Origin of the sequence: Rhodophyticola porphyridii (genome assembly GCF_003688285.1) — a bacterium.
Classification (GTDB): Bacteria; Pseudomonadota; Alphaproteobacteria; order Rhodobacterales; family Rhodobacteraceae; genus Rhodophyticola; species Rhodophyticola porphyridii.
In genome coordinates this window covers 55,575-111,008 of sequence record NZ_RCNT01000002.1, presented here as the reverse complement: position 1 = coordinate 111,008, position 55,434 = coordinate 55,575, and the positions used below count along the sequence as shown (strand labels likewise).

The following is a 55,434-nucleotide window of genomic DNA, read 5'->3' as shown; positions in this document are numbered from 1 at the left end:
GCCTGGCGGTGCGCTTCATCACCCCGTCGATATCGGCATCGTACCACATGTTCAGCGCACCCGAGGCCCCCGCCCCGATGGCGATGAACAGGATCGCGGTGAAGCCGATCATCGGGGGAACCGCCACCGGCGCCACCAGCAGCCCCACCAGAGCGGTGAAGACCACCAGCGACATCACCCGTGGCTTCAGCAGCGCGACATAGTCGCCGAACTGCGCCTCGCCCGGGCCGCTGGTCGTGCTATTTGCGGTGGCGTCGCTCATCGACCGTTACTCGACCGCGGCCAGTTCAAGATAGCGCGGGGCCCGTGTCCCGGTGGAGGCGAATTCCTGCGCCTCGCCCGCAAGCCAGGCCTCGTACTCCTCGGGCGTGACGGCAAAAACCGTGATCGGCATATAGGCGTGGTTCACGCCGCAGAGCTCCGAACACTGGCCGAAATAGATGCCTTCCATGCCGGGATCGACCGCGAACCACAGCTCGGCCAGACGGCCGGGCACACCATCCTGCTTCACGCCGAAGGCGGGCATCGCCCAGGAATGGATCACATCGGCCGCGGTCACCTGGATCACCACATTCTGGCCGGTCGGCACCACCACGGCGGTGTTGGTGGCCAGCAGATATTCCTGCTGGCTGTAGCCATATTCCTCAAGCTCGTCCCGCTCCAGCATGAAGCTTTCGAAGGCCAGCCCCTCTTCGGGATACTCATAGCCCCAGTACCACTGGTAACCGGTCGCCTTGATCAGGACATCGGCTTCGGGGATCGTCTGCTGCTTGAACAGGACCGGCAGCGAAAAGCCCCCGATCACGAACAGGATGATCAGCGGCACTACGGTCCAGGTGATCTCGATCTTGGTGTTGTGGGTGAAGGTGGCCGGCGTCGGGTTGGCGCGCGCGTTGTGGCGCAGCACGACCCAGGCCAGCAGCCCGACAACGAACAGCACGATCGCCGTGATGATCACCAGCAGGAATGTATCCAGCGCCTGCAGGTCACGGGCCAGATTGGTCGCGGGGGGCTGAAAGTTCACCCCGCCCGGCACGGGGGCCCCGCGGATCTCAAGCCCCTCGCCAACGCTTTGCGCGTTGACTGCACCGGCCAGAAGGATTGCGCCAAATCCGGCCCCGAGGCCGCTCATCTTCATACGAAGTGACATACCGATTGTCCTGTTCTTCGAAGGCTGGCCGGATCTTCGCCAGACCACCCTCCGTTGCGTTCCAAGCTGGATGAACCATATAGACGTTCAGGATACAAGAGAGTGGTCAAAATTGTCTCACTTTGACGATCTTCCGGCTGCCGCCCGACAGGAGCTTCCATGACCCAGACCACAGCATTCCGCCCGTTTGACACCCTGATCGACGAGACCGCCGCCCTCCGCGTGCTGCGCGCGGCCACAGACGGCGCCGATGACGGAGAGCTTTTCCTCGAACGCCGGCGCTCGGAAATGCTGGTCTTCGACGACGGGCGGGTCAAGACGGCCAGCTATGACGCATCCGAAGGCTTCGGCCTGCGCGCCGTCAGGGGAGAAGTCGCGGGCTATGCCCATTCTACCGAGATTTCCGAATCCGCGCTGCTGCGCGCGTCGGAGACCGCGCGGCTGGCTGTGGGCGATGGCGGCGGCACGCTGGCCGACGGACCGCAGGGAACCAACCGTAAGCTCTACACTGACGATGACCCGATGAGCGGGGCCGAGTTTTCGGTAAAACTCGACACATTGAAGGAGATCGACGCCTTCGCCCGCGCGCTCGATCCCAGGGTGGTGCAGGTGTCCGCGTCGATGGGGGCAAGCCTGCAGGAGGTGGAGATCCTGCGGCCCGAAGGCACCCGCGTGGCCGATATCCGCCCCATGGTGCGCCTGAATGTCAGCGTGATCGTCGAGGAAAACGGGCGTCGCGAAACCGGCTCCGCCGGGGGTGGCGGGCGCGTCGGACTGACCGGCCTTCTGGAACGGGCGAACTGGGAGACGACGGCGCGGGAAGCGCTGAGGATCGCGGTCGTCAACCTGTCGGCGGTGCCCGCCCCCGCGGGCGTGATGGATGTGGCCCTTGGCCCTGGCTGGCCCGGCATACTGCTGCACGAGGCCGTGGGCCACGGGCTGGAGGGCGATTTCAACCGCAAGAAGACATCCGCCTTTGCCGGGCTCATGGGCCGGCAGGTGGCCGCACGCGGTGTCACCGTTCTGGACGATGGCACCATTCCCGACCGGCGCGGCAGCCTGACCGTTGATGACGAGGGAACACCGTCGGGCAAGAATGTCCTGATCGAGGACGGTATTCTGGTGGGCTTCATGCAAGACCGGCAGAATGCGCGTCTGATGGGCGTCGCGCCGACCGGAAACGGCCGCCGGGAAAGCTATGCCCATATCCCGATGCCGCGGATGACCAACACCTACATGCTCGGCGGGCAGGCCGACCCGAGCGATATCGTCGCCGATGTGAAGGACGGGATCTATGCGGTGGGCTTCGGCGGTGGCCAGGTCGATATCACCAACGGCAAATTTGTCTTCAGCTGCACTGAGGCCTATCGCGTCGAAGGTGGCAAGATCGGCGCACCGGTGAAAGGGGCCACGCTGATCGGCGACGGGGCGACCGCGCTGACCCAAATCCGTGCCATCGGAAACGACATGGCACTCGACCCCGGCATGGGCAATTGCGGCAAGAATGGCCAGTGGGTGCCAGTCGGGGTCGGCCAGCCCACGCTTCTGATCGGCGGGCTTACCGTGGGCGGATCTGCTGCATAGTATCGGCCGCATCTTGGCTGGCCGGATTACGGCGGCCTTTGGATTCGGCCTGATTTCGCTGTTTTTCTCCGAGTTCTTCTTTCTCAACGAAGGTCCGGTAGAAGCGGTTCTGACCAAGGCAGAGAGCGGTGGCCTTGTTTCATATCTGGCGTCTTTCGGGGCGCTCTACGCCGCTTTCGCCTATGTCATACTGGTCGTGATCTGGGGCTTTGGCCTAACGACATGGCCCGGACTGATTCTGGCCGGAGCACTGTTGGGCTGGTGCATCGAAGCTGTGGTGATCCCGCTTGCCTACGAAGCGCCGCCGCTCTCTTTCGCATGGCCAAGCCTTGGCTGGCACCTGATTGTCGTCTTCGGCATCGGATGGCTCGGCATCAGACATGCGATGCGCGAATGGAGCGGTCCGAAGCTTGCAACCTTATTCATAACCCTTGGATTTGTCTGGCCCGCCTGGGGACGTCTTTTTGCTGCGGAAGACCCTGCGCTGCGGCTTCCGGTTGGTCCGGATTGGGTCTCCTTCGTCATGATTATCGGCATTGTGTGGCTGGCGGGCGTTTGGCTTTCGGATCGCCCCTGGGCCCGGTTCAGCCCGACGCGATGGGATTTCGGCCTTGCGGGGCTCCTGTCGGTTCCGCTTTTCGTCATGACGGCGGCCAGCGCGGGTGTCTGGGGTCTGGCACTGGTCGGCCTGGTCACCGTGACGCTCGCCGCGGCATGGCATATTGGAAGCGGAACCCCCGCGATATCGGTCGCGCCGCGATCAGACCGATATGCGGTCGCGATGTTGCTACCGTTCTCCGCGATCCTTGGGGGTGCGGTTTACCCGCCGTTTCCGTCCGGATGGTCGTTCGTCGTCACATTGCCGCTGACCGCATTGGGCACTGGCGCTTTGTGCTGGGCTCTCTGGCGGACTGTAAGGCATTCTTAACCCTTGTGCCGACACCATCGCGGCATGTCTGCACGGTCCGATTGGGGATTCGCCGAATCCTGCCCCCTCCTCACGCCGCCGCCTGCCCTTGATGCGCCGGACAGGCTTGCACGACTGCAGCTCTTCCGCTCCCGCCGGGTCGGGCCGGTGACGTTCCAGCGGCTTCTGTCCGAACATGGCAGCGCGCAGGCGGCCCTTGACGCCCTGCCGGAGGTCGCCCGCGCTGCAGGTGTCGAACGCTACGCGATCTGCCCCGAAGGCGTGGCACTTGCCGAGATGAGGGCCGCCAGGCGGGCGGGTGCCACGATGCTGTGCCTTGGCGATGCATCCTACCCGCCGCTGCTGGCCCGCACGCCGGATGCGCCGCCGGTTCTCTGGGCGATGGGCGATCTTGGCCTTGTGCAGCAGCCCGCCATCGCGCTGGTGGGCACCCGGAACGCTTCTTCGCTTGGCGCGCGGATGGCCACACGTCTTGCCGCCGATCTGGGGGCTGCGGGCTATGTGGTGATCTCGGGCCTCGCACGCGGCATCGACACGCTGGCCCATCTGGCGGCGCTCAAGACCGGCACTGTCGGGGTTCACGCGGGCGGGCTGGATGTGATCTACCCGGCAGAAAACAGCGGTCTTGCCAATGACATGGCCAAATGCGGGCTGCGCCTGTCGGAACAGCCTTTCGGGCTTGATCCGCAGGCCCGGCATTTCCCCCGCCGGAACCGCATCGTCTCGGGGCTGGCCCGCGCCGTGGTCGTGGTGGAAGCCGCCGCGCGATCAGGGTCGCTCATCACTGCGCGCATCGCCCTTGATCAGGGGCGGGAGGTGCTGGCCGTTCCCGGGCACCCGATGGACACCCGCGCGTCGGGCTGCAACATGCTGATCCGCGATGGGGCGACGCTGGTGCGCAATGCAGAGGACGTGCTGGAACAGATCGGCATGCCGAGCGCCCCCGATGCACGGCCCGATCCGCCGCCCGAGCCGCAGCATCTTTCGCCGCAGCAGACGGGCGGGCCTGCCGAGGCGGCGGCGCAGGCGCCTGTTTCAAGCGACAGTCTCAGCAAACGCATCCTGACCCGGCTCGGCCCCTCCCCCACGGCGGAGGATCAGTTGATCCGCGATCTGGGCCTGCCCGCACCGGATATCACCCGCGTGCTGGCGCAAATGGAACTGGCCGGCAGCATCGAGCGCCGGCCGGGCGGGCTTCTGGCGCGATGCGTCTAGCGATCAGCAGCCCCATTCCCGCATGAAGGCGCCGTAATTGGCGCAATCATAGGCAAGGAACCATGTATTGGTGGTGCCGATTTCGTAGGTGACCACCTGCCAGCCCTCCGATGTCTTCCGGAAAAACGCCTCGACCCGAGTTCCGTCGATCGCCTCGGGTAAAACTCCGTCACGCTGCACCATCGGCGTGGTCGCGATATCGATCTGGCCTCCGCCGGGCCGTTGCGCCACCACCCGGCCGAAGGCGCGATCATCCTCCCAGAGCAGCTGATCGACCATGAACTCCACCGGCGCGCCCAGATCGTTTTCCACCAATGGCCGAAGCGTGTTCAGCAACTCGCGCCGCTCGGGCACACCGGGCACCGGCTCCACAGGCGAGGCCAGCGCCGGCCAGGCCAGACAGGCCGCTATCAGGATTGCAACATATCGCATCTCGATACCCCGGCTTCAAAATAACCTCCGCCGGAGTGCCGCAGCGAAACGCGCATTGACAAGCCCCGGCAAGGCCCCACATGTTCCGCCGCCACACCCCTTCCCTGTTCAAAGGTGATCCCTGATGCCTGTTGTCGTTGTCGAATCCCCCGCTAAGGCCAAGACAATCAACAAGTATTTGGGAGATGACTACACGGTTCTCGCATCCTACGGCCATGTCCGCGACCTGCCGCCCAAGGATGGATCGGTGGACACGGACGCGGGATTCGAGATGTTGTGGGAGGTGGGCAGCGACAGCAAGAAGCATGTCAAGGCCATCGCCGACGCGCTGAAAGAGGACAACGCCCTGATCCTCGCCACCGACCCGGACCGCGAAGGCGAGGCGATCAGTTGGCATCTCGAAGAGGCGCTGCGGAAGCGCAAGGCAATCAAGAAGGATACACCGGTCAGCCGGGTTGTCTTCAATGCCATCACAAAGGCCGCGGTGACCGATGCGATGAAGAATCCGCGGCAGGTGGATATGGAGCTGGTGGAGGCCTATCTGGCCCGCCGAGCACTGGACTATCTGGTGGGTTTCAACCTTTCGCCGGTGCTCTGGCGCAAACTGCCCGGGGCGAAGTCGGCAGGCCGCGTGCAATCAGTCTGTCTGCGCCTGATCGTCGAGCGCGAGATGGAGATCGAGGCGTTCAAGCACCGCGAATACTGGTCGGTGCGCGCCGTACTCGATACGCCGCGCGGCCAGAGTTTCGAGGCGCGTCTGACGGTGCTCGGCGGCAGGAAGCTCGACAAGTACGACCTGGAAAACGCCGCCGCCGCGTCGATGGCGGTCAAGGCGGTCTCGTCCCGCGCGCTCAAGGTGCAATCTGTCGAGGCGAAACCGGCCAACCGCAATCCTGCCGCCCCTTTCATGACCTCGACCCTGCAACAGGAGGCCAGCCGCAAGTTCGGCATGGGCGCGCGCCAGACGATGAGCGCCGCACAGCGGCTCTATGAGGCGGGCCATATCACCTATATGCGGACCGACGGGATCGACATGGCCCCCGAAGCTGTCGCCGCCGCACGCGACGCGATCAAGGACCGGTATGGCGCCGATTACGTCCCGAAAGTCGCCCGCGTCTACAAGAACAAGGCCAAGAACGCACAGGAAGCCCATGAATGTATCCGCCCCACGGATATGGCCAAGGCGCCTGACGATATCCGCCTGTCCGAAGACGACCAGAAAAAGCTGTATGATCTGATCTGGAAGCGCACGATCGCCAGCCAGATGGAGGGCGCGCGGCTGGAACGCACCACGGTGGATGTGGCCAGCGCCGATGGGCAGGTCGTATTGCGCGCCACGGGTCAGGTGGTGTTGTTCGACGGGTTCCTCAAGGTCTACGAAGAAGGCCGCGACGATGTGGAGGCCGATGACGACAAGCGCCTGCCGCAGATTTCCGAAGGCGATGACGTGACCCCGAAGGCCGCCGCCCTTGAAGCAGACTTCGCCAAGGCCGCCGGCGACGCCGATGCGGTGGTGATCGAGGACGAGACCGCCAGCGACCTGCGCCAGAACGGCGGCAGCGTTCTCAGCGCCGACGGCGCGGTTCTGGGGCAGCAGCATTTCACCCAGCCCCCGCCGCGCTATACCGAGGCGACACTGGTCAAGCGGATGGAGGAGCTGGGGATCGGACGCCCCTCAACCTACGCCTCGATCGTCACGACCATTCAGGATCGCGGCTATGTGGTGAAGGACAAGAACCGGCTGATCCCGGAAGACAAGGGGCGGTTGGTCACGGCGTTTCTGAGCAACTATTTCCGCCGCTACGTAGGCTATGATTTCACTGCCGATCTGGAAAACCAGCTTGACGAGGTCAGCGCCGGCGAGCGGAACTACAAGGACGTGTTGGAGCGGTTCTGGCGCGATTTCAAGGCTGCGGTCGACGAGACCGCCGAGCTTCGGATCACTGATGTGCTGGAAAAGATCAATGAGGTGCTGGAGCCGCATCTGTTCCCGGCGAAGGAAGACGGTTCCGACCCGAGGCTATGCCCCAATTGCGGGGAGGGGCGGCTCAGCATGCGCACGGCGCGCTCCGGCGGGGCGTTCATCGGCTGCTCCAATTACCCCGAATGCCGTTACACCCGTGCCTTCGCCCCGCCCGGAGACGGCGATGAGGACCAGGCCGAGGAGCGGATGCTGGGCGTGGACCCCGACACGTCGCTGCCGGTGCATCTGAAAACCGGCCGCTTTGGCCCCTACGTGCAGTTGGGCGAAGTGACGGAGGAGGAAAAGAAACCAAAACGCGCCTCGCTTCCCAAAGGCTGGGACGCCACGCAGATGGATATCGACAAGGCGCTGATGCTGCTGAACCTGCCGCGCGAGGTGGGCAAGCACCCCGAGGACGGAGAGCCGGTTGAGGCCGGTATCGGTCGCTACGGTCCGTTCGTGAAACATGGCCGGATCTACGCCAATCTGCCCGATGTGGAGGAAGTCTGGACCGTCGGCATGAACCGTGCGGTGGAACTGATCGCTGCAAAGGCCGCAAAGCGCGGCGGGCGCGGGGCCACGGTGCCGCCATTGCATGAACTGGGCGATCATCCCGAACACGGTGGCGCGGTCAACGTAATGGAAGGCCGCTACGGCCCGTATGTGAAGTGGGACAAGGTGAATGCCACGATCCCGAAGGGGACCGCCCCCGCCGATGTGACCATGGAGATGGCTGTGCAACTGATTGCCGAACGTCAGGCCAAGGGCGGTAAGAAGCGGACTACACGCAAGAAGGCAAGCTGAGCGCGCGCGGGACGGTGACAAGGCCATGACAACCGGGTACGCCGGAGTGATGACGCTGGCGGGGGCTTGATCTCGCCCGCAGCACACCCGATGTTAAGACATGTAACATTCCGGATGCGGGGTCGAGGGACGAACATGATCTTTTCCGATTTCATCAAGGCCGTGGGCCAGCTGTCCGACCGAAGGTTTCTGGGCGTTCTGGGCCTTGGACTTGGCCTGACCGTCACCCTTCTTGCCGCCTTCTACGCGGCTTTCGTCATTCTGATTGGCTGGCTTCTGCCGGACAGCTTTTCGCTGCCATGGTTCGGCGAGATCACCTGGATAGACAACGCCCTCACGATTGCGGGCATACCGCTGATGCTGCTTTTGTCCATCTTCCTCATGGTGCCCGTGGCCTCGGCCTTCACCGGCATCTTCCTCGACCGGATCGCCGACGCGGTCGAGGCGCAGCACTATCCGCACCTGCCGCCCGCCCGCCATATCGGCTTTGTCGAAGGTCTTGGCGACGGTCTGAAATTCCTGGGCGTCATCATCGGCGTCAACCTCGTGGCACTGGTCGCCTATATCGCGATGCCACCGCTGGCCCCGGCCCTGTTCTGGATCGTCAACGGCATACTTCTGGGCCGGGAGTATGCGCAGATGGTAGCGCTCCGCCGCCGGGACGCGGTCGGGGCCGCTCAGTTCCGCAACGCACATAAGGTCACGATCTTTGCGGCCGGGGTTCTGATGGCTGTGCCGCTGACAATCCCTGTGGTGAACCTTCTGGTGCCCGTTCTGGGTGCGGCCACCTTCACCCATCTCTATCACAGGCTCAACGCTCACCCATCCCGAACCGGGTGAACAGGTCGATGTCGTCGATCGTAATGAGGCCGCCAAGGATGATCCACGCGAAGATGGCCCAGATCACCGCGGCCACACCGGAGGTTATCAGAAACCGCCGTTTCAGCTGCGGCCGGTGGGGCGCAGAGGCATGGGTGCCGCGCGCGATTTCCCCCGCCTCCCCCTGCGATGTCATCCGGATCGGCAGGATCACGAACAGCGTCATGAACCAGATGATCGCATAAAGCACCAGACCGCTGACAACATTCATCAGACCTGCTCCAGTTCCACCAGCGTGCCGGTAAAATCCTTGGGATGCAGGAACAGGACCGGCTTTCCATGCGCCCCGATCTTGGGCTCGCCCGTACCCAGAACGCGGGCGCCCGTCGCCTGCAACCGATCCCGCGCCGAAAGGATGTCCTCCACCTCGTAGCAGATATGATGGATCCCGCCCGCAGGGTTCTTTTCAAGGAAACCGGCAATCGGGCTGTTCTCGCCAAGCGGGTACAGCAGCTCGATCTTGGTGTTCGGAAGCTCGATGAACACAACCGTCACACCGTGATCCGGCTCGTCCTGCGGCGCGCCGACTTTGGCGCCCAGCGTATCGCGATACTGTGCCGACGCGGCCTCCAGATCGGGCACGGCAATGGCGACATGGTTCAAACGGCCGATCATCGAAGCTCTCCTGCGCAGGACTGACTGGGGAGTGATATGGCGCGCGACGGTGGAAATGCCAAGCGTCCTGTCGCCGCGGCACCGTTTACAGCTTGTCAACCTTACGCGGCTCTAATCATCCAGGGAATCAGCCGTAATGGGGGCATGACGAAATGGACGACTTTGTTGCAGATCTCGACTTTCGACCGAAACCGACGGCGGCGCGACCCTTGCTGGGGCTGACCGTTCTGGTGGTTGAGGACAGCCGTTTCGCATCCGAAGCGCTGAGGCTGTTGTGCCTGCGGTCGGGCGCCCGCATCCGGCGGGCCGATTGCCTGACCTCCGCCCGGCGGCATCTGGCCGTCTACCGCCCGTCCGTCGCCATCATCGATCTTGGCCTGCCGGACGGATCCGGCCTTGACCTGATTGCCGAAATCCATTCGGGCCAGCCCCGGGTGCCCGTGATCCTCGGGACGTCCGGCGCCGACCCGGATGCGTCCGAAACCGACGTCATGGCGGCCGGGGCAGATGGCTTCCTGCCCAAACCGATGGAAACACTGGCCTTTTTCCAGGCTGCGATCCTGCGCCATCTGCCGGAAGACCTGCAACCCAAAGGCCCGCGCCCCACTTCGGATGACCGGGTGGAGCCCGATACGCTCGCCTTTCGGGAGGATCTGACCCATGCGATGAAGCTCCTGGAACTGGACAGCCCGCCCATGGCCTATCTGAGGCCCTTTCTGCTTGGCGTCGCCCGCACGGCACATGATGCCGGGCTGGAAGATATCATCGCGCGCGCCAGCGGCCCTCTGGCGCATGGCGATCGCGTCAGCCTTCGGGCGCTTCTGTCAGACCGGATCCGGCATGTCGCGGCGGTCTAGTCGCCTGACGGACCCGGAAGCGCGGGATCCGAACTGACACGCACCAGCCGGGTCAGATCGCCCAGGCGTTCCTTCTGGCGCCCCTCGGCGTCGAAGTTCTGGGGTGAAAGCCAGGCCCGGAACGCCTCCTTCAGGGCGGGCCATTCCGCGTCGATACAGGCAAACCAGGCCGTATCCCGATTGCGCCCCTTGACCACGGCGGCCTGCCGAAAGACGCCCTCATAGGAAAAGCCCAAGCGCTCGGCCGCCCTGCGCGAGCCTAGATTGCGGGCGTTGCATTTCCATTCATAGCGCCGATATCCCGCCTCGAATGCCCATTCCATCATCAGATACATGGCTTCGGTCGCGGCGCGCGTACGCTGCATGGCGGGGGCGAAATTGATATGGCCGACCTCGATCGTGCCCATCTCGGGTGTGATCCGAAGGTAACTGGCTACACCGCTCCACTGGCCGGTCTCCAGATTCTGGATTGCATAGAAGAGCGGGTCCGGACCGGCCTCCACCTCCCGCACCCAACGGTGATAGGCCGCCGCGGAGGAAAACGGGCCGTAGGGCAGAAAATCCCAGATCGCATCACTGACCGAATTGGCCCGATGCAGATCGGCCGCGTGCTCGTCGGCGCTGAGCCGGACCAGCCGCGCATAGCGCCCGGCCAACGGCTCTCCGCCCGGTGGGGGCGGTGGGCGGAATCCCGGAACCGGCTCTCCGGCCCTGTCGTGATCTGCCATGACCCCTCCCCAAATCGCGGCAACGGCGCCGGTTTCGACAAAAGGCGAAATTCATCGCGCTGGCAAGCCTTTAGCCGAGCGGCTCACCGCCTGCCCGTTCCAAGGCCGGCATGCGCCCCCCGATCCCTTCGGTGATTTCGCGGGCCGCTTCGGCCACGCGGGCGCCGAAGGCCGCGACCCGGCGATCGGCAAATCGCGTGCTGGGCCCCGAAATCGACACGCCCGCGACAATCTCCCCCCGCGCGTCATAGATGGCCGCGCCAATGCAGGACATGCCGCGATGCCGCTCCTCCTGATCGAAGGACCAGCCGCGCGCGCGCGTCTCCTCCAGATCGGCGCGCAGTTGCGCCTCCGTCGTCAGGGTCTGGTCGGTGAACTCTCGCAACTCGGCGCGGGACAGAAGCCGCGACAGATGCGCCTCCGGCATGCTGGCCAGAATCGCCTTGCCGGTGCCCGAGGCATGCATGGGCGTGCGTGTGCCCGCCGCAAAAAAGGCACGGATCGGATTCTGGGTTTCGATCTGGCCGATGAAGACCACTTCGGCGCCGTCGGGCACGGCAAGGTTCGCGGTCTCGCCCGTAGCCTGCATAAGCGACCGCATCGCGGGGCGGGCCACATCCATCAGCGTCGTCCGGTTCAGATAGGCCGAGCCGGTGCGATAGGCTTCCACGCCCACGGCCCAGGTCTGGCTGGCCTCGTCCAGTTCGGCATACCCGTTCTGCTGCAAGGTGGCGAGGATCCGGTGCGTCGTCGCTGTGGGAATGTTCAGACTGTCGGACAGGTCGGTCAGCGAGGCGTGATCCTGCCGCGCCAGCGCACTCAACACAGCCAGGGCACGGTCCAGAGCCTGTATGGTGCTTCCACCGCCTTCGGTGAAGGGCGATTTCGGCCGCCCGCGGGGTTTTCGCTGTATCTCCGCCATGACCACATCTCCACTTGCTGCGAGCCTCGCCACAGACCTATCATTCTGAAAAATATTTTCAATGGAATATTGAAAGAGATTAGTGGAAAACTCTTTATTGTTTATATACAGAGGTATAGCTTGATTCATCTGAAAATGAAAAACACTTTCGAAAAAATTGCAACTGGTCGTCGGACTGCTATAACAGCTTCAGCATCACGGAGGAGATCGTGCCATGTCCGACCAGAACCCTTTGTTCATCCCCGGCCCAACCAACATGCCGGATCGGCTGCGCCATGCGATGCAGGTGCAGACCCGCGACCATCGCGCACCGGATTTCGTGGATACACTTCTGCCCGTGCTCGACGGCTGCAAGGAGGTCTTCGGCACCAAAACCGGTCATGTCATCACCTTCCCCGCCTCCGGAACGGGCGGATGGGAAGCGGCGATCACAAACACGCTGAGTCCGGGCGACACGGTTCTGGTCGCGCGCTACGGCATGTTCAGTCATCGCTGGATCGACATGTGTCAGCGCCACGGGCTGGATGTCCGCATCATCGAATGCGACTGGGGCGCCGGTGCACCGGCCGACAGGTTCGAAGAGGCTCTGAGGGCCGATAGCGTCCACGCGATCAAGGCGGTGCTCGTCACCCATAACGAGACGGCGACCGGCGTGAAATCCGACATCGGGGAGGTCCGCGGGGCGATGGATGCCGCCGATCACCCGGCCCTGTTGCTGGTGGATTGCGTCAGTTCGCTTGCCTCGATGCCGTTCGAAATGGATGCCTGGGGCGTGGATATTGCCGTCTCCGGCAGCCAGAAGGGCTTCATGCTGGCCACAGGCATGGCCATTCTGGCCGCGAGCCCCAAGGCTCTGGCGGCGATGGACGATGCCACCCTGCCCCGCACATTTTTCGATTTCCGCGACATGATGCAGTCGAACGCGACAGGCGGCTTCCCCTACACGCCACCGCTGCAACTGATCTATGGCATGCGCGAAAGCCTGAAGATGCTGGCCGAGGAAGGTCTGGAAAACGTCTATGCGCGCCATCATCGTCTTGCAGAAGGTGTGCGTAGGGCAGTCCGCGGATGGGGCCTGCAGCTTGTGGCGCAATCGCCCGAGCTTTACTCCGACACGGTCAGCGCCATTTACGTGCCCAAGGGATTCAACAGCAACGCGCTGACCGATCATGCCTTCAAGGCCTATGGCGTCAGCTTCGGCGTCGGTCTGGGCGAGATGAACGGCAAGGCCTTCCGGATCGGGCATCTGGGCTCGCTGACCGATGTCATGGTGCTGTCCGGGCTGGCCACGATCGAGATGGCGATGGCCGATCTGAACTACCCCATCGAGTTGGGCGACGGCGTCTCCGCCGCCCAGGAGTATTTCCGCACATCGCGGGCCGCCACGCTGAAATCGGCCGCGTAAGAGGGAGGAGAGAATGAAAGACATGACAGAACGACCCTTGCCCACATTCGACGATGTGTTGCAGGCGCATGAGCGGATTGCGCCCCATATCCATCGCACGCCGGTTCTGACATCGAGCTATTTCAACGAGCTGACGGGCGCCGAGCTGTTCTTCAAATGCGAGAACTTCCAGAAGGCCGGCGCGTTCAAGGTGCGTGGCGCGTCGAACGCGGTCTTCGGGCTCTCCGAGGAGATGGCGGCAAAAGGTGTCGCGACGCATTCGTCCGGAAACCACGCGCTGTCGCTCAGCTACGCCGCGGGCCGGCGCGGCATTCCGTGCCATGTGGTGATGCCCCGCACGGCGCCCGAGGCGAAGAAGGCGGCGGTACGCGGCTATGGCGGGATCATTACCGAGTGCGAGCCGTCGACCAGCAGCCGCGAAGAGGTTTTCGCGAAGGTGCATGAAGAGACCGGCGCCGATTTCGTACACCCCTATAATGACCCGCGCGTGATCGCGGGCCAGGGAACATGCTCGCGCGAACTGGTGGAGCAGGTTTCCGATCTGGACGCGGTGATCGCCCCGATCGGCGGGGGCGGGATGATCTCGGGCTGCTGCCTGACGCTTTCGAACATCGCACCGGATATGGAGATTTACGCCGCCGAACCGGAGCAGGCCGACGATGCCTATCGCAGCTTCAAGGCAGGTCGCATCATTGCCGATGACGCGCCAGTCACCATCGCCGACGGGCTAAAGGTGCCGCTGAAGGAAAACACATGGCATTTCGTGTCGAACCATGTGACCGACATCCTGACGGCCTCCGAGCAGGAGATCATCGACGCGATGAAGCTCACATGGCAGCGGATGAAGATCGTGATGGAGCCAAGCTGCGCCGTGCCGCTGGCCACGATCCTGAAGAACCCCGACGTGTTCCGGGGCAAACGGGTCGGTGTGGTGATAACCGGCGGCAACGTGGATATGGACAAACTGCCCTGGATGGCAGCGTAAGGAGGATAACCCCATGAATGCGAACGTGAAAATCGAAGATCTTGAAGTCGGCTACGACATCCCCGCCGCCATCGGCATGGACGAGGCGGATATCCAGACGCCGGCGCTGGTGCTGGATCTGGACGCGCTGGAACGCAACATCAAGAAGATGGGCGACTACGCCAAGGCTCACGGAATGCGCCACCGGGTGCATGGCAAGATGCACAAATCCGTCGATGTGGCGCAGTTGCAGGTCGTTCTGGGCGGCGCCTGCGGCGTGTGCTGCCAGAAGGTGAGCGAGGCGGAGGTCTTCGCCCGCGGCGGCATCAAGGATGTGCTGGTCTCCAACCAGGTGCGCGACCCGGCCAAGATCGACCGTCTGGCCCGTCTGCCCAAGCTTGGCGCGCGGACGATCTGCTGCGTTGACGACCTTGCCAATGTCGCGGATCTCTCGGCGGCGGCCGTCCGGCACGGAACCGAGATCGAATGTCTGGTGGAGATCGATTGCGGTGCGGGCCGCTGCGGGGTCACCACGACACCCGAAGTGGTGGAGATCGCCAAGGCCATTGAGGCGGCCGACGGACTGAAATTTGCCGGGATCCAGGCCTATCAGGGCGCGATGCAGCATATGGACAGCTATGATGACCGGAAGGCCAAGATCGACATCGCTGTGGCGCAGGTGAAGGACGCGGTGGATACGCTGAAAGCCGATGGCATCGCCTGCGACATCGTTGGCGGCGGCGGCACCGGATCTTATTATTTCGAAAGCAATTCAGGTGTTTACAATGAATTGCAGTGTGGCAGCTATGCGTTCATGGACGCCGATTACGGGCGTATCCTCGACGAGAACGGGCAACGGATCGATCAGGGCGAATGGGAAAACGCGCTGTTCATCCTGACCTCGGTGATGAGCCACGCCAAGGCGGACAAGGCAATCGTGGATGCCGGTCTGAAGGCGCAATCCGTCGACAGCGGCCTGCCGGTGATTTTCGGGCGCACGGACGTGGAATACGTCAAATGCTCGGATGAGCATGGGGTGGTTGCCGATCCGGACGGCGTCCTGAAGGTCAATGACAAGCTGAAGCTTGTGCCCGGCCATTGCGACCCGACCTGCAATGTCCATGACTGGTATGTGGGCGTGCGGAACGGCAAGGTGGAAACGCTCTGGCCGGTATCGGCGCGCGGCAAGGCCTACTGACCTGTCGGATCTGCGTGTTTTTGGAACGCTTCGGGCGGGGGCGTGTGCGCCCCTGCCCGCCATGGAGGAATTGGGATGAATGCGATGGGTGATGTGACGGACGGCTTGGTGATCGTCTCGGAAGAGGTGTGCCAGCAGGTGGTGGGCCGTGGCGACGCCTTCACGGCGGTGGAGCAGGTGTTTGCCGCCATGGCGCGGGGGGATGCCTACAACTTCCCGGTGATCCGCGAGGCGATCCGCCATGCGGATGCGCTTTACGGTTTCAAGTCCGGTTTCGACCGGGCCGGGCTGACGCTCGGCCTGAAATCCGGCGGCTACTGGCCCGGCAACGCGGACAAGGGGCTGACCAACCACCAGTCCACCGTGTTCCTGTTCGATCCGGACACCGGCAAGCTGAAGGCGCTGGTGGGTGGTAACTATCTGACGGCGGTGCGCACCGCCGCGGCATCCTCGGTCTCCATCGCGCATCTGGCGCGCAAGGACGCCAAGGTGCTGGGCATGGTTGGGGCGGGCCACCAATCCTCCTTCCAGTTGCGGGCCGCAGCCGAGCAGCGCGCCTTCGAGAAGGTCGTTGCCTGGAATCCGCATCCCGAGATGCTGCCGAAACTGGGCGAGGTGGCCGCGGAGCTCGGGCTTGAGTTCGAAGCGGTCGACCGCGACCGGTTGGGCGCCGAGGCCGATGTGATCATCACCATCACATCTGCGTTCGAGCCGTTGCTGATGGCGGCACAGATCAAGCCAGGCACGCACATCGCCTGCATGGGCACGGACACCGTCGGCAAGCAGGAGGTCGACCCCGCAATCCTGGCCTCGGCCACCGTCTTCACCGACGAGATCGCGCAATCGATCAGCCTTGGCGAGGCGCAACATGCGGTGAAATCCGGCCAGATCCGCGAAAACGACATCACGCCCATCGGCGATGTCATCAACGGCACCCATCCCGGGCGCTCGGACGGGGATGAGATCACGCTTTTCGACGGCACGGGGGTGGGGCTGCAGGATCTTGCCGTCGCATCGGTCGCCGCCGATCTGGCCAGCAAAAGCGGGGCGGCGACGCGCGTGGCCCTTTAAACCGGGCATCATCGGGGAACCCACGCGGGTAAATCCGCGTTTGCCTTGCGACTGATGTCCTAGGCAAAGGAGTTCCCCGATGGCGTCCATCTATGAAGAGATCAAGAAAGATCACGATACTCACCGTGCCCTGATGGAGCGTCTCGGCGAAACCACCGGCGACAGCGAGGAACGGCGTGCCGCGTGGACCCGTTTCTATCACGAGATCAAATCCCATTCCGCGGCCGAGGAAGAGACATTCTATTCCAAGCTGATCAGCAAGACCTGGGGTCAGGATGCGGCGCGGCATTCGGTGCATGAGCATGCACAGATAGACGACCTACTGGACGAACTGAACGAGATGGACATGTCTTCCGGCGGCTGGCTCACCAAATTCAAGACCCTCCGCGATGAATACGAACATCATATGGAAGAGGAAGAAAACGAGGTCTTCGCCCGGGCCAAGAAGGTCATCGGCGCGGAGCAGGACGAGGAATTCGGTGAGCGCTTCCGCAAACGCAAGGTCGAGGAGCGCGGGCTTGTCGAGGAGAAGCAGAAGGACAAGCTGGAGGACTGAGGCCCGAACGCAGCAAATGATATGATGAGGCTGCCCCGGATCAGTGGGCAGCCTTTCGTCAGTCCTGCGGCAGAACCCGAAGGCCCAGTTCCATCAACTGGTCGCTTGTGGGGTCCGACGGGGCGTTCATCATCAGGTCTTCGGCCCGCTGGTTCATCGGAAACAGGATCACCTCCCGGATATTGGCCGTATCCGCCAGAAGCATCACGATCCGGTCGATCCCGGCCGCGCAACCGCCATGAGGCGGCGCGCCGTATTGGAACGCGTTGACCATGCCGCCGAAGCGTTTGCGCACCTCGGCCTCGTCATAGCCGGCAACGGCGAATGCCTTGAACATGATCTCGGGAATATGGTTCCGGATCGCGCCCGAAACCAGTTCGTAACCGTTGCAAGCAAGATCGTACTGATACCCCAGAACCTCCAGCGGGTCGCCGTCGAGCGCCTCTATACCGCCTTGCGGCATCGAGAACGGGTTGTGGGAGAAGTCGACCCGCCCGGTCTCCTCATCCGCCTCGTAAAGCGGGAAATCCACGATCCACGCGAAGGCGAAGCGGTTTTCCTCGGTCAGGCCAAGCTCCGAGCCGATGACCACGCGGGCCCGGCCCGCAACGGCCTCGAATTGCGAAGGTTTGCCGGCGAGGAAGAACGCTGCATCCCCGACGCCGAGGCCCAGTTGCTGCCGGATCGCCTCGGTCCGCTCGGGGCCGATGTTCTTGGCCAGCGGGCCCGCGGCCTCCATGACGCCCTGATCCACTTCACGCCAGAAGATATAGCCCATCCCCGGAAGGCCCTGTTCCTGTGCAAACTTGTTCATCCGGTCACAGAACTTGCGGCTGCCTCCGCCGGGCGCGGGAATGGCGCGCACCTCGGTCCCGTCCTGTTCCAGCAGCTTGGCGAAAATCGCGAAACCGGAGCCTCGGAAATGGTCGCTGACCACTTGCATCCTGATCGGGTTGCGCAGGTCGGGCTTGTCCGTACCGTACCAGAGCGCCGCATCCTTGTAGGAGATCTGCGGCCAGTCCTGATCGACCTTGGCGCCGTTTCCGAACTCCTCGAACACGCCCTTGATGACGGGCTGGATCGTGTCGAACACGTCCTGCTGCTCGACGAAGCTCATCTCCATATCGAGCTGATAGAAATCCGTGGGCGAGCGGTCGGCACGGGGGTCTTCGTCACGGAAGCAGGGCGCGATCTGGAAATACTTGTCAAAGCCGGACACCATCAACAGCTGCTTGAACTGCTGCGGGGCCTGGGGCAGCGCGTAGAACTTGCCCGGGTGCAGCCGCGACGGCACCAGAAAGTCGCGCGCGCCTTCGGGGCTGGACGCGGTGATGATCGGCGTCTGAAACTCGCGAAAGCCGATATCCCACATCCGCCGCCGCATGGAGGCCACCACATCGGAGCGAAGCTTCATGTTCTCCTGCATGACCTCGCGCCGCAGGTCCAGATAGCGGTAGCGAAGCCGCGTTTCCTCGGGGTATTCCTGATCCCCGAAAACCATCAGCGGCAACTCTGCCGCAGCACCCAGAACCTCCATATCGCGGACGAAGACCTCGATTTCGCCGGTTGGAATCCTGGTGTTCACCAGATCGGCGTCGCGGGCCTTCACCTCTCCGTCGATCCGGATGCACCATTCCGAGCGCACGGCCTCCATCTGCGTGAAGACCGGGCTGTCGGGATCGCACAGAACCTGGGTCATTCCGTAGTGATCGCGCAGGTCGATGAACAGGATTCCCCCGTGGTCGCGCACCCGGTGCACCCACCCGGCCAGACGCACGGTCTGCCCTACATGAGAGCTGTTCAGGTCGGCGCAGGTATGGCTGCGATAGGCGTGCATCTGGGGCGTCCTCGGATCGGAAAAGCGGTTCGCGCCGATACACCTTGGCAGACAGGCGAAGTCAACCCCGGGCGGCGGTCAGCGCCGGCAGGACAGGACATTCGCCATCGCCTGCGGGGTGAAATCGGCCACGGCCCGGGCGCTCAGGCTGCCGTCGCGCGCCAGCGTCGTCAGCACCACGCGACGCCAGTCCGCATCCGCGGTCACGATCTGGGGGCCCGCGCCGCAGTCGCGAATGCCGCCGGAGATGAAATCCTCGCCGATCCGGTGGTTGGTGAGGCCCGAGGCCGCCGCCACTTCGCGCAGCGTTCCCTCGTCGTAGCGCCAGATCCGCAGGGTTTTTGCCAGATGCGGGCGGTCGATATAGGCGATTTCCATGGCGCCGTCCCCGTCCATATCCGCCACGCCGATCGGGGCCAGCCAGCGCCGGGTCTGCCCGATATAGGGTGTCGCGGCGATCAGGCGCAGGGTCTCGCCATCGCCCGCATCGCCATAAATCGCCAGTTGCGCCCCGCGATCCACATGGGTGCGCACCACGATCACCTCCGGCGCCCCGTCCCCGTCCAGATCATTCAGACGCGGCGCCAGATCCTCGAAGACGTGATCGGCGTCCAGCCGGGCGATCAGCACACCGCAGCCATGGGTCGATGTGGGGGAGGATACCAGAAGCCGGGTGGCCTCGATCCCGTCGCCCAGCACCGCATGCGCGTAGCGGGTGGTGGCCCCGTCGAACCACGCGCGCGAAAATCCCGGGCCGTCATGGGTGACGACGCTTTCGGGCATGTCGGTAACGGTGTGGGGCGCAACCGTACAGGCTGCCGCGGCGCCGCCCGACAGGCAGAGCCACAGGGCCAGGCCGGTGCGCCGCAGCATCAGATCTGCTTTTCGGGCATCTGCACGACCAGACCATCCAGCGCATCGGTCACCTTCAACTGGCAGGTCAGGCGGGAGCGTTCGGGGTTCGGTTCATAGGCGAATTCGAGCATATCCTCTTCCATCGGGTCGATCTCGGGCAGTTTCGAGACCCAGTCGGGATGCACATAGACATGGCAGGTAGAACACGCGCAGGCGCCGCCGCAATCGGCCTCGATGCCGGGGATATTGTTGTCGCGCGCGCCTTCCATCACGGTCAGCCCGTCGGCCACATCCACCACATGTTCGGTGCCGTTATGTTCGATATAGGTGATCTTCGCCATGTCTCGCCTTTGCGGTTGAAGCCGGTTCGCGCCTTAAGTAGCGGGACGTGCGCGGCCTTTCCAGCCCCCAATCGACCTGCGACATTCCGGCCCCACAGATCCGCGCCATGCGCCGTACCGCTTTCGCGGACGGTCGAAATCCTGTAATCTGCCGCGAAACCGGATCAACCGGGCAGGAAAATCGCGCAGTGTATCTTCGTATCCTCTTTCCGGGCCTGCTGGCGCTTTCCGCCTGCGGCCCCGCGGCCACACCCGATATCAGCGGGCTGATCGCGCCCAACACGGTCGAGGTCAGCCGCGGCATGGGCCCGCCGGGCGCCGATCCTAACGCCTGCTACGGGCGCGAAACGACGCCCGCGGTTATTGAAACCGTCACCGACCAGATCATGCTGCAACCGCCCCAGATCGGCAGCGCGGGCGAGGTGCGGGAACCCGCCATTTTCATCACCGAAACCCGCCAGCAGATTGTCCGCGAACGCCGTGAGCTGTGGTTCGAGACCCCGTGTCAGGCGGAAATCGGCGATCCGGAATTCATCTCGACCCTGCAACGCGCGCTGGCCGCACGCGATCTTTATCGCGGACCGCCAAGCGGTATTATGGATGCCCGCACCCGCCGTGCCATCCGTGCCTTTCAGGCGCCGCAGGGGCTGGACAGCCCGATCCTGTCTCTGGCCGCCGCCCGGCAACTGGGCCTTGCGGTGTGGGATCCGGCCGCCGCCGCGGGCGGCGAGGCCGGGTAGCGCTCAGGCTGACTGAAACGCCTGACGGACCAGATCGGTCAGAGCATGGGTCGGCTCATCGCCGGCCAGATCGGCGCGGTACATGTTGATCTTGACCATCGGAAGGTCGGGCAGAGCCCCGTTATGGGCGACCCGCTCCACATAAGGCGGCTCGGTCCCCTCGATGCAGGCATGCACCGCCAGATCGGCACTGATCGAAGCTTCGACGGTCCGGGTGCTTTCGCTTTCGACGGCCATCTCCCAACTGATCCCCGCTGCATCCAGCGCTCCCTGCACCGATTTGCGGAAGATGCAGTTATGCTCGAAAGCCAGCCGCAGCGGGCGCTGCTTCCACACCTGCCCATCCTCGGCGCCCACCCAGATCAGCGACCGCTCGCGCAGGGTCTCCGCGCCCGGATCGGCACTGTTCTCGGTCGTGAGGATCACGTCGACCTCCCCCCGGCTGAACATCTCCTTCAGCCGCGAGGTGTAGGAGGACAGCAGTTGCACCTTCATCCGCGGATAGGCGGCGTTGAACCGGTGCAGCACCTGCGGGATCGCCGGGTAAACGATGTCATGGGGCACGCCGAGGGTCAGCTCGCCCTCGTATTCATTGGCGGTCAAACGGCCCAACACCTCGTCATTCAGCTCCAGCATGCGGCGGGCATAGCCCAGCATCTGTTCCCCCGCGCCGGTCAGCGACAAGCGCCGCGCGGTGCGATCAAGAAGCGAAACGCCGATCGATTCCTCCAACCGCTTCAGCTGCATCGAAACGGCCGACTGCGTCAGGTTCAGAAACCCGCTCGCCTTGGTCACGCCACCGGCATCGGCAACGGTCACAAAGGAGCGCAACGCGGTCATGTCCAGATTTCTCGCCATATCAATCTCCGTGATGAAGAACTTCAGAAACATTCGTTTTTAAAATGGACCATTCCGCTCCATATATCAAGCATCGCAATATGAAGCCGCTATTAGATCACGAAAACGAAAGGACTCGCCATGGCCCATACCGTTGCACAACACCACGTTGCCACCCCCCGCCGGGCGGGCCTGTTTCGCCTTGTCTCCAAGGCCTTTTCCGTCTGGCGCGAACGCCGCGCCCTGACCGCCCTGGACGCGCATGCGCGCAAGGATCTGGGGTTGAGCGAACAGGACATCAGCATCGAGACTGCCCGCCCGATCTGGGATGTGCCGCAAACATGGCGCCTCTGATAGGAAAAAACTATTGGATTACTGTCGCCTCGCGGCTGGCAATCGCTTGAAAAGCTGCCCGTTCTCGCCATATTCAAAGGCAAGGACGGGCGTTTTGCGTTAGAACGTCCTCTTCAACGTATCTTGGAGGTATAAATGGCAGAATTTGACACGATCCGGACTCAGGGCGCAGCCATTGGCCGAGCCGAGATCGATCAGGGCCTCCGCGCCCACATGAACAAAGTCTACGGCACCATGTCCCTGGGCATGCTGATTACCGCGGCCGCGGCATGGGCCATTTCGGTTCTGGCCGTCACCAGCGACCCGACCGGCGCGACCGTGGCGCTGCGGGAAGGTCAGTATCTGACCGGCTTGGGAGAAGTGCTTTACACCACGCCGCTGCGCTGGGTGGTGATGTTCGCGCCGCTGGCCTTCATCCTCTTCGGATGGGGCACCCTGATGCGCCGCGGTTCCGCCGCTGCCGTCAGCCTCGGCTTCTTCGTCTTCGCCGCCGTCATGGGCGTGTCGATGTCCTCGATCTTCCTGGTCTTCACCAGCTATTCGATCGTGCAGACGTTCCTCGTGACCGCCATCGCCTTCGCGGGTCTCAGCCTTTACGGCTACACCACCAAGCGCGACCTCAGCGGCATGGGCACGTTCCTTATGATGGGCGTGATCGGTCTGATCGTGGCGATGATCATCAACATCTTCCTGCAATCGCCTGCGATGATGTTCGCGATCTCGGCGATCGGTATTCTGGTCTTCGCGGGTCTGACCGCCTTCTACACCCAGGCGATCAAGTCGGAATATGTGGCCCATGCGGCCCATGGCGATCAGGAATGGCTGGAAAAGGCGGCGATCGACGGCGCGCTTGGCCTCTACATCGCCTTCCTGAACATGTTCCAGTTCCTGCTGATGTTCATGGGACAGCAGGAATAGCGCCGACGTAAGGCAGAGTTTCGGAAAAGGGCCGGTCCATGTGACCGGCCCTTTCTATTTCGCGCATATGGCGGCCGGCCTGCGTCTTCCGGGCAAGGCCCAGGCCCGCATCCCCGGCAGCTGTCGCGCGCCGCCTGTCTGTCAGAGATTTCGCATCATCTGCACCGCCGGAAAGGTGATGCCCGGGCGCAAGGCAATCTCGATATCCCCCTGCACCTCGAACCCCATGGCGGCATAGAACGGCACAGCCGTCCGCGTGCTCTGGCAACTCAGCCGGGTGATGCCAGCGGCCCGTGCGCAGTCGAATGCGTGGGTCAGAAGCGCCCTTGCCAACCCGCGCCGCGTGGCACACGGGTGGGTGACCACATGCCGGATATGCCCCAGGTCGCGCGGGCCGATGCCCCCTTGCGGGCCGGTATGGGTCCAGCCGCCGGCGGCCAGCGCACGGCCACCGCTGTCCTCGACCACATAGAACGTACCGGATCGCAGCAATCCGGGGTTCGCCCGGGAGATCAGGGGCAAGGCCGTGACCAGCACCGAGGGCGGGTAATCCGGTTTCAAGAGAACCGGATAGCTGGCCGCCAGCAGCGCATCGATGCCGACCATGTCGGCCCCGGTCGTCGGGCGCAGGATGATCTGATCCGTCATGGTGCAAAGTCCTTCTCAGGCAACAAAAAAAGGCCGCGTAGCTGATGCTGCGCGGCCCCGGTCAGTCGAATGGCGGAAAGCTTATTTGATCTTGCCTTCCTTGTATTCCACATGCTTGCGCGCAACGGGATCGTACTTACGTACGACCATCTTTTCGGTCATCGTGCGGGCGTTTTTCTTGGTCACATAGAAGTGGCCGGTGCCTGCGCTGGAATTCAGGCGGATCTTGATGGTGGTGGGCTTCGCCATGTCACAGGCTCCTTGAACGGTCGGGCCGGGGCGCGGGGCCTCGGTGAATCTCTAAGCTGAGCGGGCTTTTTATCCGTGGTGGCTCCCGTGTCAACCTCAAAACCCCGATGTCAGCAGATGGAGCGCAAGACCCGGGATCAGCATCAGGAAAATCACCTTCAGCAGATCGAGCTTCAGCCACAAAAGCAGCACAGCCGCGAGCCCCGCAAGGCCAAGCGCCGATGCCGATACGCTGCCGGGGTCCGGCATCCAGATCTGAAGCGGGCCCAGGCTTTCGCGGGTGACCTCGGAGAAAAACACATTCAGCGCGAACCAGATCGACAGGTTCAGGATCACCCCCACGACGGCGGCGGTGATCGCGTTCAACGCGCCCGTCAGCCGCGGCTGATGGCTGATCCATTCGATGTAGGGGGCGCCTGCGAAGATCCATAGGAAACAGGGTGCAAAGGTCATCCATAGCGTCACGGCGGCCGCCGCGATGCCGTAACCGGTGCCCCCCGCCTGCGAACCTGCCAGAAACCCCACGAACTCGGTGACCAGAATCAGGGGACCGGGCGTCGTTTCGGCAAGACCCAGCGCATCCATCATCTGCCCCGTCGTCAGCCAGCCGAAATCGCCCACCACCTCCTGCACCATATAGGCCAGCACCGCATAGGCGCCGCCGAAGGTGACAACCGCCAGCTTGGAGAAGAAAAGGCCCAGTTGCGTCAGCACACTGTCGGGGGCGGCCAGCCACAGGGCCGCCAGCGGGGCCAGCCAGATCACCAGCCAGATAGCGACCGTCCGGACGGTCCGGCCCGTCTTCACCGGCGGCGGCGCGGCTGTTCGCGGCACATCGCCGGCCATGAAAACCGTTCCGATCAGGGCCGCGGCCAGAATGATGAACGGAAACGGGATCTGCAGGAAGAAGATCCCGACGAAGGCTGAGGCGGCGAGCCCGTAGGCCAACCCCGACGTCAGCGCCTTTCGGCTGACCTTCAGCAGCGCCTGGATCACGATGATGATCACCGTGGCCTTGATGCCCAGAAACATCGCCTCGACCAGCGGCACCTGACCGAAGGCCGCGTAGAGCATCGCCAGCACAAGGATCACGGCGGCGCCGGGCAGCACGAACAAAAGCCCCGCGATCAGCCCGCCGGGGACACCGGCAATCCGCCAGCCCGCATAGGTGGCGAGCTGCATCGCTTCGGGGCCGGGCAGCAGCATGCAGAAGCTGAGCGCGTTCAGGAACTGTCTCTCGCTGAGCCAGGGGCGATCCTCCACCAGTTCCTTGTGCATCAGCGCGATCTGCGCCGCCGGGCCGCCGAAGGACAGAAGACCGATCCGCCCGAAGACCCGGGTCAGATCGGACAGGTCGGGGCGGTTCCGGTCCATGGTCTCGTCGGCAAGGCTCACGCCGCATTTCCTTCCGCTTCGGCCCGACCCGCCGCGCAGAACGGAAGGAGCGCAGGCCCGATTGGGGGAGCTATGCCCGAGCCCCATGACCGTGGCGTGACAAGCCCCGGCGCCAGCGCCGGCCCGCCACCCTGCCCAACCCTGAAGCCAAGGGGCTAGAGCGCAATCGTCTCCATCACGTCCGGGTCAAGAACGCGGACGCCCGGCAGCGCGGATTTCAGCTCTTCGGCATCCTGCGCCAGCATGGGGAACGTCTTGTAATGATAGGGAATAACCGTCTTGAAATTGAACAGTTGAGAGGCCGCATAGGCCGCGCGCTTCATATCCATCGTGAAATGGCCGCCGGCGCAGAGAATGCCGATCTCCGGCGCATGAAGATCCTGCAAGACCTTCATGTCCGCCATCACATCGGTATCGCCCGAGACATAGACCGTGCGCCCCTCGCCCGCAATCATGTAGCCCGCCTCGCCACCGGCATAGACCGGCCCGGCCTCCCCGCCCATGGAGGAGGAATGGGCCGCGTTGACCATGGTGACAGCCACCTCGCCGATCTGAACGGTGCCGCCCTTGTTGAAGCCCACCGTCTCGATCCCCTCGGCCTCGCCCCACCACGCCATCAGATCATAGATGCCATAGACAGGAACATCCAGCTCCCGTGCAAGGGCGGTCACGCCGCCGGTATGGTCGAAATGCCCATGGGTGATCAGAATGGCGGTCACGCCCGCATTCGCCTCGTCCCGTCGCTCAGCGGGAAACAGCGGGTTGCCGTCCTCCCACGGGTCGATCAGCAGAACCTGATCGGCGATCTCAAGGCGGACTGCCGAATGCCCAAGCCATGTGTATTTCATCTCGCGCTCCCTCTGCCGGTCCGGCGCAGGATAGCGTCCGGACCCGGGCTTGCCAATCAGCCTGCGGGGACGCCGCCGGCGCTGCAGGGTTCCGGCGTGAGGGCCGCAAGGCCACCGGCGGGCGGGGCACCACGATGAGCGGCAGAACCGCGAATGGGAGCGGGATATGTCGCAGGATCGGCGTCACAAGCACCGACACGAGAAACACACCAGACAAGGCAAGAGCGAGGATGGCCGAAAGATCGGCGGGCGTTTGCAACATGGGCCATCTCCGAGTTGCGCGGGCGGGGGAAATCCGCCATCCAAGGAAAAACGGGACAGGCCCATGGAACTGACGGCCCAGATCGACGCCTATTGCGAACGGCTCAGCCCGCATTTCTGGGCCGAACCGGTCAATGCGCTGACCAATCTGGCCTTCATTCTGGCAGCCCTTGTCATGGCCGCGCGCCTCTGGGGCCACGGCCTGCCGATCGCTTTGGTACTGACCGGGATCCTCTTTGCCATCGGGTTTGGCTCGTTCCTGTTTCACACCTATGCCACGGCCTGGGCGGCGATGGCCGATGTGATGCCGATTGCGGGGTTCATCCTGCTCTATCTCTTCGCGCTCAACCGCCATGTCTGGCGCTGGCCGTTGTGGCTCGCGCTTCTCGGCACGCTTGCGTTCCTGCCCTACGCAGCGCTGACAACGCCGATTTTCTCGGCTCTGCCGTTCTTCGACATCTCCGCTGCCTACTGGACCGTGCCGCTGGCGCTTGTGGTCTACGCCGGGCTCCTGCGCCGCCGGGCGGGTGCCCTTGCCCGCGGCATGGTGATCGGGGCGGGGCTCCTGGCGCTGTCGCTGACCGCGCGCAGCCTCGACATGCCACTCTGCGCCGCCCTGCCTCTGGGCACGCATTTCCTGTGGCATATCCTCAACGCGATCATGTTGGGCTGGATGATCGAGATTTACCGCCGTCACATGCTTGCGGCGCGCGCGGGCGGGAGCTAAACCCGCTGCGACTGAAAGGTATGGAGCACCCATGTCCATCGACAAAGACACCGCCGCCAAAGTTGCGAAACTGGCGCGCATCAAGGTTGAAGACAGCGAGCTGGACGCCCTGGCCGGGGAGTTCAACGCGATCCTCGGCTTCATCGAGCAACTGAACGAACTTGATGTCGACGATGTGGAGCCGATGACGAGCGTCACGCCCATGCGGCTGAAGCGGCGCGAGGACGTGGTGACCGATGGCAATCAGCAGGACAAGGTGCTGGCCAATGCGCCCGATGCCCGTGAAGGATTCTTTGCCGTGCCGAAGGTGGTGGAGTGATGTCCGATCTGACCCGACTGACCATCGCCGAAGCCCGCGATGCCCTGCGCAAGGGTGAAACCACCAGCGTCGAACTGACCGAGGCCTGCCTTGCCGCGATCGAGGCCGCCGGGGTGCTGGGTGCCGTTGTTCACAAGACGCCCGAGATCGCGCTGGAGAGGGCCCGCGCCGCCGATGCCCGACTGGCCGCAGGAGAGGCACCCTCGATGTGCGGCATCCCTGTGGGGATCAAGGATCTGTTCTGCACCGAAGGCGTCGCCAGCCAAGCAGGCTCGAAAATCCTCGAAGGGTTCCTGCCACCTTACGAATCCACCGTTTCGGGCCAGTTGAAAGACGCAGGCGCGGTGATGCTGGGCAAGCTGAACATGGATGAATTCGCCATGGGAAGCAGCAACGAAACCTCGGTCTATGGCAATGCGGTCAACCCGTGGCGCGCGGGCAATTCCGAGGCGGCGCTGACGCCCGGGGGCTCCTCGGGCGGCTCCGCCGCCGCCGTTGCCGCCGATCTTTGCCTTGCGGCCACCGGCACCGATACGGGCGGCTCGATCCGCCAGCCTGCCGCGCTGACCGGGATCGTCGGGCTGAAACCGACCTATGGGCGGTGTTCGCGGTGGGGCATCATTGCCTTCGCCTCCTCGCTCGATCAGGCGGGCCCCATGACCAAGACCGTGCGCGACGCGGCGATCATGGGGGCCGTGATGATGGGCCATGACCCGAAGGATTCCACCTCCGCCGATCTGCCCGTGCCCGATTTCGAGGCGATGCTGACAGGCGACATCAGGGGCAAGGTCATCGGCATTCCAAGGGAGTACCGCATGGACGGGATGCCGCAGGAGATCGAAACGCTCTGGTCCGAAGGGGCAGAGATGCTGAGGGATGCCGGCGCCAAGCTGCGCGATATCTCGCTGCCGCACACCAAATACGCCCTCCCCGCCTATTACGTGATCGCCCCGGCCGAAGCCTCGTCGAACCTCGCGCGGTACGATGGGGTGCGGTATGGCTACAGGGCCCCGTTGTCCCAGGGGGACGGCGTGACCGAGATGTACGAGAAGACCCGCGCGGAGGGGTTCGGCCCCGAGGTGAGGCGCCGGGTGATGGTCGGCACCTATGTCCTGTCGGCGGGATTTTACGATGCCTATTACAACCGCGCCCGCAAGGTCCGCGCCTTGATCAAGCGCGATTTCGAGGAGGTCTTCGACGCCGGGATCGACGCGATCCTGACGCCCGCCACCCCATCGGCGGCCTTTGAACTGGGCAGGGAGATTTCGGATCCGGTGGAGATGTATCTCAACGACGTCTTCACCGTCACCGTGAACCTCGCCGGGTTGCCCGGCATCGCGGTGCCCACCGGGCTGGACCGTCAGGGTCTGCCGCTTGGGCTGCAACTGATCGGACGACCCTGGGAAGAGGGCGATCTGCTCAACACCGCCTATGCTCTGGAACAGGCGGCTGGTTTTGTGGCGAAACCGCCGAAATGGTGGTAAACACCGCTTTCAAGAGCAAAAACGAGGTTGAGCAATGGGTAAACTGAACCTGGCCATGGCTTGCCTGCTGGTCGCCACTGCCTGTACCAGCACCCCGCCGAACGACGTGTCCCCGGGTGTCGGATTTGGCGATTACGACCGCTATGCAGCCGAACGCGCGGCACGTCAGGCCCAGTTGCAGGGCCGCGCACCGCAAACCGTGCTTCCGCCGATCGCGACCTCCACCGCGACCCCCACCGCGGCTGCGTCCACCGACAGCGTGACCGCACGCGCCGCCGCCGCCATCGCCGAAGCCGAGGGCACCGCCCCGGCCGCACCCGCGAGCGCCGCCACGCGGGTCGACACGAACAACCCGACCATCTCAGACGAGCAGGATTTTCAGGCCGTCAGCGCCCGCGAGAGCATCGAAAGCGATGCCGAACGCCGCGCACGGATGCAGGAGCAACTGGTGATCGTCCAGCCCACCGCCGTGCCCGAACGGCCGGGCACGACCGGCCCTAATGTCATCGAATACGCGCTGTCCACATCTCACCCAATCGGGGAACAGCGCTATACCCGCTCGCCGTTCGGGCGGGGCCGGCACGAGGCCAACTGCCTTGCCTATCGCTCCGACGATCTTGCGCAGGAGGCGTTTTTGTCCATGGGCGGCCCGGAACGCGACCGGCAGGCGCTGGATCCCGACGGCGACGGCTACGCCTGCGGCTGGAACCCCGCGGTCTATCGCAACGCCGCCCGGGCCGCGCGCGGCAACTGATGCGCTCACCCAATTTCGGGGAGCGTCGGGACGGGCTGACCCCTGAGCTTGTGGTGCTCCATTACACGGCGATGCAAAGCTGCGAGGCGGCGCTGCGCGCGCTTTGCGACCCGGCGCGGGAGGTGTCGGCCCATTATCTGATCTCGGAAACCGGGAAGGTCCTGCATCTGGTGGACGAAGACAGGCGCGCCTGGCATGCAGGCGCGGGCGCCTGGGCCGGCGCGGGCGATGTCAATTCGCGTTCCATCGGGATCGAACTCGCCAATGACGGCGCCAGCCCGTTTCCGGCCCCGCAGATGGACGCGTTGGAAAGGCTGCTGCGCGGTATCCTCCCCCGTCACCGCATCCCGCCCCAAGGGGTTATCGCCCATTCCGACATGACGCCCGGCCGCAAGATCGACCCCGGGCCGCGGTTCGACTGGCGGCGGCTTGCGCTTGGCGGTCTGTCGGTCTGGCCCGGACAACCCGGGCGCACCGCCCCCGACCCGGCCCGGTTTGCGGCGGATGCCGGCCTGTTCGGCTATCCCGATTGCACATCCGATCAGCTTCTGGGGGCCTTTCGCCTGCGCTTCCGCCCCTGGGGGCAGGGCCCGCTGGATGCCACCGATATGGGGATGATGGCCGAGCTTGCGGCGCGCTACGGCGTTGACCGGAGCGCCGCAAGGGCCTAGATCAACCTTCGCGCGGAGGGTCGGATGGCCGCGGGGCCCGAGGCTCCGAGGAAAGTCCGGACTCCCTGAAGCAACGGTGCCGGGTAACGCCCGGGCGGAGCAATCCGACGGAAAGCGCCACAGAAAACAAACCGCCGGTCCTTCGACCGGTAAGGGTGAAACGGTGGGGTAAGAGCCCACCGCGGGACGGGCAACCGGACCGGCACGGCAAGCCCCACCGGGAGCAATGCCAAATAGGGATCTCGCGGGGCGGATAGCCCCAGGGCCGCTTCAGCCCGAGAGATCCGGGTTGGCAGCTAAAGCCAGCGGGCGACCGCTGGCATAGAGGAATGGTCATCCATGGGCGGGACCACCCGCCTTGGACAAAATCCGGCTTACAGACCCTCCGCGCGGTCATCTCTCAAGAACCGACGTGCCGCGGGGCATTGGGGAGGGCCGTGCCGCGCGATTTGCGGGCATGGGGGCGGCCGCAGGAAGGCATCGCCCGGAGCTTCTCCCCCCTTCTCCCGACGGTCATGCCAGGTGGCCGCAGCACAAACCGGTTAGCCGGGAAACCCGCGGCGCGCGGCGAAAAAGGCGCGCAACAACGCGGCGGAGGCGTCTTCGCCAATCCCGCCATAGACCTCCGGCGTCCAATGAGCCTGCGGATGGTCGAAAATGCGCGGGCCCTGTGCCACACCGCCCGATTTCGGGTCCGCCGCGCCATAGTAGAGCCGGGAAACCCGCGCCGCGGCGATGGCGCCCGCGCAGGCCGGGCAGGGTTCCAGCGTGACATAGAGATCGCAGCCTGACAGACGCTCCGACCCGATTGCCGCGCAGGCCGCCCGGATCGCCAGCATCTCCGCGTGTGCGGTGGGGTCGGAAAGCTCGCGCATCCGGTTTCCCGCCCGTGCCAGTATCTCCTCCCCCCGCACCACCACCGCACCCACCGGCACCTCGCCACGGTCGCCCGCGGCGCGCGCCTCTGCCAGTGCGTGATCCATGAATGTGCGAAACCCGGTCATGTCCAACGGTCTTGCCGCTTTCCAACCGGCTGTCAAACCGCTAACCCGGCCCCATGACCGAAGACACCCCCAAAGGCGACCGCATCGCCAAGGTTATGGCCCGCGCCGGCGTCGCGTCCCGCCGGGAGGCCGAACGCATGATCGCCGCCGGCCGTGTCGCGGTGAACGGCGAGACCATTGCGAGCCCCGCGCTCAACGTCACCGCAAGCCACAGGATCACCGTCGATGGCCAGCCGATCGCGGCGGCGGAGCGCCCGCGCCTCTGGCTCTATCACAAGCCTCTGGGGCTGGTGACGACAAATGCGGACGAAAAGGGGCGCAGAACCGTTTTCGACGCGCTCCCGCCCGAGATGCCCCGGGTGATGAGTGTCGGCCGGCTGGATATAAACTCCGAAGGCCTCTTGCTGCTGACCAATGACGGGGAGCTGAAACGCCGGCTCGAACTGCCCTCAACCGGCTGGCTGCGCAAGTATCGGGTTCGGGTGAAGGGCGCGCCGAAAGAGGATGATCTCGCGCCGCTTCGCCAGGGCCTGAGCATCGGCGCGGAACGGTTTCAGCCGATGGAGATCACGCTTGACCGGCAGCAAGGCGCCAATGCCTGGCTGACCATCGGCATCCGTGAGGGCAAGAATCGCGAGATCCGCCGGGCCATGGGCGAAATCGGCCTGGAGGTGAACCGTCTGATCCGCGTCAGCTATGGCCCGTTCCGGCTGAACCAGATGAAGCCGGGCGCGGTGGAGGAGATCAAGCCCCGGGTCCTGCGGGATCAGCTTGGGCTCGAAGCCGCGACCGAAGGCCATGCGGAGCCCAAGCCGCGCCCCAAACGCCCGGGCCTGCGAAAGGCGCCGGCCAAGGGCAAGGCTAGCGCGCGTCCTTCTCGTCGGCCTCCTCCTCGGAAAGGCTGAACCGTTCGATCAGCCTGGCCTGGGACATGAAGACCGCAAACAGAAAGATCGGCAGGCCGAAGGTCTCGAATGTGACCCAGAATTCGGTCGATTGCGTCCGCCAGACCAGTTCATTCGCCACCGCCATCAGCGCGAATGCCCCCGCCAGACGCTTGGTCAGGACCATCCAGCCCTCCTCCCGCATCGGCAACAGGTCGCCCATCACGAACTGCAGCCAGGATTGGCCGCGCAACAGCCCGATCCCCAGCAGAACGGCGAAAAACCCGTAGACCAGCGTGGTCTTCATCTTGAAAAACCGCTCATCGTTGAACCACACGGTCAGCGCCCCGAAGACCACCACAAGAACGGCCGTAAACACCTGAATACGGGATATTTTCCGCGTCAGCACCCAAAGCGCCGCGATCGAGGCCAGAAGCAGCGGCACAAAAGCGGCAGTGACGATGATGAACCCGTCATAATCCCGCCCGGCCACGGTCAGCGTGGTGTCCTGAAACCGCATATAGGCGATGAAGAACAAAAGCGGCGGGCCCAGTTCCAGCACCGATTTCAGCCAGGGTTTGATCGATCGTTCGGCCATGCAGGCGCTCCTTATCCACCCGCCTCAACTATCACCGCACCCGCCGCAATCAACCCCATGAGTGCGGCCCTGCGGGGGCCGACCCGCTCCCCCAGAAGCAGCCAGCCGATGAGGGCGGCGAAAACGGTGGAGGTTTCGCGCAACACCGCGGCCTCCCCCACCTGATCCAGCCGCGTGGCCAGCATGATCGATCCGAAACTGCCGAATGCCACCAGCCCGCCAATCACACCGCGCAGGGCCAGCGGGCCCAAGGTCGGCGGGTCCGCCATGCGGGCATAGGCACGCCCCGCGATGAAGGGGTAAAGCATCCCGTCGATGAAGAAGAACCATGCAAGGAAGGTGAAGGGGTCAGCCGCGGCGCGGATGCCGTAGGCGTCATAGGTGGTGTAGAGCGCGACGAAAAGCCCGGTCAGCACCGCCAGCCAAAGCGCCGGGACCAGCCTGTCGCGGTCTACGGTGATCGTGCGCATGTTGTAGATGGCCAAGCCGTAGATACCGGCCAGCAGCACCGCGACGCCCAGCCATTGCACGCCGCTGAACGTCTCCCCGAAGAGAAGCCACGCGCCGATCACCGTGAACAGAGGCCCGGTCCCGCGCATCACCGGATAAACGACCGTGTAGGCGCCTCGCCGATAGCTCGCGAGCGCCGCCCATTTGTAAAGCGCGTGGATCACGAAGACGCCCGCGAAGATCGGCCACATATGCGGCTCCGGCCATGGGACGACGAAAAGCGCAAAGGGTGCCGCCATGAGCCCGTAGGACGCATCGATCGCACCGCGCGCCAGAAGCGGGTCGTGCCGCCCCTTTTGCAGCGCGCCGAAAACCGCATGCAGCAAGGCCGCCAGAAGCGCCAGACAAAGCGCCAGCCACTCGCCCGCCGCCGTGCCTTCGAGAGAGACGATCAACTCGCCCAAGGCGGCCCCTCGCATCTTCGTTTCCCGGATACCCCCGCCCGGGGCTTCGCAGCCTCACACCCGGCACGCCCCCCGAAATGGCATCCGGGTCTCACTAAACGGACCGGGCCATGCCGAAGCGCTCGGCAAAACCGAATCCGCGGTAAAGATGTTCGGCCCCCGGATCGGCGATGAGGCTGAGGTAGCAGCCTTCGGGCAGGTTGGTCTCCGCCCAGGACATCAGCCCCTCCATCACCTCCCCGCCCAGACCCTGCCGTTGCCGGTCTGGATGCACGGCGACATCGGTGATCTGTGCAAAACAGCCGCCGTCGCCGGTCAGGCGCCCCATCGCAACCAGTTGGCCCGTCTCGTCACGCAACCAGACAGCATGCAGTGTGTTGGCCAATGCGATCGCCGATGCTTCCTCGGAAAACGCCCCTAAACCGGTGATCTCCCGCAAGGTGCGGAACTCCGCCACACCTGCCGGCCGATCCGACCGCGAAATCAACCGTCCGCCCCGGTCAGCGCGCGGGCGAACTCCTCCGGGTCGAACGGGGCCAGATCGTCGATCTGCTCGCCGACCCCGATGGCGTGGATCGGCAGGCCGAACTTGTCGGCCAGTGCCACAAGCACGCCGCCCTTGGCGGTGCCGTCCAGCTTGGTCATCACAAGGCCGGTCACATCGGCCATCTTCTGGAATGTCTCCACCTGAGACAGGGCGTTCTGCCCGGTGGTCGCATCCAGCACCAGCAGTGTATTGTGGGGTGCGTCGGGATCCTTCTTGCGGATCACGCGGACGATCTTGGCCAGTTCCTCCATCAGGTCAGCCCGGTTCTGCAACCGCCCGGCAGTGTCGATCATCAGCAGATCGGCGCCTTCGGCCTCCGCCTTCGTCATCGCGTCGAAGGCGAGCGCGGCGGGGTCCGATCCTTCGGGCGCGGTCAGAACCGGCACCCCCGCCCGTTCCCCCCAGACCTGCAACTGCTCCACCGCGGCGGCGCGGAACGTGTCGCCCGCGGCGATCACCACCTGCTTGCCCGCCGCCTTGAACTGGCTGGCGAGCTTGCCGATGGTCGTGGTCTTGCCGGAGCCGTTCACGCCCACGACCAGCACGACCTGCGGTTTCCTGGGGTAGATCGGCAGCGGCCGGGCCACAGGTTCCATCACGCGAGCGATCTCGGCTGCCAGAAGGCCCTTGATCTCCTCCGCGCTCAGCATCTTGCCATAGCGCCCTTCGGCCATGTTGGCGGTGACCCGCAATGCCGTGTCCACACCCATATCGGCGGAGATCAGCAGTTCCTCCAGCCGCTCCAGCATGTCGTCATCCAGCGCCCGGCGCGGCACGGCGCTGCGCCCGATGATGCGGCCCAGAAGGCCGGGTTTGGCCTCCGGCTCCGAAATCCGTTCCGCCGTCAGGTCGACGCGCAGCGGCTCTACGTCTGGCTCTGGCTCTGGCTCTGGCTCTGGCTCTGGCTCTGGCTCTGGCTCTGGCTCTGGCTCTGGCTCTGGCTCTGGCTCTGGCTCTGGCTCTGGCTCTGGCTCTGGCTCTGGCTCTGGCTCTGGCTCTGGCTCTGGCTCTGGCTCTGGCTCTGGCTCTGGCTCTGGCTCTGGCTCTGGCTCTGGCTCTGGCTCTGGCTCTGGCTCTGGCTCTGGCTCTGGCTCTGGCTCTGGCTCTGGCTCTGGCTCTGGCTCTGGCTCTGGCTCTGGCTCTGGCTCTGGCTCTGGCTCTGGCTCTGGCTCTGGCTCTGGCTCTGGCTCTGGCTCTGGCTCTGGCTCTGGCTCTGGCTCTGGCTCTGGCTCTGGCTCTGGCTCTGGCTCTGGCTCTGGCTCTGGCTCTGGCTCTGGCTCTGGCTCTGGCTCTGGCTCTGGCTCTGGCTCTGGCTCTGGCTCTGGCTCTGGCTCTGGCTCTGGCTCTGGCTCTGGCTCTGGCTCTGGCTCTGGCTCTGGCTCTGGCTCTGGCTCTGGCTCTGGCTCTGGCTCTGGCTCTGAAATCGCGTTCATTGCCGGTTGCGGCAAGACCTCTTCGACCGGATTGGCCGGTTCCTCGGGCGCGTCCGCGGCCCCGTCCTCGATGATCGCATCCAACCCTTCATCGATCTTCGACGAGGATTTGAACATCCGATCCTTAAGTTTCTTGAAAAACGACATCGCGCCCTGCCCCAACTCACCTGGTCTTCCTCACCTAATACGCAAGCCGGGCGCTGAAAAGCCCAACTCCCCGGCGGCGGCATGTCACGCGGGCGCGGGCCCGCGCGCTCAGACCTGCAGAAACCCGGCGGTCAGGCAGGCCACGGCGGGCCAGTATGTGGCCCAGACCGCATAGGCGAGCCCGCGCTTCACACGCGCCGGGACCCGGTCGAATAGCGATAGTGCGATCAGCGCATCGGAAAGGATGAACAGCGCCGCGCCGAGCATCCACCAGACCACGCCGGAGGCCAGCGCCATCCAGCCCATACCCAAGAGAAGCGGCGCGTAGAGACCCACCAATCCGCGTGTCAGGATGCCGCCCGAGCCCAGACCAAGAGCCACGATCCCGCCCAGCGCCAGGAGGATCAGAAGCGGCCAGGGCCGCCCCGTGTCCACGCCCAGCGCCACGGAGACGTCCACGCCGAAGCCCGCCACGAACAGAATCTGCGCAAGGGAGAACCAGAATACACCGATCCCGAAGGCCCGCTCCCCCGGCCGCGACAGGGCCAGATCGCCCATGGCCGCCGCGCCAAGGCCCGCAACCGCGACACCCGGCGCGCCACCCAGGGCCGCCGCCAGCGCCAGGGCCAGCACGCTGCCGGTTTTCGCCGCGCTTCGCAGCCGGTCAGGCGGGCCCGCGGCCATCCACAGATAGATCAGCGACAGCGCCGCCCCGAACAGACCCGCCGCGACCGTCACGACCGCCTCACACCTCGTCCGGGAAATGCTTCATGGTCAGGCGGATCGGGTTAGGCGCCGCCTGACCCAGCCCGCAGATAGAGGCATCGGCCATCGCCACGCAGAGCTCCTCCAGCAGCGGCCGGTCCCATTTGTCAGCCTGCATCAGCTTCACCGCCTTCTCGCATCCGACCCGGCAGGGCGTGCATTGCCCGCAGCTTTCCGCCTCGAAAAACCGCAGCATGTTGAGCGCCGCCGCCTTCGCGCTGTCCTGATCGCTCAACACCACCACGGCGGCCGAACCGATGAACGAGCCCAGGGGCTGCAATGTGTCGAAATCCAGCGGCACATCGTCGATGAATGCCGGCAGCAGCCCCGACGACGGCCCGCCGGGCTGATAGGCCTTGAACACATGCCCCTCGGCCATGCCGCCCGCGACCTCGATGATGTCCCGGATGGTCGATCCGGCGGGCAGCAGATAGACGCCCGGCATCGCGACCCGGCCAGAGACCGAATAGCTTCTGAGACCTGTCCGGCCATTCTTCTCGATCGCGTTCAGAACCGACGGCCCCTCGCGGCAGACCCGCGCGACCCAGTGCAGGGTTTCGACATTGTGGACCAGTGTCGGGCGCCCGAAGACGCCCACCTGCGCCACGAAGGGCGGGCGATGCCTTGGCAGGCCGCGCTTGCCCTCGATCGATTCGATCATCGCGCTCTCCTCGCCGCAGATATACGCACCCGCGCCGCGCCGCAGATCTATGAAGCCCTTATCCACAAGAGCCGCGTCTTCCAGTGCTTTGATTTCACGCCGTAATATTTCAAGCACCGACGGATATTCATCCCGCATGTAGATAAAACAGGTCTTCGCCTCCACGGCCCAGGCGGCGATCAGCATGCCTTCCAGAAAAAGATGAGGAACCCGCTCAAGATAGTAGCGATCCTTGAATGTTCCGGGCTCGCCCTCGTCTCCGTTTACGGCCAGATAGCGCGGCCCGTCATTGGCGCGCACAAATCCCCATTTCCGGCCCGAGGGGAAGCCTGCACCACCCAGGCCGCGCAACCCGGACGCCAGCAGATCCTCCTGCACCGCTTCCCAGTCCCCGGCTTCGCGCAGGCGTTTCAGCACCTGGTAACCGCCCGCGGCGAGATATCCGTCGAGACGCTCGTAATCGGGCAGATGGGCATGGGTGTCGCCCGCCGCGATCGCCGCCTCTACCTTGGCCGGATCGGCGTGGTCGATGTGATTATGGCCCAGCTCAAGCACCGGCGCCGTGTCGCAGCGCCCCATGCAGGGCGCGGTGACGACGCGGACCTGGGAGGCGTCCAGCCCGCTTTCCAGCGCCGCCTTCAGCGCCTGGGCGCCCGCCAGTTCGCAACTGAGCGAGTCGCAGACCCGGATCGTCAAGGCGGGCGGCGGGGTCTCCTCTTCCTTCACCAGATCGAAATGAGCGTAGAAACTGGCCACCTCCCAGATCTCCGCCATCGGCAATCTCATCTCTTCGGCAAGCGCCCTCAGATGCCGCGCGGACAGATGCCCGTACGCGTCCTGAATCAGATGCAGATGCTCGATCAGCAGATCGCGCCGACGTGGCCGCTCGCCCAGAAGCGCCCGCACCTCCGCCAGCGCCGCATCCTCGTACTGACGGCCCTTGGGCGTTTTCCGGCCCTTGCCGCGGCCCGATTTCCAGACCCCCTTGCCGGGGGTTTTCTTCTCATCCAGCGCCATGTGCCGGCCCTTCCGCGTTTGCCTGCCTCCGTTCTAACCGGCCTGACTTGCCAAAGCCCACCAAAACCGACATCGTTTTGCCCCAAAACGCAGGCATGCTACCTCCGCCATGGGGAATCGCCCTGCGCCAAGCCCAAGGAACGCCCATGCCTGTGATCGCCCGCTATGCCGTGGCCACGCTGACCCCGCTCCTGCTTCTGATCCTCGGCAGCTTTTTCGCCGCGCCCTTCGGGCTGGCGGCACTTGTCTGGCTCACGCTGCTGGCGGCCTTTCTGGATCAGGTGCTCGCCCCGCCCCCCTACGACCCCGACGGTCACGAACCGTGGTCCGACCGGCTGTCGGCGGTTCTGGCCATCGGCCATCTGGCGCTGATCCCTCTGGTTCTGACCGCGCTGGCTGGATCGACGCTGGATTTCGGACAGAAATGCGCGCTTCTTCTCGCCACGGCCTCGTTTTTCGGTCAGGTCAGCCATCCCAACGCACATGAGCTGATCCACCGGCGCAAGCGCTGGCTCGCCAGTCTGGGGGCGCTGGTCTACACGACCGTGCTGTTCGGGCATCACGTCTCCGCCCACCGGCTGGTGCATCACCGGTATGTGGGCACCGATCAGGATCCCAACACACCGCTGCCCGGCGAAGGGTTCTGGGAATATGCTCCCCGCGCCTGGACCGGCAGTTTCGAAGCCGGGCTTGCACAGGAGATCGACCGCCTTGACCGCAAGGGCAAACCCGCACGATCGGTCCGCAACCCCTATTACCTCTGGGTCGGCGGCGGTATCGTCATGCTGTTTCTGGCCATCGACCTTGCCGGCATACTGGGCTTTCTGGCCTTCCTTGCGCTGGCCGTCCTCACGCATCTGCAAATTCTGCTCAGCGACTACATCCAGCATTACGGGCTGCAACGGCTGGAGCTTCCGGGCGGCCGCATCGAACCGGTCGCCGCCCATCACAGCTGGAACGCGCCCAAGGGATTCTCCAGCTACCTGATGATGAACGCGCCCAGCCATTCAGAACACCACATGCATCCCGACCGGCACTACGACCAGCTCGACACGACGGCCCGGGTGCCCACCCTGCCCTATTCCGTCCCGATCATGGCCGCGCTCGCCACCATCCCGCCGGTCTGGCACCGGGTGATGGACCGACGCGCGATGAAGGTGATGGAACAGGCCGAAAAGCGCCTGCGGCAAACCCCTGCCCCGATCCGGCCCCGCCACCCCGATGTGACGCCGCGCAAGGCGCAGACGGCGCCGTCCCGGAACCCGGTTACTGAAGAGGACGAGGTTGATGCCCTGATCGCCCGCGTGACCGCAGAGCCCGGCGAATAGCATCCCGCATTGCCGGGCCGCAGTTGCTGTCGGACGCACGGAAACCGGACAGCTAAGTGGCGCAGTACCGAGCCTGCCCCGGACGATAGACAGCCTGCTGCCAACGAAACACCCGCGCCGCCGGTATGGGGAAGGCCGCACGCGCCTCTACCCGCATCCGAACACCCGGTCGCCCACCTGATTACCCGGTCACCGCTGCTTTGCGTAACGGATGTCCCGGGCTTCGGCGCGCAGCCCCCTGCAAATCAGAGCTTCACACCCCGCCGCCCGGCCAGATCGGTGAAATACTGCCAGGCCACACGGCCCGAACGTGCACCGCGCGTGGCCTGCCACTCGATCGCTTCGGCGGTCAGCGTCTCCTCGTCGATCTCCACCCCATGCGCCTCGCAATAGCCGCGGATCATCGCCAGATACTCTTCCTGACTGCACGGATGGAACCCGAGCCAGAGACCGAACCGGTCGGAGAGAGACACCTTCTCTTCCACCGCCTCGGACGGGTTGATCGCACTGGAACGCTCGTTTTCGATCATGTCGCGGGGCATCAGATGCCGGCGGTTCGACGTCGCATAGAAAATCACGTTCTCCGGCCGGCCCTCCACGCCGCCATCCAGCACCGCCTTCAGCGATTTGTAATGGGTGTCGTCATGGGAAAAAGACAGATCGTCGCAAAACAGAAGAACCCGCACCGGCGCGGCGCGCAGCAAGCCCAGCAACCGCCCGATGGAGGGCAGATCCTCGCGCTGCACCTCGACCAGTTTCACGGCCGGAGCCTGCGACAGCACCTCCGCATGCACCGCCTTGACCAGCGATGACTTCCCCATGCCCCGCGCACCCCAGAGCAACGCGTTGTTCGCCGGCAGCCCGCGGGCAAACTGCGCCGTGTTTTCCAGAAGCGTATCCCGCGCCCGGTCGATCCCCAGCAGCAGCGGCAGGTCGATCCGATTGACGCGCGCCACCGGCTCCAGACGGTCCGGCGCCGTGTGCCAGACAAATGCCTCCGCCGCGTCCCATTCCGGAGCGCAGGCGGGCACAGGGCTCAGCCGCTCCAGCGCCTCGGCAATCCGCGTCAGAACCGTTTCAGTCATACCTTGAGGTCTTCTTCATCCTCGTCATCCAGCAGCCCTTCGGCCCGCAGCCGCGCATCGCGCCGCTTCTCGACCAGGCGCACAAGCTGAATGGAGATTTCATAGAGGCCATAGACCACGACGAACAAGATCAGCTGCGTGATCACATCGGGCGGGGTGACAAGGGCCGCCAGTGTCAGAATGGCGACCACGGCCCATTTGCGCATATTGCCCAGCCCTTCGGCACTGACCAGCCCGGCCTTGCCCATCAGCGTCAGCAGCACGGGCAACTGGAAACAGAGTCCGAAGGCAAAGATGAACTTCAGTGCCAGATCGGTGGATTCACGGATCGAGCCGAGGAAAACCGTGCGCAGCTCAGTGGTGTCGTCCGACAGCGTCGGCACCTCGGACCCGGTGATATAGGCGGTCAGCAGCGGGATCGCGTCGGCAAATCCGATGAAGAAATTCATCGCCAGCGGCGTCACCACGAAATGCGCGAAGGACGCCCCCAGCAGGAACAAGAGGGGCGAGGCAATCAGGAACGGCAGAAAGGCATTCTGCTCCGAGCGGTAGAGACCCGGCGCCACGAAACGCCACAACTGGTGGCCGATGATCGGAAAGGCCAGTGCGAACCCCCCGATGACCGAGATCCGCACCAACACGAAAAACTGTTCCTGCGGCGCGGTGAAAATCAGTTCCGGGCTTTGCCCGCGCGCGATCAGAACGTCGATCAGGGGCTGCTGGATCAAGTTCAGGAGCGGTTGCGCCACCGTGAAACAGGCCACCATCGCCACAACGAAGGCCAGTACGGACCGGATCAGCCGGGTGCGCAACTCCGCCAGATGCTCGATCAGCGGGGCGGCACTGTCGTCGATTTGGTCGTTGTCGTTCATGCGGTGCCGGTTCCGGTCCGCGGTTCCGCCGGTTCGATCTGCGTCTCTTCGGATGAGGCAGATCCGCCGTCAGGATCGGGCGCGGCTGCAGGGGGCGTCTCGTCGGGCGCGACGGCCGCAAGCTTCGCATTGCGGATCTCGTCCTCGCGGGCGCGGCGGACCGCATCAGCCTTCTCCCGCGCGGCCTTGGCCTCGGCGGCGCGTTTCTCGGCCATCGCGCGGGTCTCGCTGCCTTCTTCGAACTTCGTCGGGTCGATATCCTCGAACGCCTTGTTGACCGCATCCAGCCCCATTTTCTTGGGGTTGCTCATCGCGCGCAGATCCTTGCTCAGATCCTTCATGCCGGTCTCGCCTGCGGCATCATCCATCGCCCGGCTGAAATCCTTGGCCATACCGCGGATGCGCCCGGTGATCTGGCCGAAGGTGCGGAACATCTTGGGCAGGTCTTTGGGACCGACGACGATCAACGCCACGATCCCGATCACCAACAACTCCATCATGCCTATGTCCGGCATATCCCTGCCTTATGGTTCAGGCGACACGCCCGATCAGGCGTTGTCGCGCTCGCGCTCGGGCGTCACATCGCGCGCGGTGGTGCCGGCGGTGCCGCTGTTCTCTGCGGTCTGCGTGTTCTCGATCTCCTCGGTGGAGTCCTTCACGCCGCGCTTGAACGCGGTAATGCCTTTGCCGACCTCACCCATCAGATTGGCGATCTTGCCGCGTCCGAACAGGACGAGCACCACAACGGCGATCAAAAGCAGACCGGCAGGTCCGATATTGTTGAGCATGGTTATCTCCCTTGGCGTCTGGCGGGCCGCATCAGCCCGCACCGCGCAATCACATCCATGATCCATAGGTAAGTCATCTGGAGCGGGATCAAAGCCCCAATGGCTGCGTCAGGCCCGGTTTTGGGCCGAATCGCCCGCCGGAGCAAGGAGAAACGCGGGCCCTCACCCCCGATGGGGGAACACGAAACACCTGTCCCGCCGCACGGTCAGCCAAAGCGGCGTTCCAGGTTTCGGGAGGAAGACCGCAGGCACGGTGGCCCGCAAAACTTCCTGATTGAAGTCCATCCGGAACTCCACAAGGCTTTCATGCCCCATGAACCGCGCCCGTTCCACGACCCCGCGCGCCGGCACGCCATCCACCGCCGTCGGGTTAGGGCCGCGTCCGCCCCGGTCGAAATCGATCTTCACATGCTGCGGGCGAAAAATGATCTCCACATCCGATCCGTCGGGATACCCGGGGGCCAGAAACTGACCGAAGGCGGTATCGGTCAGCGCCCCTTCGACCCGCCCCCGGATCACGTTCACATCGCTGAAAAACGCAGCCGCCGCCTGATCGCATGGCGCGTTGTAGATGTTGTAGGGCGCCCCCTGCTGAACGATCTGGCCGTCCCGCATGAGCGCGATCTGGTCGGCCATGCGCATTGCCTCTTCGGGTTCGTGGGTGACCAGCAGCACGGCTGTGCCTTCTTCCTTCAGCAATTGCAGCGTTTCATCGCGGATCCCGTCGCGCAGCCGGTTGTCCAGCCCCGAAAACGGCTCATCCATCAACATCACCTTGGGACGCGGGGCAAGGGCCCGGGCCAGCGCGACGCGCTGCTGTTCTCCGCCGGACAGCATATGCGGCGATTTCTGCCCGTAGCCGGCCAGATCGACCCGCTCCAGCAACTCCGTGACGCGGGCGGATTTCTCGGTCTTCGGGCCGGTCAGACCGAAGCTCACATTCTGCGCGACGCTCAGATGCGGAAACAGCGCAAAATCCTGAAACATCAGGCCGATGCCCCGGGCTTCGGGTGGCCGGTGATCCCTGTCATCGGACATCACCTGCCCGTCGACGAGGATACGGCCGGCATTCTGGCGCTCCACCCCCGCGATCACCCGCAGGGTCGTGGATTTGCCACACCCCGACGGGCCGAGCAGGCACATGATCTCCCCCGGCGCGACTTGCAGGGAGACATCGCGCACGACCACGCGACCGTCGAAATCGCAGGAGACATGGTCAACCTGAAGGCGGGGAGTTTGAGCCACGGTTACCAAAACCCGATCAATTCCATCGGGTTTCGCAGGTAACAGGGGCCATCTGATGTTTCAAGTCCGCCCACGCCCGCTTTCTGCCAGAGTAAAAGCGACCTCTCCCAAAATCTTCCCGTTGACCTGCGCAGAAACCCGGTGCGGGCCGGGATGGAGGGTGAATGTGGTCGCGTTTTCCCGGAAGACATGGGTCTTGGAGACGCGAAGCGGCCGGTCCGGCGTCACCTCCGCCTGTTTCAGCTTGAAGACCTTGGATGTCTCCGCCCTGTCGGGTTTGTGAAACCAAAGCAGGTAATCCACCAGTACCGGCGTCCGTTCAGGTGCGGAAAGAACAATTTCCACCGTCGCGCGCCCGCCGATCGCCACCGGATCGGGCGTGACCGTTATCGCGTCCAGTCTCACCGGTGCGTCGGCGTCGTAGCCCAGATGCGCCATCGCGCCCGGATGGCCGGCCTTGATCAGTGTGCGCAAGGCGTGGCGGGTCATCCAGGCCAGTTCCGCGTGCTCCTGCCGGCCGGCCTCCCGCCAGGCGGTCAGCATGCCGAGCACCCGCTCCGGATCCAGCTTGCTGATGTCATTGAGATGGTTCGCGACCGACCGCGTCACATAGCGCGTCGGGTCAGCATGCAGCGCATCGAGGAACCGCAGCGGCACCATCGGGTCAAGCGTGATCGATTTTGCCCAGGGCAGCCTCGGGCGGGTCCCTTCGCTGACCAGCCGGCGGACGTGGTAGTTGGAACTGGTGCACCACTGCTCCAGACGGCTCAACGTTTCCTCGGGCCAGCGGTTCAGAAACGGCCGGATATAGAGTTCCATCGAAAACCGTTTCGTGGCCGCCTCCAGAAGGTCCAGCGCCCGCTCCCGATGGTGTTCCAGCCCGTGCCGGACGGCAAGAATTCCGGGCACCGAATGAATGAACCGGCCGAAATCGTCATCGGTTCTGGACGGATCCAGTTCGGGGGGCATTGCGGCCTCCAGCGCATTCGCCATGGCGGGAAAATCCGGCGGCAGCCGCGTTTCGATGCAATCCGCGATCCAGTCAAGTCGCTCCAACAGCTCGCGCCCTTCAAGGCCGGGCAGCACCTGAGCCAGAAATCCCTCGGCATCGAAATCCTGCAATCCGGCCGCGTATTCGGACGCCAGATCGCCCAGGGACTCCGCGTTGAACAGATGGTCCTTGAGGGAAAACCGCTCGCTCATAGGGTCGCGTTCGTGGCACCGCCATCCATCAGGATGTTCTGCCCGACGATGAAGCCGGCCTGCTGCGAACACAGATAGGCGCACATCTGGCCGAACTCCTCCGCCGTTCCGTAGCGGCGCGCGGGGATGGTGGCCGCGCGGCGGGCGCGGGCCTCCTCGATGCTGATCCCCTCGGCCTTGGCCACCCCGCCATCCAGCGCATCGGCCCGGTCCGTGGCATGGATGCCGGGCAAAAGGTTGTTGATCACGACGCCCTGGGGCGCAACCTGCCGCGCCGTGCCCGCCACATAGCCGGTCAACCCGGTGCGCGCCGCATTCGACAGGCCAAGCTGCGGGATCGGCGCCTTGACCGATTGCGAGGTGATGTTGACCACCCGGCCCCAGCCCCGGTCGATCATGCCCGGTATCAACGCGGTCATCAGGGCAATCGGGGTCAGCATGTTGGCGTCCAGCGCGACAATGAAATCGTCCCGCCCCCACTCATTCCACATGCCCGGCGGCGGGCCACCAGCATTGGTGACGAGAATATCGGTTTCACCCGCTATTTCAATCAGTTCGGCGCGCCCGCCTTCGCTGGTGACATCGGCCGCTACGGTGGTGACGGTCACCCCATGGGCGGACCGGATCGCCTCCGCCGCCGCCTCCAGCGCCTCGGCGCCGCGCGCATTCATCACCAGATCGCACCCTGCCGCCGCCAAGGCTTCGGCACAGCCCCGGCCCAGCCCCCTGGACGAGGCGCAGACCAGCGCCCGTTTTCCCGAAATTCCCAGATCCATCGCACCCTCCTCTGGCTTTCCCCACCGACCTAGCAGTCGGTGACCGGCATCGCCAGTCTCGCTTGACCGGCTCCGCGCCGCGACTTACCCATGAACTTCCAAGGAGAGATCATGACACGGCGCACCGCCCAATTCACCTTTTCCACCTATCCCGCCGACGCCCTGACCGTGTCCACCGGGGCCAATGAGGGCGATGCGATCGGGTTGATGAAAGATGTCGTTCCGGGGGATTACTACCGCCTGTCGCGTCAGGCGAACATGGCCAGCCTCGCAATCTGCGAGGGCCCCAAGGGGCAGGAGGTGGCCGACGCTTCGCAGCTTGGGCGTCCCGGTGACGGGGTTACGCTGGATCTGTGTCACACGCTGATGGCGCCCGAGGGCAAGATGGTGGAGCTTCTGCTGCTGACGATCTGGTCGGATGCGAAAACCTCCCGGCATGTACTTCCGCTCACGACCCTGCAGATCGCGACGGATTACGAGCTTGTGACCTCCGAAATCGAAAGCGCCCCGCGCCGGTTTGCCGATATCGCCAGCGTCAGTTTCCTTGCCGGCACCCATCTGACGATGGCCAACGGCGTGCAAAAACCGGTCGAGGCGCTGGTTGTCGGCGATCGGGTTCTGACCCGCGACAACGGCCCGCAGGAGATTCGCTGGATCGGCCAGCAGACCATGCGCACGACCGGGGCGCTGGCCCCCATCCGCATCACCGAAGGCACGCTGAACACCGCCCGCGACCTGCGCCTGTCGCCGCATCACCGGCTGTTCATCTGGCAACGCAACGACGAGGTCGGGACCGGCCGGGCGGAGGTGATGGTCAAGGCCGGCTATCTGGTCGACGGGGCAACCGTCGTGCAGGAGGAAGGTGGCCATGAAGACACCTATCACATCCTCTTTGACGGCCACGAGATCATCTATGCCGAAGGGATCGCGGTCGAAAGCCTGCTGGTCACCAGCCAGACCCGCGCCGCGCTGCCCGAGGATCTGGATATCGCGCCATCGGACGCGGACCGGCTGAACGCCTCCGAAATCGAGCTGTCGAAAACCGTTCTGGACAAGCAGGGCGACGTGATCGACCGGCTGACCCGCGCCAGCAAGGGCGTTTTGAGAGACGATTGAACCACCCGCTGCCCGCCTTGCCCGTTGCGGGAGAGATGCAAGCAGGGCGGTCAGCGTCACCCGGTTCCGAAAAACTCCTCGCGCACGATCTTGCCATCCGCGACGTGATAGATCGCCATTTCCTTCATCTGCGTCCGCTCGCCGCTCTCCTTATGGGTCGCGTCGATCTCGAAAATCACGCCGAAGCGGTCGTCGCCATGCAGAAACGGCCCCTGCACATCGCCGCCATGCACGTCGAAATTTTCGTTCCACCAGGCATGTTTGCCGCGAATGCCCTCAAGGCCTCTGGTTTCCCGCCCCATGCCGGAGAAATCCGCCGCCTCCACCGACACCGCATCGGGCGCATAAAGCTTGTCCAGATTTTCGTCTTCGCGCTGTGTGAGGCACCCATCGACCAGCGCAGTCGCGATCTCTTCCAATGTCATCACGACCCTCCCTTTTTGTTCACTTAGTGTTCCCATCTTACCCGAGCCGCCTCCATAGGTCATCACATTTGGAAAGGCGAAGCCGGCGGCGTGAAAATTGCTCTCCAACGCGAAAACCAACCCGGTTTGCGGACCCCGGATCATGCCGGTTTCGACGCGCCGTCACACCGGGATCATGCAGGGCCGGACCGTCGCCACACTGGCCGCTTTCGGCGTCGATTGCCAATGCCCCCGCCCCCGCCTATACCGGCGCCCATGTTGGACAATCGCCCCCCCTTGCCTCCTGAAATCGCCCGCCGCCGGACCTTTGCGATCATCTCGCACCCGGATGCGGGCAAGACCACGCTGACGGAGAAATTCCTGCTTTATGGCGGGGCGATCCAGATGGCCGGGCAGGTGCGCGCCAAGGGCGAGGCGCGGCGCACGCGCTCCGATTTCATGCAGATGGAAAAGGATCGGGGCATCTCGGTGTCGGCCTCCGCCATGTCGTTCGATTTCGGGCGCTTCCGGTTCAACCTCGTGGATACCCCCGGCCACTCCGATTTCTCCGAGGATACCTATCGTACGCTGACCGCCGTGGATGCCGCCATCATGGTCATCGACGGAGCGAAAGGCGTGGAAAGCCAGACCCAGAAGCTTTTCGAAGTCTGCCGTCTGCGCGATCTGCCGATCCTGACCTTCTGCAACAAGATGGACCGCGAAAGCCGCGACACCTTCGATATCATCGACGAGATTCAGGAAAATCTTGCCATCGACGTGACACCGGCAAGCTGGCCGATCGGCTCCGGGCGCGATTTCCTGGGCTGTTACGACCTGATCCACGACCGGCTGGAGCTGATGGACCGGGCGGACCGCAACGTCGTGGGCGAAAGCATCCGCATCGAAGGGCTCGGCGACCCGAAACTTGCCGAACATGTCCCCGCGGAACTGCTGGAAAAGCTCCGCGAGGAGGTGGAGATGGCGCGCGAGTTGCTGCCCCCGCTGGACCGCAGGGCGTTTCTCGACGGGACGCTGACCCCGATCTGGTTCGGCTCCGCGATCAATTCCTTCGGTGTGAAGGAACTGATGGACGGCATCGCCGAATACGGGCCCGAGCCGCAGGTGCAGAATGCCGAACCCCGCAAAGTCGCGCCGGAGGAACAGAAAGTCTCGGGCTTCGTCTTCAAGGTTCAGGCCAATATGGACCCCAAGCACCGCGACCGGGTGGCCTTCGTGCGCATGGTTTCGGGCCATTTCGAACGCGGCATGAAACTGACCCATGTGCGGTCCAAGAAACCCATGGCAATCAGCAACCCGGTCATGTTTCTCGCCAGTGACCGCGAACTGGCCGAAGAGGCCTGGGCCGGCGACATCATTGGCATTCCGAACCACGGCCAGCTTCGCATAGGCGATGCCTTGACCGAAGGCGAAAGCCTGCGTTTTACCGGCATCCCCAGTTTCGCGCCGGAGCTTCTGCAGACCTGCCGCGCGGGCGATCCGATGAAGGCCAAGCATCTCGACAAGGCGTTGATGCAATTCGCCGAGGAAGGAGCCGCCAAGGTCTTCAAACCCAGCTTCGGCTCCGGCTTCATCGTCGGCGTGGTGGGCGCGCTGCAATTCGAGGTCCTGGCCAGCCGGATCGAGCTGGAATACGGCCTGCCGGTGCGGTTCGAGCCCTCGCAATTCACCTCCGCCAGATGGGTGCACGGCCCCAGAGACAAGGTCGACGCCTTCGCCAACGCCAACAAGCAGCATATCGCGACCGACAATGACGGCGATCCGGTCTATCTGACGCGTCTGCAATGGGACATCGACCGGGTGGAGCGGGATTATCCCGACATCCGGCTTTCGGCGACCAAGGAACTGATGGTGTGACCCTTCAGAACCGGGTTCTGCCTACGGGCGAGATCGTCGCGGACCCGGCGCGGGGGCTTCTAACCGGCAATCGCGGGATCATCCATCGGCCAGATGGTACGCTTGGCACCGCCCGCTGGTCCCACAAGCATTGGCTGGTCTGTACGCTCAGCCACCCGAAGGGCATCTATCACGGCCCCATGCCTGATCGCGGCTGGTCGGCCCTGTTCTTTCTTGATGAGGCCGTGGCGCTGACGGCGGGGCACCGGCCCTGCCATTACTGCAGGCGGGAGGCCTATCTGCGCTGGACGGCGGCCTGGCAACGGGCGACCGGCGCGCCGCCGGAGCGGATGGCGATGGATGGGGCGCTGCACAAGGCCCGCGTGACGCGCAACCGCGCGCAGATCCGCCAGGAGGCAGAGAGCGCCGATCTGCCGGATTTCGCCTTCATCCTGTGGAACGATCGCGCCCATCTGGTGCGGGGGCACCATGTGCATCCCTACGATCCGAAGGGTTACGGCGCCCCTGTCCAGCGGCCCGGCGGGCCCGTCACCGTGCTTACGCCGGCGCCCACGCGCGCCGTGCTTGCTGCCGGGTACATGCCCGTGCTGCATCCCTCGCTCACCGCGTAGTCACAGCTTAACGGTGGATTAACCGAAATCCGGGAAAGCTGCGGGCATGTTCCATCGGCTCTCCGTCCTCGCGCTGGTCTTCATGCTGGCCGCCTGTGCCACCGGCGGGCGAGGCGGCGATCTCAACAGCCCCGATCAGGGACTGTCCGGCGTCTATTCCCGCCAGATGCTGCTCAGCGACGATGTCCATCACGTGCTCATGGGCCATGTGATCGTGGCAACCCGGGGCGACGAGACGATCCGTGCACTGATCGTTCACCAGCGCCGGGACGGTGTGCACAGGCTGCGCTACAGCACCGCCTGGCGTAACGGGATCGAGCTGCCCTATCGCAGCCTTGCGCACCGTAGCGGCGGATGCACCCATGGGCATTGTCGTGATTTCGCGGTCGGGATGATCGCGTTGAGCCCCGAGATGATGCATGCGGGCGCACGGAGCGGATTGCGCGCCCGGCTGATCGGTCCGTCCGGCGCCATCATCATTCACGCCCCTCCCGCGCTTTTTTCAGAAGCGCTTGCCCGTGCGGCGGAAATGTAACGCTCCCCCTTGTGTGCAGCGCAGCATTTGACCTTATGCGCTGACTGGACTATTTCCCAAGGGCCGTTGCGATAGGCGCAAGGGCCGCGACGCGGAGCGCGCCGGATATGCGCTCCTTTTCTTCTCACCGGCCCCTGCCGGTAACATTGGACGCATATGACAAAATTTTCCGAACTCAGCCTTAACCCCAAGGTTTTGAAAGCCGTGGAAGAGGCGGGCTATGAAACCCCGACCCCGATACAGGAAGGGGCCATTCCGCCGGCTCTCGAAGGCCGCGATGTCCTGGGCATCGCCCAGACCGGCACCGGCAAGACCGCCAGTTTCACACTGCCGATGATCACCATGCTGGCGCGCGGGCGTGCTCGGGCGCGGATGCCGCGAAGCCTGGTGCTTTGCCCGACCCGCGAACTTGCCGCTCAGGTGGCCGAGAACTTCGACACCTATGCCAAGCACGTGAAGCTGACAAAGGCGCTGCTGATCGGCGGCGTGTCGTTCAAGGAGCAGGATCAGCTGATCGACCGCGGCGTCGACGTGCTGATCGCCACACCGGGCCGCCTGCTCGATCATTTCGAACGCGGCAAGCTGCTTCTGACCGGTGTGCAGATCATGGTGGTGGACGAAGCCGACCGGATGCTCGACATGGGATTCATCCCCGATATCGAACGCATCTTCGGCCTTGTTCCCTTCACCCGCCAGACACTGTTCTTTTCCGCCACCATGGCACCCGAGATCGAGCGGATCACCAATACATTCCTGTCCAACCCGGCCAAGATCGAGGTCGCCCGCCAGTCGAGCGCCTCGGAGACAATCGAACAGGTGATGGTCAGCTTCCGGCCCACCCGCCGCGATGTGGCCGCCAAGCAGAAACGCGACATGCTGCGCGCGATCATCGAAGGCGAAGGGGAGGCCTGCACCAACGCGATCATCTTCTGCAACCGCAAGGTCGATGTGGATATCGTTGCGAAATCCCTCAAGAAACACGGCCTGAACGCCGAGCCGATCCATGGCGATCTGGACCAGTCTCACCGCACCCGCACGCTGGACGGGTTTCGCGACGGCTCGATCAGGTTTCTGGTGGCCTCCGACGTGGCGGCGCGCGGGCTCGACATCCCGAATGTGAGCCATGTGCTGAATTACGACGTCCCCTCCCATGCGGAGGATTACGTGCACCGGATCGGCCGCACGGGCCGCGCCGGGCGCAAGGGCAAGACGATCATGATCCACGTGCCGTCGGACGACAAATATCTGGGCGCGATCGAATCCCTGATCGGCAATTCGATCCCCCGTGTCGATCCTCCGATCCGGATCGGGGGCGCGCAGGCCGCGACCGACACGGCCGAGGCAGAGGCCGACACGAGGCCCGAGCGCAAACCGCGACGCAGCCGGGCCCGCCGCGACGACCGCAAGGAGCCTCAGGCGCCCCAGAGCACCGATGCCGAGACCGCGCCCGAGGAGACCGCCGCCGCCGAGACACCGGCTCCCGCTCCGCGCAGCCGGGACCGGGCCGATGACCGCGGCGAGCGTGGTGATCGCGGCAACCGGAGCCGCGGCGGGCGCGACCGGGGCGGCGATCGCGGTGGCAACCGGGTGGTCGGCATGGGCGAGCACATGCCCGACTTCATTTCGCTCAGCTTCGACGAGCGCCGGGGCGGTCCGGCCAGACAGGACCCCGACGTGGACGACCCGCAGGTCGATGAGGACACCGCCCACGCGGCGGAAGGCGCCAACGAGTCGTTGGCCGAGGAAACGCCCAAGCCGAAGCCCAAGCGTCGCCGTGCAAAGAAGGTGAAGGACGAGGACAAGACCCCATCCTCGGACCCCGGCAACGAAGACGCGGCCTGAGAAACACGCGCGCCTGAGGCCGTCGGGACCGGAAGGGCGCGCAGAGGTCGACGGAGTTGCAGCCCGCCTCACGGCATGTCGGTCGCGGGGCGCGGGCATCGGGGCGTCATCCCGAATGAAAATGACCCGCCCCTTGCCGCAGAAGGAACGGATCTGATTGGTCAATGGACCGGGGCGCGTCGGCGGCCCCGCTATCCCGCCATCAGGCGGGACACCAGCACGCTGACTTCGGGTTTCTTGCCGATCTCGCTGACGCAAACCTGCCGGGCCACACGTTTTATCGCCTCTTCCAGCTTGTCGTCGTCGCTGACTGTCCGATCATCCAGACGCGGCAGCAACTCGGCCAGTTCGTCCTCGATCATCTCGGCCAGATCGGCGCCGTTCCCGACAATCTCGGGCAGCCCGCGCAGCTGGACCCAGCTGTCTTCCAGAACCTGGTCATCCTCGTCCACGACCAGCGCCACGATGACCAGACCGTTGAGCGCGAGTTTCATCCGGTCTCGGATCACGCCGTCGAACGCCCCCACAAGGGCCGTACCGTCAAGATAGGTCTTGGCGATCTCGATCCGCTCCACCACACCCGGCTGGTTACCCGAAAGCTCCACCATCGCGCCGTTCGGGGCGACGATCCCGTTCAGACCCTTTTCCAGCGCCACACGCGCATGTTCACGCAGATGGCGGAACTCGCCATGGTTGGGCAGCAGGATCTGCGGGCGGACCAGATCGTGCATCGCTTCGAGATCGGGACGGTTCGCGTGGCCCGAAACGTGATAGAATCCGGAGTTCTCATCCACCACCTGCACGCCTTTTTCGGCAAGCGCATTCTGGATGAACCCGACCGAGACCTCGTTGCCCGGAATGGTTTTGGAGGAGAACAGGAACATGTCCCCTTCCGCCAGTTCGTGGCCCAGATACTTGCCGCGTGACAGTGCCGCCGAGGCCGCGCGGCGTTCGCCCTGGCTTCCGGTGACGATCAGCATCAGGTTCTCACGGGGAATGTCCGTGGCCTCTTCGGGGCTGACGGTGGCGGGGAAATCGGTCAGCACGCCGGTTTCGACCCCGGCGGTCACCATGCGTTTCATTGCGCGGCCCATCAGGCAGATGGAGCGCCCATTGGCCCGGCCCGCCTCGGCCAGCGTTTTCAGCCGGGCGATGTTCGAGGCGAAAGTCGTGGCCACGACCATTCCCCTGGCACCCGCAATCAGGTCCCCGATCGGTTCGGGCAACTGGCTTTCGCTGCGGCCCGGATGGCGGCTGAAAACATTGGTGCTGTCGCAGATCAGGGCGCGGACGCCATCGCGCCCGACCTCGCGCCACAGCTCCTCGTCAAACGGCTCGCCAACTACCGGGTGATGATCGATCTTGAAATCGCCAGAATGAACGACCCGGCCTTCGGGCGTGTCGATCACCAGAGCGGAGGCTTCGGGGATCGAATGGGAAATCGGCGCAAACTGCACGCGGAAGGCCCCGACCTCGACCACTTCGGGGTACGCGCCCACGACCTGCACCTGATCTGGGTCCTGCCCTGCATCCTCCATCTTGCGCCGCGCGTGATAGGCGGTGAAGACGCGGGCATAAACCGGCGCGCGCAATTGCGACCAGAGATGGCCCAGGGCGCCTACATGATCCTCATGCGCATGGGTGATGAAAATCGCGTCGAGCCGGTCGGCCCGCGCCGCCAGCCATGAGACATCCGGCAGGATCAGATCAACCCCGGGCTGCCCGTCCATGTCCGGGAAGCTGACGCCGATGTCGACCAGGATGAAGCGCTCTTTCCCCTCCGGCCCATAGCCGTAAAGATAGCAGTTCATCCCGATCTCCCCCGCGCCACCCAGGGGGAGGTAGATCAGCCTTGCGCGATCACTCATATGCTGCCGTTTTCCTTGTTGTGAGAATAGATGACCGTGAGGCCATGCATCGTCAGATCATCTTCGATCAGGTCAAATAACACATCCCCCTGAGAGAACAACGGGGCAAGCCCCCCAGTGCCGATAATGCGCATGGGGCAGTCATATTCCGCTTTGATCCGGTCGCAGATACCGCGGACCAAGCCGACATAGCCCCAGAACACTCCCGATTGCATACAGGCAACGGTGTTGGTGCCGATGACCGCTTGCGGTTTCGTGACATCGACATGGGGCAGCGCGGCAGCGGCACGGTGCAACGCTTCGAGGCTGAGGTTCACGCCCGGCGCGATGACACCGCCGACATAGGCCCCGTCATGGGCTACCACGTCGAAGGTCGTCGCGGTTCCAAAATCCACCACGATCAGGTCGCCGCCATGCCGGTCATAGGCGCCCGCCGTGTTGACCAGCCGGTCGGGGCCCACCTGGGTGCCTTCGTCGACACGGGGGTTCACCGGCAGCAGGCAATCGGGCTTGCCGACCACGATCGGCCTTGTGTCGAAATATCGGTCGCAGAGCACACGCAGGTTGAACACCACCCGCGGCACGGTAGAGGAGATGATGCAATCGGTGATCGCCACCTCCAGTTTGCGGTTCTCCATCAGAGTGGAAAACCACACGAAATACTGGTCGGCCGTGCGTTGATGCTCGGTAGAGGTGCGAAACGTGGCCAGAAACCTCTCCCCATCCCAGACGGAGAAAACCGTGTTCGTGTTGCCGCAGTCGATGCACAGAAGCATTGGGGCCCTCCGTCAGAAATAGATTTCGGCGGCCGGGATCACCCGGCGGCCTCTGGACGTTTCCAGAACGATGCTGCCGGCCTCGTCCACCGTCTCGAAGACACCGGTCGTCTCTTCCCGCGCGGTTCGTGCGGTGACGGTGTCGCCCAGCCGCGCCGCGTGAGACAGCCATTCGGTGCGGATCGGCGCGAAACCGTAGGTGGCGAACTGCCGCTCGATCCGGTCGAAGGCGGCGGCCAGCGGACACAGAAACGCCTCGGGCGTGATCTGCAAGCCGGTCTGGTCCCGCAGGCTGACGGGCGGCAGAGCGTGCGCCTCCACCATGCTGCGATCCGGTGCTGCGGCCAGATTGACGCCGATCCCGATGACCAGATGGGACACTCCCTGAGCAGAGCCAAGGCTTTCAAGCAGGATCCCGGCCACCTTGCCGCCGTTCAGCAATACGTCATTGGGCCATTTCAGGCGGATGGCGCCCGCCGGCACGCCGATGGCCAGAAACGCCTCGCGCAGCGCCAGGGAGGCCACGAAGGACCGCAAGGCGGCCTGCGCCGGGCCGCCTCCCGGCCGCATCACGAGCGACGCGGCGAAACTTCCCTCGGGCATCGCCCAATGACGGCCGCGGCGCCCTCTG

Annotated in this window: 59 protein-coding genes and 1 other RNA gene (2 of these 60 running past the window's edge); 27 read left to right on the top strand and 33 right to left on the bottom strand. The window is 64.4% G+C overall.

The window, feature by feature from the left end:
• Positions 1–262: the beginning of a heme o synthase gene (cyoE, locus tag D9R08_RS05100; RefSeq protein ID WP_121896959.1), read on the bottom strand. The gene continues 680 nt to the left of window position 1, outside the view; the window shows 262 of its 942 coding nt (coding positions 1–262); the start codon lies at positions 260–262; the stop codon falls past the left edge of the window.
• Positions 263–268: 6 nt separating this feature from the next.
• Positions 269–1,150: a cytochrome c oxidase subunit II gene (gene coxB, locus D9R08_RS05095; RefSeq protein ID WP_121896958.1), complete on the bottom strand. Its 882-nt coding sequence runs from the start codon at positions 1,148–1,150 to the stop codon at positions 269–271.
• Positions 1,151–1,309: 159 nt separating this feature from the next.
• Between coxB and tldD the strand changes: the two genes are divergently transcribed.
• Genes tldD through dprA form a run of 3 tightly spaced genes read left to right on the top strand, consistent with a single transcriptional unit; the run spans position 1,310 to position 4,877 of the window.
• Positions 1,310–2,734, top strand: a complete 1,425-nt coding sequence (tldD, locus tag D9R08_RS05090) for a metalloprotease TldD (protein WP_121896957.1) — start codon at positions 1,310–1,312, stop codon at positions 2,732–2,734.
• 13 nt (positions 2,735–2,747) lie between these two features.
• Positions 2,748–3,662 carry a hypothetical protein gene (locus D9R08_RS05085; RefSeq protein WP_121896956.1) on the top strand — a complete coding sequence of 305 codons (915 nt, stop codon included), beginning with the start codon at positions 2,748–2,750 and terminating at the stop codon, positions 3,660–3,662.
• 24 nt (positions 3,663–3,686) lie between these two features.
• The gene (dprA, locus tag D9R08_RS05080) at positions 3,687–4,877 is read left to right on the top strand and encodes a DNA-processing protein DprA (RefSeq protein WP_121896955.1); all 1,191 of its coding nucleotides are present in this window, start codon (positions 3,687–3,689) and stop codon (positions 4,875–4,877) included.
• 3 nt (positions 4,878–4,880) lie between these two features.
• Here the strand turns inward: dprA and D9R08_RS05075 are convergent, their stop codons facing one another.
• The gene (locus D9R08_RS05075) at positions 4,881–5,309 is read right to left on the bottom strand and encodes a hypothetical protein (RefSeq protein ID WP_121896954.1); all 429 of its coding nucleotides are present in this window, start codon (positions 5,307–5,309) and stop codon (positions 4,881–4,883) included.
• Between the two features lie 124 nt (positions 5,310–5,433).
• Between D9R08_RS05075 and topA the strand changes: the two genes are divergently transcribed.
• Positions 5,434–8,076 carry a type I DNA topoisomerase gene (gene topA / locus D9R08_RS05070; RefSeq protein WP_121896953.1) on the top strand — a complete coding sequence of 881 codons (2,643 nt, stop codon included), beginning with the start codon at positions 5,434–5,436 and terminating at the stop codon, positions 8,074–8,076.
• Between the two features lie 135 nt (positions 8,077–8,211).
• The gene (locus D9R08_RS05065) at positions 8,212–8,916 is read left to right on the top strand and encodes an EI24 domain-containing protein (RefSeq protein ID WP_121896952.1); all 705 of its coding nucleotides are present in this window, start codon (positions 8,212–8,214) and stop codon (positions 8,914–8,916) included.
• Here the strand turns inward: D9R08_RS05065 and D9R08_RS05060 are convergent.
• Both D9R08_RS05060 and mce read right to left on the bottom strand, forming a co-directional pair.
• The gene (locus D9R08_RS05060) at positions 8,888–9,166 is read right to left on the bottom strand and encodes a DUF1467 family protein (protein WP_121896951.1); all 279 of its coding nucleotides are present in this window, start codon (positions 9,164–9,166) and stop codon (positions 8,888–8,890) included. The two genes, D9R08_RS05065 and D9R08_RS05060, sit on opposite strands and share 29 nt — an antisense overlap.
• Entirely contained in the window at positions 9,166–9,570 is a 405-nt protein-coding gene (gene mce, locus D9R08_RS05055) for a methylmalonyl-CoA epimerase (protein WP_121896950.1), read from the bottom strand. The genes D9R08_RS05060 and mce overlap by 1 nt, the downstream gene beginning before the upstream one ends.
• 152 nt (positions 9,571–9,722) lie before the next feature.
• On the opposite strand from mce, the gene D9R08_RS05050 reads away from it, so the two are divergent.
• Positions 9,723–10,427, top strand: a complete 705-nt coding sequence (locus tag D9R08_RS05050) for a response regulator (RefSeq protein ID WP_121896949.1) — start codon at positions 9,723–9,725, stop codon at positions 10,425–10,427.
• Here D9R08_RS05050 and D9R08_RS05045 read toward each other — a convergent pair.
• Together D9R08_RS05045 and bhcR are read right to left on the bottom strand one after the other, a co-directional pair.
• On the bottom strand, positions 10,424–11,155 hold the full coding sequence (locus D9R08_RS05045; protein WP_121896948.1) for a GNAT family N-acetyltransferase: 732 nt from the start codon (positions 11,153–11,155) through the stop codon (positions 10,424–10,426). The two genes, D9R08_RS05050 and D9R08_RS05045, sit on opposite strands and share 4 nt — an antisense overlap.
• Before the next feature lie 70 nt (positions 11,156–11,225).
• Complete coding sequence (bhcR, locus tag D9R08_RS05040; protein WP_121896947.1) at positions 11,226–12,077, bottom strand: HTH-type transcriptional regulator BhcR; 852 nt, start codon at positions 12,075–12,077, stop codon at positions 11,226–11,228.
• A gap of 214 nt (positions 12,078–12,291) precedes the next feature.
• On the opposite strand from bhcR, the gene bhcA reads away from it, so the two are divergent.
• The 5 genes from bhcA to D9R08_RS05015 all read left to right on the top strand — a co-directional run bounded on the left by bhcA (position 12,292) and on the right by D9R08_RS05015 (position 17,271).
• Positions 12,292–13,482, top strand: a complete 1,191-nt coding sequence (bhcA, locus tag D9R08_RS05035; RefSeq protein ID WP_121896946.1) for an L-aspartate--glyoxylate aminotransferase BhcA — start codon at positions 12,292–12,294, stop codon at positions 13,480–13,482.
• Between the two features lie 13 nt (positions 13,483–13,495).
• A complete protein-coding gene (gene bhcB, locus D9R08_RS05030) occupies positions 13,496–14,467 on the top strand; it encodes a beta-hydroxyaspartate dehydratase BhcB (RefSeq protein ID WP_121896945.1) in 972 nt (323 codons plus the stop codon).
• A gap of 13 nt (positions 14,468–14,480) precedes the next feature.
• A complete protein-coding gene (gene bhcC, locus D9R08_RS05025) occupies positions 14,481–15,644 on the top strand; it encodes a 3-hydroxy-D-aspartate aldolase BhcC (protein WP_121896944.1) in 1,164 nt (387 codons plus the stop codon).
• A gap of 105 nt (positions 15,645–15,749) precedes the next feature.
• Entirely contained in the window at positions 15,750–16,715 is a 966-nt protein-coding gene (bhcD, locus tag D9R08_RS05020) for an iminosuccinate reductase BhcD (RefSeq protein ID WP_407690596.1), read from the top strand.
• Between the two features lie 79 nt (positions 16,716–16,794).
• Positions 16,795–17,271 carry a hemerythrin domain-containing protein gene (locus D9R08_RS05015; RefSeq protein WP_121896943.1) on the top strand — a complete coding sequence of 159 codons (477 nt, stop codon included), beginning with the start codon at positions 16,795–16,797 and terminating at the stop codon, positions 17,269–17,271.
• Positions 17,272–17,329: 58 nt separating this feature from the next.
• Here the strand turns inward: D9R08_RS05015 and aspS are convergent, their stop codons facing one another.
• The 3 genes from aspS to D9R08_RS05000 form a co-directional block, all read right to left on the bottom strand.
• On the bottom strand, positions 17,330–19,108 hold the full coding sequence (gene aspS, locus D9R08_RS05010) for an aspartate--tRNA ligase (protein ID WP_121896942.1): 1,779 nt from the start codon (positions 19,106–19,108) through the stop codon (positions 17,330–17,332).
• Between the two features lie 78 nt (positions 19,109–19,186).
• Positions 19,187–19,981 (bottom strand): FG-GAP repeat domain-containing protein, encoded by a 795-nt coding sequence (locus D9R08_RS05005; protein WP_233557274.1) that lies wholly within the window; start codon positions 19,979–19,981, stop codon positions 19,187–19,189.
• On the bottom strand, positions 19,981–20,304 hold the full coding sequence (locus D9R08_RS05000; protein ID WP_121896941.1) for a 2Fe-2S iron-sulfur cluster-binding protein: 324 nt from the start codon (positions 20,302–20,304) through the stop codon (positions 19,981–19,983). The genes D9R08_RS05005 and D9R08_RS05000 overlap by 1 nt, the downstream gene beginning before the upstream one ends.
• A gap of 188 nt (positions 20,305–20,492) precedes the next feature.
• Between D9R08_RS05000 and D9R08_RS04995 the strand changes: the two genes are divergently transcribed.
• The gene (locus D9R08_RS04995; protein ID WP_407690593.1) at positions 20,493–21,044 is read left to right on the top strand and encodes a peptidoglycan-binding domain-containing protein; all 552 of its coding nucleotides are present in this window, start codon (positions 20,493–20,495) and stop codon (positions 21,042–21,044) included.
• Between the two features lie 3 nt (positions 21,045–21,047).
• Here the strand turns inward: D9R08_RS04995 and D9R08_RS04990 are convergent, their stop codons facing one another.
• On the bottom strand, positions 21,048–21,902 hold the full coding sequence (locus tag D9R08_RS04990) for a LysR family transcriptional regulator (protein ID WP_121897261.1): 855 nt from the start codon (positions 21,900–21,902) through the stop codon (positions 21,048–21,050).
• Between the two features lie 120 nt (positions 21,903–22,022).
• On the opposite strand from D9R08_RS04990, the gene D9R08_RS04985 reads away from it, so the two are divergent.
• Both D9R08_RS04985 and D9R08_RS04980 read left to right on the top strand, forming a co-directional pair.
• Positions 22,023–22,235 carry a DUF1127 domain-containing protein gene (locus D9R08_RS04985; protein WP_121896939.1) on the top strand — a complete coding sequence of 71 codons (213 nt, stop codon included), beginning with the start codon at positions 22,023–22,025 and terminating at the stop codon, positions 22,233–22,235.
• Between the two features lie 135 nt (positions 22,236–22,370).
• Positions 22,371–23,153, top strand: a complete 783-nt coding sequence (locus D9R08_RS04980) for a Bax inhibitor-1/YccA family protein (protein ID WP_121896938.1) — start codon at positions 22,371–22,373, stop codon at positions 23,151–23,153.
• A gap of 141 nt (positions 23,154–23,294) precedes the next feature.
• On the opposite strand, the gene D9R08_RS04975 is transcribed toward D9R08_RS04980, so the two are convergent.
• The 4 genes from D9R08_RS04975 to D9R08_RS04960 form a co-directional block, all read right to left on the bottom strand.
• Entirely contained in the window at positions 23,295–23,801 is a 507-nt protein-coding gene (locus tag D9R08_RS04975) for a GNAT family N-acetyltransferase (RefSeq protein ID WP_121896937.1), read from the bottom strand.
• An 81-nt stretch (positions 23,802–23,882) separates the two neighbouring features.
• Positions 23,883–24,050 (bottom strand): 50S ribosomal protein L33, encoded by a 168-nt coding sequence (rpmG, locus tag D9R08_RS04970; protein ID WP_011454349.1) that lies wholly within the window; start codon positions 24,048–24,050, stop codon positions 23,883–23,885.
• Positions 24,051–24,146: 96 nt separating this feature from the next.
• Positions 24,147–25,424, bottom strand: coding sequence for a chromate efflux transporter (gene chrA / locus D9R08_RS04965; RefSeq protein WP_121897260.1), 1,278 nt, complete (start codon positions 25,422–25,424; stop codon positions 24,147–24,149).
• Between the two features lie 176 nt (positions 25,425–25,600).
• Positions 25,601–26,293, bottom strand: a complete 693-nt coding sequence (locus D9R08_RS04960; protein ID WP_121896936.1) for a metal-dependent hydrolase — start codon at positions 26,291–26,293, stop codon at positions 25,601–25,603.
• 325 nt (positions 26,294–26,618) lie between these two features.
• On the opposite strand from D9R08_RS04960, the gene D9R08_RS04955 reads away from it, so the two are divergent.
• The 6 genes from D9R08_RS04955 to rnpB all read left to right on the top strand — a co-directional run bounded on the left by D9R08_RS04955 (position 26,619) and on the right by rnpB (position 30,902).
• Positions 26,619–27,281 carry a ceramidase domain-containing protein gene (locus D9R08_RS04955; protein WP_121896935.1) on the top strand — a complete coding sequence of 221 codons (663 nt, stop codon included), beginning with the start codon at positions 26,619–26,621 and terminating at the stop codon, positions 27,279–27,281.
• Between the two features lie 31 nt (positions 27,282–27,312).
• Entirely contained in the window at positions 27,313–27,600 is a 288-nt protein-coding gene (gene gatC, locus D9R08_RS04950; RefSeq protein ID WP_121896934.1) for an Asp-tRNA(Asn)/Glu-tRNA(Gln) amidotransferase subunit GatC, read from the top strand.
• Entirely contained in the window at positions 27,600–29,084 is a 1,485-nt protein-coding gene (gatA, locus tag D9R08_RS04945; protein WP_121896933.1) for an Asp-tRNA(Asn)/Glu-tRNA(Gln) amidotransferase subunit GatA, read from the top strand. Before gatC ends, gatA begins: the two co-directional genes overlap by 1 nt.
• Before the next feature lie 34 nt (positions 29,085–29,118).
• Entirely contained in the window at positions 29,119–29,838 is a 720-nt protein-coding gene (locus D9R08_RS04940) for a hypothetical protein (RefSeq protein ID WP_121896932.1), read from the top strand.
• Positions 29,835–30,509, top strand: coding sequence for an N-acetylmuramoyl-L-alanine amidase (locus tag D9R08_RS04935; RefSeq protein WP_121896931.1), 675 nt, complete (start codon positions 29,835–29,837; stop codon positions 30,507–30,509). Before D9R08_RS04940 ends, D9R08_RS04935 begins: the two co-directional genes overlap by 4 nt.
• A gap of 12 nt (positions 30,510–30,521) precedes the next feature.
• An RNA gene (rnpB, locus tag D9R08_RS04930) (RNase P RNA component class A) lies at positions 30,522–30,902 on the top strand.
• Positions 30,903–31,051: 149 nt separating this feature from the next.
• On the opposite strand, the gene D9R08_RS04925 is transcribed toward rnpB, so the two are convergent.
• Positions 31,052–31,513 carry a nucleoside deaminase gene (locus D9R08_RS04925; protein WP_233557272.1) on the bottom strand — a complete coding sequence of 154 codons (462 nt, stop codon included), beginning with the start codon at positions 31,511–31,513 and terminating at the stop codon, positions 31,052–31,054.
• Between the two features lie 53 nt (positions 31,514–31,566).
• Here D9R08_RS04925 and D9R08_RS04920 point away from each other — a divergent pair, with 53 nt between their 5' ends.
• Positions 31,567–32,418: a pseudouridine synthase gene (locus D9R08_RS04920; RefSeq protein WP_121896930.1), complete on the top strand. Its 852-nt coding sequence runs from the start codon at positions 31,567–31,569 to the stop codon at positions 32,416–32,418.
• On the opposite strand, the gene D9R08_RS04915 is transcribed toward D9R08_RS04920, so the two are convergent.
• The 6 genes from D9R08_RS04915 to D9R08_RS04890 form a co-directional block, all read right to left on the bottom strand.
• Positions 32,375–32,995 carry an inner membrane-spanning protein YciB gene (locus D9R08_RS04915; protein ID WP_121896929.1) on the bottom strand — a complete coding sequence of 207 codons (621 nt, stop codon included), beginning with the start codon at positions 32,993–32,995 and terminating at the stop codon, positions 32,375–32,377. The two genes, D9R08_RS04920 and D9R08_RS04915, sit on opposite strands and share 44 nt — an antisense overlap.
• Positions 32,996–33,006: 11 nt before the next feature.
• Positions 33,007–33,924, bottom strand: coding sequence for an EamA family transporter (locus tag D9R08_RS04910; protein WP_121896928.1), 918 nt, complete (start codon positions 33,922–33,924; stop codon positions 33,007–33,009).
• Positions 33,925–34,003: 79 nt separating this feature from the next.
• Positions 34,004–34,366, bottom strand: coding sequence for a GNAT family N-acetyltransferase (locus tag D9R08_RS04905; RefSeq protein WP_233557269.1), 363 nt, complete (start codon positions 34,364–34,366; stop codon positions 34,004–34,006).
• A 26-nt stretch (positions 34,367–34,392) separates the two neighbouring features.
• Entirely contained in the window at positions 34,393–35,889 is a 1,497-nt protein-coding gene (ftsY, locus tag D9R08_RS04900) for a signal recognition particle-docking protein FtsY (protein ID WP_121897258.1), read from the bottom strand.
• A gap of 255 nt (positions 35,890–36,144) precedes the next feature.
• Positions 36,145–36,774 (bottom strand): lysoplasmalogenase family protein, encoded by a 630-nt coding sequence (locus D9R08_RS04895; RefSeq protein ID WP_121896926.1) that lies wholly within the window; start codon positions 36,772–36,774, stop codon positions 36,145–36,147.
• Positions 36,775–36,781: 7 nt separating this feature from the next.
• The gene (locus D9R08_RS04890) at positions 36,782–38,479 is read right to left on the bottom strand and encodes an NAD(P)H-dependent oxidoreductase subunit E (protein WP_121896925.1); all 1,698 of its coding nucleotides are present in this window, start codon (positions 38,477–38,479) and stop codon (positions 36,782–36,784) included.
• Positions 38,480–38,625: 146 nt separating this feature from the next.
• Between D9R08_RS04890 and D9R08_RS04885 the strand changes: the two genes are divergently transcribed.
• Positions 38,626–39,807, top strand: a complete 1,182-nt coding sequence (locus tag D9R08_RS04885; protein WP_121896924.1) for an alkane 1-monooxygenase — start codon at positions 38,626–38,628, stop codon at positions 39,805–39,807.
• Between the two features lie 245 nt (positions 39,808–40,052).
• Here D9R08_RS04885 and D9R08_RS04880 read toward each other — a convergent pair whose 3' ends face one another.
• The 7 genes from D9R08_RS04880 to D9R08_RS04850 form a co-directional block, all read right to left on the bottom strand.
• Complete coding sequence (locus D9R08_RS04880; protein WP_121896923.1) at positions 40,053–40,892, bottom strand: ATP-binding protein; 840 nt, start codon at positions 40,890–40,892, stop codon at positions 40,053–40,055.
• On the bottom strand, positions 40,889–41,764 hold the full coding sequence (gene tatC, locus D9R08_RS04875) for a twin-arginine translocase subunit TatC (protein WP_121896922.1): 876 nt from the start codon (positions 41,762–41,764) through the stop codon (positions 40,889–40,891). Before tatC ends, D9R08_RS04880 begins: the two co-directional genes overlap by 4 nt.
• Positions 41,761–42,264, bottom strand: a complete 504-nt coding sequence (gene tatB / locus D9R08_RS04870) for a Sec-independent protein translocase protein TatB (protein ID WP_121896921.1) — start codon at positions 42,262–42,264, stop codon at positions 41,761–41,763. Before tatB ends, tatC begins: the two co-directional genes overlap by 4 nt.
• A 48-nt stretch (positions 42,265–42,312) precedes the next feature.
• Entirely contained in the window at positions 42,313–42,552 is a 240-nt protein-coding gene (gene tatA / locus D9R08_RS04865; protein ID WP_121897257.1) for a twin-arginine translocase TatA/TatE family subunit, read from the bottom strand.
• Positions 42,553–42,714: 162 nt separating this feature from the next.
• Positions 42,715–43,797: an ABC transporter ATP-binding protein gene (locus D9R08_RS04860; RefSeq protein ID WP_121896920.1), complete on the bottom strand. Its 1,083-nt coding sequence runs from the start codon at positions 43,795–43,797 to the stop codon at positions 42,715–42,717.
• A gap of 60 nt (positions 43,798–43,857) precedes the next feature.
• Positions 43,858–45,000 (bottom strand): hypothetical protein, encoded by a 1,143-nt coding sequence (locus D9R08_RS04855; protein WP_121896919.1) that lies wholly within the window; start codon positions 44,998–45,000, stop codon positions 43,858–43,860.
• On the bottom strand, positions 44,997–45,776 hold the full coding sequence (locus D9R08_RS04850; protein ID WP_121896918.1) for an SDR family oxidoreductase: 780 nt from the start codon (positions 45,774–45,776) through the stop codon (positions 44,997–44,999). Before D9R08_RS04850 ends, D9R08_RS04855 begins: the two co-directional genes overlap by 4 nt.
• A 111-nt stretch (positions 45,777–45,887) precedes the next feature.
• On the opposite strand from D9R08_RS04850, the gene D9R08_RS04845 reads away from it, so the two are divergent.
• Positions 45,888–46,892 (top strand): Hint domain-containing protein, encoded by a 1,005-nt coding sequence (locus D9R08_RS04845; protein WP_158598928.1) that lies wholly within the window; start codon positions 45,888–45,890, stop codon positions 46,890–46,892.
• A gap of 56 nt (positions 46,893–46,948) precedes the next feature.
• Here the strand turns inward: D9R08_RS04845 and D9R08_RS04840 are convergent, their stop codons facing one another.
• On the bottom strand, positions 46,949–47,317 hold the full coding sequence (locus D9R08_RS04840; RefSeq protein WP_121897256.1) for a nuclear transport factor 2 family protein: 369 nt from the start codon (positions 47,315–47,317) through the stop codon (positions 46,949–46,951).
• Positions 47,318–47,572: 255 nt separating this feature from the next.
• Between D9R08_RS04840 and D9R08_RS04835 the strand changes: the two genes are divergently transcribed.
• The 4 genes from D9R08_RS04835 (at position 47,573) to D9R08_RS04820 (ending at position 52,159) form a co-directional block, all read left to right on the top strand.
• Positions 47,573–49,171 carry a peptide chain release factor 3 gene (locus D9R08_RS04835; protein WP_121896916.1) on the top strand — a complete coding sequence of 533 codons (1,599 nt, stop codon included), beginning with the start codon at positions 47,573–47,575 and terminating at the stop codon, positions 49,169–49,171.
• Complete coding sequence (locus D9R08_RS04830; RefSeq protein WP_121896915.1) at positions 49,168–49,782, top strand: hypothetical protein; 615 nt, start codon at positions 49,168–49,170, stop codon at positions 49,780–49,782. The genes D9R08_RS04835 and D9R08_RS04830 overlap by 4 nt, the downstream gene beginning before the upstream one ends.
• A gap of 46 nt (positions 49,783–49,828) precedes the next feature.
• Positions 49,829–50,317, top strand: a complete 489-nt coding sequence (locus D9R08_RS04825; protein WP_121896914.1) for a hypothetical protein — start codon at positions 49,829–49,831, stop codon at positions 50,315–50,317.
• 156 nt (positions 50,318–50,473) lie between these two features.
• Positions 50,474–52,159, top strand: coding sequence for a DEAD/DEAH box helicase (locus D9R08_RS04820; RefSeq protein ID WP_121896913.1), 1,686 nt, complete (start codon positions 50,474–50,476; stop codon positions 52,157–52,159).
• A gap of 191 nt (positions 52,160–52,350) precedes the next feature.
• On the opposite strand, the gene D9R08_RS04815 is transcribed toward D9R08_RS04820, so the two are convergent.
• The 3 genes in view from D9R08_RS04815 to D9R08_RS04805 are tightly spaced (at most 12 nt apart) and all read right to left on the bottom strand, a layout consistent with a single transcriptional unit that may run on beyond the window.
• Entirely contained in the window at positions 52,351–54,027 is a 1,677-nt protein-coding gene (locus D9R08_RS04815; RefSeq protein ID WP_121896912.1) for a ribonuclease J, read from the bottom strand.
• A complete protein-coding gene (locus D9R08_RS04810) occupies positions 54,024–54,803 on the bottom strand; it encodes a type III pantothenate kinase (RefSeq protein WP_121896911.1) in 780 nt (259 codons plus the stop codon). The genes D9R08_RS04815 and D9R08_RS04810 overlap by 4 nt, the downstream gene beginning before the upstream one ends.
• Before the next feature lie 12 nt (positions 54,804–54,815).
• Positions 54,816–55,434, bottom strand: partial view of a biotin--[acetyl-CoA-carboxylase] ligase gene (locus D9R08_RS04805; protein ID WP_121896910.1) — the 3' portion only. The gene runs 131 nt beyond the window's last position; the window shows 619 of its 750 coding nt (coding positions 132–750); its start codon lies off the right edge, out of view — the gene reads right to left on this strand; it ends in the stop codon at positions 54,816–54,818.

Coding starts and splice junctions, on each gene's coding strand:
- D9R08_RS04980 (WP_121896938.1), top strand. CDS start 22,371: ATGGCAGAATTTGACACGATCCGGACTCAGGGCGCAGCCATTGGCCGA.
- D9R08_RS05005 (WP_233557274.1), bottom strand. CDS start 19,981: ATGCTGCGGCGCACCGGCCTGGCCCTGTGGCTCTGCCTGTCGGGCGGC.
- mce (WP_121896950.1), bottom strand. CDS start 9,570: ATGATCGGCCGTTTGAACCATGTCGCCATTGCCGTGCCCGATCTGGAG.
- bhcC (WP_121896944.1), top strand. CDS start 14,481: ATGAATGCGAACGTGAAAATCGAAGATCTTGAAGTCGGCTACGACATC.
- ftsY (WP_121897258.1), bottom strand. CDS start 35,889: ATGAACGCGATTTCAGAGCCAGAGCCAGAGCCAGAGCCAGAGCCAGAG.
- topA (WP_121896953.1), top strand. CDS start 5,434: ATGCCTGTTGTCGTTGTCGAATCCCCCGCTAAGGCCAAGACAATCAAC.
- D9R08_RS04940 (WP_121896932.1), top strand. CDS start 29,119: ATGGGTAAACTGAACCTGGCCATGGCTTGCCTGCTGGTCGCCACTGCC.
- D9R08_RS05015 (WP_121896943.1), top strand. CDS start 16,795: ATGGCGTCCATCTATGAAGAGATCAAGAAAGATCACGATACTCACCGT.
- chrA (WP_121897260.1), bottom strand. CDS start 25,424: ATGGACCGGAACCGCCCCGACCTGTCCGATCTGACCCGGGTCTTCGGG.
- D9R08_RS04840 (WP_121897256.1), bottom strand. CDS start 47,317: ATGACATTGGAAGAGATCGCGACTGCGCTGGTCGATGGGTGCCTCACA.
- coxB (WP_121896958.1), bottom strand. CDS start 1,150: ATGTCACTTCGTATGAAGATGAGCGGCCTCGGGGCCGGATTTGGCGCA.
- D9R08_RS05050 (WP_121896949.1), top strand. CDS start 9,723: ATGGACGACTTTGTTGCAGATCTCGACTTTCGACCGAAACCGACGGCG.
- D9R08_RS05000 (WP_121896941.1), bottom strand. CDS start 20,304: ATGGCGAAGATCACCTATATCGAACATAACGGCACCGAACATGTGGTG.
- D9R08_RS04915 (WP_121896929.1), bottom strand. CDS start 32,995: ATGGCCGAACGATCGATCAAACCCTGGCTGAAATCGGTGCTGGAACTG.
- D9R08_RS04845 (WP_158598928.1), top strand. CDS start 45,888: ATGACACGGCGCACCGCCCAATTCACCTTTTCCACCTATCCCGCCGAC.
- D9R08_RS04960 (WP_121896936.1), bottom strand. CDS start 26,293: ATGAAATACACATGGCTTGGGCATTCGGCAGTCCGCCTTGAGATCGCC.
- bhcB (WP_121896945.1), top strand. CDS start 13,496: ATGAAAGACATGACAGAACGACCCTTGCCCACATTCGACGATGTGTTG.
- tatC (WP_121896922.1), bottom strand. CDS start 41,764: ATGAACGACAACGACCAAATCGACGACAGTGCCGCCCCGCTGATCGAG.
- D9R08_RS04975 (WP_121896937.1), bottom strand. CDS start 23,801: ATGACGGATCAGATCATCCTGCGCCCGACGACCGGGGCCGACATGGTC.
- D9R08_RS04885 (WP_121896924.1), top strand. CDS start 38,626: ATGCCTGTGATCGCCCGCTATGCCGTGGCCACGCTGACCCCGCTCCTG.
- D9R08_RS04920 (WP_121896930.1), top strand. CDS start 31,567: ATGACCGAAGACACCCCCAAAGGCGACCGCATCGCCAAGGTTATGGCC.
- D9R08_RS04890 (WP_121896925.1), bottom strand. CDS start 38,479: ATGGCGCTGGATGAGAAGAAAACCCCCGGCAAGGGGGTCTGGAAATCG.
- bhcA (WP_121896946.1), top strand. CDS start 12,292: ATGTCCGACCAGAACCCTTTGTTCATCCCCGGCCCAACCAACATGCCG.
- gatA (WP_121896933.1), top strand. CDS start 27,600: ATGTCCGATCTGACCCGACTGACCATCGCCGAAGCCCGCGATGCCCTG.
- D9R08_RS04825 (WP_121896914.1), top strand. CDS start 49,829: ATGTTCCATCGGCTCTCCGTCCTCGCGCTGGTCTTCATGCTGGCCGCC.
- D9R08_RS04910 (WP_121896928.1), bottom strand. CDS start 33,924: ATGCGAGGGGCCGCCTTGGGCGAGTTGATCGTCTCTCTCGAAGGCACG.
- dprA (WP_121896955.1), top strand. CDS start 3,687: ATGTCTGCACGGTCCGATTGGGGATTCGCCGAATCCTGCCCCCTCCTC.
- D9R08_RS04955 (WP_121896935.1), top strand. CDS start 26,619: ATGGAACTGACGGCCCAGATCGACGCCTATTGCGAACGGCTCAGCCCG.
- tldD (WP_121896957.1), top strand. CDS start 1,310: ATGACCCAGACCACAGCATTCCGCCCGTTTGACACCCTGATCGACGAG.
- D9R08_RS05060 (WP_121896951.1), bottom strand. CDS start 9,166: ATGAATGTTGTCAGCGGTCTGGTGCTTTATGCGATCATCTGGTTCATG.
- D9R08_RS04855 (WP_121896919.1), bottom strand. CDS start 45,000: ATGAGCGAGCGGTTTTCCCTCAAGGACCATCTGTTCAACGCGGAGTCC.
- bhcR (WP_121896947.1), bottom strand. CDS start 12,077: ATGGCGGAGATACAGCGAAAACCCCGCGGGCGGCCGAAATCGCCCTTC.
- D9R08_RS04880 (WP_121896923.1), bottom strand. CDS start 40,892: ATGACTGAAACGGTTCTGACGCGGATTGCCGAGGCGCTGGAGCGGCTG.
- D9R08_RS04835 (WP_121896916.1), top strand. CDS start 47,573: ATGTTGGACAATCGCCCCCCCTTGCCTCCTGAAATCGCCCGCCGCCGG.
- D9R08_RS04810 (WP_121896911.1), bottom strand. CDS start 54,803: ATGCTTCTGTGCATCGACTGCGGCAACACGAACACGGTTTTCTCCGTC.
- D9R08_RS04990 (WP_121897261.1), bottom strand. CDS start 21,902: ATGGCGAGAAATCTGGACATGACCGCGTTGCGCTCCTTTGTGACCGTT.
- D9R08_RS05045 (WP_121896948.1), bottom strand. CDS start 11,155: ATGGCAGATCACGACAGGGCCGGAGAGCCGGTTCCGGGATTCCGCCCA.
- gatC (WP_121896934.1), top strand. CDS start 27,313: ATGTCCATCGACAAAGACACCGCCGCCAAAGTTGCGAAACTGGCGCGC.
- aspS (WP_121896942.1), bottom strand. CDS start 19,108: ATGCACGCCTATCGCAGCCATACCTGCGCCGACCTGAACAGCTCTCAT.
- D9R08_RS04815 (WP_121896912.1), bottom strand. CDS start 54,027: ATGAGTGATCGCGCAAGGCTGATCTACCTCCCCCTGGGTGGCGCGGGG.
- D9R08_RS04850 (WP_121896918.1), bottom strand. CDS start 45,776: ATGGATCTGGGAATTTCGGGAAAACGGGCGCTGGTCTGCGCCTCGTCC.
- D9R08_RS05075 (WP_121896954.1), bottom strand. CDS start 5,309: ATGCGATATGTTGCAATCCTGATAGCGGCCTGTCTGGCCTGGCCGGCG.
- D9R08_RS05065 (WP_121896952.1), top strand. CDS start 8,212: ATGATCTTTTCCGATTTCATCAAGGCCGTGGGCCAGCTGTCCGACCGA.
- rpmG (WP_011454349.1), bottom strand. CDS start 24,050: ATGGCGAAGCCCACCACCATCAAGATCCGCCTGAATTCCAGCGCAGGC.
- D9R08_RS04985 (WP_121896939.1), top strand. CDS start 22,023: ATGGCCCATACCGTTGCACAACACCACGTTGCCACCCCCCGCCGGGCG.
- D9R08_RS04925 (WP_233557272.1), bottom strand. CDS start 31,513: ATGACCGGGTTTCGCACATTCATGGATCACGCACTGGCAGAGGCGCGC.
- D9R08_RS04820 (WP_121896913.1), top strand. CDS start 50,474: ATGACAAAATTTTCCGAACTCAGCCTTAACCCCAAGGTTTTGAAAGCC.
- tatB (WP_121896921.1), bottom strand. CDS start 42,264: ATGATGGAGTTGTTGGTGATCGGGATCGTGGCGTTGATCGTCGTCGGT.
- tatA (WP_121897257.1), bottom strand. CDS start 42,552: ATGCTCAACAATATCGGACCTGCCGGTCTGCTTTTGATCGCCGTTGTG.